At 59.8% G+C, this 54,129-nt stretch carries 63 protein-coding genes (1 of these 63 only partly in view); 23 read left to right on the top strand and 40 right to left on the bottom strand.

Going from position 1 to position 54,129, the window contains the following annotated elements; genetic code table 11:
• Positions 1–1,457, bottom strand: the 5' portion of a protein-coding gene (locus tag ATO10_RS13500) for an ankyrin repeat domain-containing protein (protein WP_035252457.1). Its footprint begins 55 nt before the window's first position; the window shows 1,457 of its 1,512 coding nt (coding positions 1–1,457); its start codon is at positions 1,455–1,457; its stop codon lies beyond the left edge, outside the window.
• A 207-nt stretch (positions 1,458–1,664) separates the two neighbouring features.
• Here ATO10_RS13500 and ATO10_RS13495 point away from each other — a divergent pair, with 207 nt between their 5' ends.
• The 3 genes from ATO10_RS13495 to recR are packed head-to-tail and all read left to right on the top strand — an operon-like array spanning position 1,665 to position 4,381.
• Positions 1,665–3,425 carry a DNA polymerase III subunit gamma/tau gene (locus ATO10_RS13495; RefSeq protein ID WP_035252456.1) on the top strand — a complete coding sequence of 587 codons (1,761 nt, stop codon included), beginning with the start codon at positions 1,665–1,667 and terminating at the stop codon, positions 3,423–3,425.
• Positions 3,426–3,437: 12 nt separating this feature from the next.
• On the top strand, positions 3,438–3,782 hold the full coding sequence (locus ATO10_RS13490; RefSeq protein WP_035252453.1) for a YbaB/EbfC family nucleoid-associated protein: 345 nt from the start codon (positions 3,438–3,440) through the stop codon (positions 3,780–3,782).
• Positions 3,782–4,381 carry a recombination mediator RecR gene (gene recR / locus ATO10_RS13485; RefSeq protein WP_035252451.1) on the top strand — a complete coding sequence of 200 codons (600 nt, stop codon included), beginning with the start codon at positions 3,782–3,784 and terminating at the stop codon, positions 4,379–4,381. The genes ATO10_RS13490 and recR overlap by 1 nt, the downstream gene beginning before the upstream one ends.
• Before the next feature lie 39 nt (positions 4,382–4,420).
• Here the strand turns inward: recR and ATO10_RS13480 are convergent, their stop codons facing one another.
• Complete coding sequence (locus ATO10_RS13480) at positions 4,421–4,876, bottom strand: carboxymuconolactone decarboxylase family protein (RefSeq protein WP_035252449.1); 456 nt, start codon at positions 4,874–4,876, stop codon at positions 4,421–4,423.
• A 26-nt stretch (positions 4,877–4,902) separates the two neighbouring features.
• The gene (locus tag ATO10_RS13475) at positions 4,903–5,406 is read right to left on the bottom strand and encodes an RrF2 family transcriptional regulator (protein WP_035252447.1); all 504 of its coding nucleotides are present in this window, start codon (positions 5,404–5,406) and stop codon (positions 4,903–4,905) included.
• A gap of 154 nt (positions 5,407–5,560) precedes the next feature.
• Here ATO10_RS13475 and ATO10_RS13470 point away from each other — a divergent pair, with 154 nt between their 5' ends.
• Positions 5,561–6,283: a hypothetical protein gene (locus tag ATO10_RS13470; RefSeq protein ID WP_155886771.1), complete on the top strand. Its 723-nt coding sequence runs from the start codon at positions 5,561–5,563 to the stop codon at positions 6,281–6,283.
• 62 nt (positions 6,284–6,345) lie between these two features.
• On the opposite strand, the gene ATO10_RS13465 is transcribed toward ATO10_RS13470, so the two are convergent.
• A complete protein-coding gene (locus ATO10_RS13465) occupies positions 6,346–7,092 on the bottom strand; it encodes a DUF1013 domain-containing protein (RefSeq protein WP_035252443.1) in 747 nt (248 codons plus the stop codon).
• Between the two features lie 124 nt (positions 7,093–7,216).
• Between ATO10_RS13465 and ATO10_RS13460 the strand changes: the two genes are divergently transcribed.
• On the top strand, positions 7,217–7,840 hold the full coding sequence (locus tag ATO10_RS13460; RefSeq protein WP_035252441.1) for a ribonuclease T2 family protein: 624 nt from the start codon (positions 7,217–7,219) through the stop codon (positions 7,838–7,840).
• Between the two features lie 5 nt (positions 7,841–7,845).
• Here ATO10_RS13460 and ATO10_RS13455 read toward each other — a convergent pair whose 3' ends face one another.
• A complete protein-coding gene (locus tag ATO10_RS13455; RefSeq protein WP_035252439.1) occupies positions 7,846–8,832 on the bottom strand; it encodes an NAD(P)H-quinone oxidoreductase in 987 nt (328 codons plus the stop codon).
• Positions 8,833–8,834: 2 nt separating this feature from the next.
• Positions 8,835–9,503, bottom strand: coding sequence for a COQ9 family protein (locus ATO10_RS13450; protein WP_035252437.1), 669 nt, complete (start codon positions 9,501–9,503; stop codon positions 8,835–8,837).
• 110 nt (positions 9,504–9,613) lie between these two features.
• Here ATO10_RS13450 and rpsU point away from each other — a divergent pair, with 110 nt between their 5' ends.
• Entirely contained in the window at positions 9,614–9,820 is a 207-nt protein-coding gene (gene rpsU, locus ATO10_RS13445) for a 30S ribosomal protein S21 (protein ID WP_008207378.1), read from the top strand.
• An 84-nt stretch (positions 9,821–9,904) separates the two neighbouring features.
• Here the strand turns inward: rpsU and ATO10_RS13440 are convergent, their stop codons facing one another.
• From ATO10_RS13440 to ATO10_RS13430, 3 genes are all read right to left on the bottom strand, one after another.
• Positions 9,905–10,603, bottom strand: coding sequence for an SMI1/KNR4 family protein (locus tag ATO10_RS13440; protein ID WP_035252433.1), 699 nt, complete (start codon positions 10,601–10,603; stop codon positions 9,905–9,907).
• A gap of 42 nt (positions 10,604–10,645) precedes the next feature.
• Complete coding sequence (ppk2, locus tag ATO10_RS13435; protein WP_035252431.1) at positions 10,646–11,557, bottom strand: polyphosphate kinase 2; 912 nt, start codon at positions 11,555–11,557, stop codon at positions 10,646–10,648.
• 66 nt (positions 11,558–11,623) lie between these two features.
• Entirely contained in the window at positions 11,624–12,085 is a 462-nt protein-coding gene (locus tag ATO10_RS13430) for an Lrp/AsnC family transcriptional regulator (protein ID WP_035252429.1), read from the bottom strand.
• 135 nt (positions 12,086–12,220) lie between these two features.
• On the opposite strand from ATO10_RS13430, the gene ald reads away from it, so the two are divergent.
• A complete protein-coding gene (ald, locus tag ATO10_RS13425; RefSeq protein WP_035252559.1) occupies positions 12,221–13,336 on the top strand; it encodes an alanine dehydrogenase in 1,116 nt (371 codons plus the stop codon).
• 51 nt (positions 13,337–13,387) lie between these two features.
• Here ald and mscL read toward each other — a convergent pair whose 3' ends face one another.
• The gene (gene mscL, locus ATO10_RS13420; RefSeq protein WP_035252428.1) at positions 13,388–13,813 is read right to left on the bottom strand and encodes a large conductance mechanosensitive channel protein MscL; all 426 of its coding nucleotides are present in this window, start codon (positions 13,811–13,813) and stop codon (positions 13,388–13,390) included.
• 147 nt (positions 13,814–13,960) lie between these two features.
• On the opposite strand from mscL, the gene ATO10_RS13415 reads away from it, so the two are divergent.
• Entirely contained in the window at positions 13,961–14,659 is a 699-nt protein-coding gene (locus ATO10_RS13415) for a glutathione S-transferase N-terminal domain-containing protein (RefSeq protein WP_035252427.1), read from the top strand.
• On the opposite strand, the gene ATO10_RS13410 is transcribed toward ATO10_RS13415, so the two are convergent.
• From ATO10_RS13410 to pyk, 8 genes are all read right to left on the bottom strand, one after another.
• Entirely contained in the window at positions 14,656–15,105 is a 450-nt protein-coding gene (locus ATO10_RS13410) for a YtoQ family protein (RefSeq protein WP_035252425.1), read from the bottom strand. The genes ATO10_RS13415 and ATO10_RS13410 overlap by 4 nt on opposite strands.
• 49 nt (positions 15,106–15,154) lie before the next feature.
• Entirely contained in the window at positions 15,155–17,557 is a 2,403-nt protein-coding gene (pheT, locus tag ATO10_RS13405; RefSeq protein ID WP_035252424.1) for a phenylalanine--tRNA ligase subunit beta, read from the bottom strand.
• Complete coding sequence (locus ATO10_RS13400; RefSeq protein ID WP_155886770.1) at positions 17,554–18,135, bottom strand: hypothetical protein; 582 nt, start codon at positions 18,133–18,135, stop codon at positions 17,554–17,556. Before ATO10_RS13400 ends, pheT begins: the two co-directional genes overlap by 4 nt.
• A gap of 50 nt (positions 18,136–18,185) precedes the next feature.
• Positions 18,186–19,259: a phenylalanine--tRNA ligase subunit alpha gene (pheS, locus tag ATO10_RS13395; protein WP_035252422.1), complete on the bottom strand. Its 1,074-nt coding sequence runs from the start codon at positions 19,257–19,259 to the stop codon at positions 18,186–18,188.
• A 137-nt stretch (positions 19,260–19,396) separates the two neighbouring features.
• On the bottom strand, positions 19,397–19,759 hold the full coding sequence (gene rplT, locus ATO10_RS13390; RefSeq protein ID WP_035252421.1) for a 50S ribosomal protein L20: 363 nt from the start codon (positions 19,757–19,759) through the stop codon (positions 19,397–19,399).
• Positions 19,760–19,771: 12 nt separating this feature from the next.
• The gene (gene rpmI / locus ATO10_RS13385) at positions 19,772–19,972 is read right to left on the bottom strand and encodes a 50S ribosomal protein L35 (protein WP_035252420.1); all 201 of its coding nucleotides are present in this window, start codon (positions 19,970–19,972) and stop codon (positions 19,772–19,774) included.
• 128 nt (positions 19,973–20,100) lie between these two features.
• Positions 20,101–20,322 (bottom strand): hypothetical protein, encoded by a 222-nt coding sequence (locus ATO10_RS13380; protein ID WP_035252419.1) that lies wholly within the window; start codon positions 20,320–20,322, stop codon positions 20,101–20,103.
• A 28-nt stretch (positions 20,323–20,350) separates the two neighbouring features.
• Entirely contained in the window at positions 20,351–21,796 is a 1,446-nt protein-coding gene (gene pyk, locus ATO10_RS13375; RefSeq protein ID WP_035252418.1) for a pyruvate kinase, read from the bottom strand.
• Positions 21,797–21,941: 145 nt separating this feature from the next.
• Here pyk and ATO10_RS13370 point away from each other — a divergent pair, with 145 nt between their 5' ends.
• From ATO10_RS13370 to ATO10_RS13350, 4 genes are all read left to right on the top strand, one after another.
• A complete protein-coding gene (locus ATO10_RS13370; protein WP_035252417.1) occupies positions 21,942–22,682 on the top strand; it encodes an N-formylglutamate amidohydrolase in 741 nt (246 codons plus the stop codon).
• A gap of 3 nt (positions 22,683–22,685) precedes the next feature.
• Positions 22,686–23,030 carry a 5-carboxymethyl-2-hydroxymuconate Delta-isomerase gene (locus ATO10_RS13365; RefSeq protein ID WP_035252415.1) on the top strand — a complete coding sequence of 115 codons (345 nt, stop codon included), beginning with the start codon at positions 22,686–22,688 and terminating at the stop codon, positions 23,028–23,030.
• Between the two features lie 12 nt (positions 23,031–23,042).
• On the top strand, positions 23,043–23,360 hold the full coding sequence (locus tag ATO10_RS13360; protein ID WP_035252414.1) for a DUF1244 domain-containing protein: 318 nt from the start codon (positions 23,043–23,045) through the stop codon (positions 23,358–23,360).
• Positions 23,361–23,503: 143 nt separating this feature from the next.
• A complete protein-coding gene (locus ATO10_RS13350; protein WP_162174100.1) occupies positions 23,504–24,550 on the top strand; it encodes a calcium-binding protein in 1,047 nt (348 codons plus the stop codon).
• Positions 24,551–24,616: 66 nt separating this feature from the next.
• On the opposite strand, the gene ATO10_RS13345 is transcribed toward ATO10_RS13350, so the two are convergent.
• The 5 genes from ATO10_RS13345 to dgcN all read right to left on the bottom strand — a co-directional run bounded on the left by ATO10_RS13345 (position 24,617) and on the right by dgcN (position 29,790).
• Complete coding sequence (locus tag ATO10_RS13345; RefSeq protein WP_035252411.1) at positions 24,617–25,321, bottom strand: hypothetical protein; 705 nt, start codon at positions 25,319–25,321, stop codon at positions 24,617–24,619.
• 26 nt (positions 25,322–25,347) lie between these two features.
• Complete coding sequence (locus ATO10_RS13340) at positions 25,348–26,781, bottom strand: OmpA family protein (RefSeq protein WP_051598150.1); 1,434 nt, start codon at positions 26,779–26,781, stop codon at positions 25,348–25,350.
• Positions 26,782–26,901: 120 nt separating this feature from the next.
• Complete coding sequence (locus ATO10_RS13335; protein ID WP_035252410.1) at positions 26,902–27,765, bottom strand: D-amino-acid transaminase; 864 nt, start codon at positions 27,763–27,765, stop codon at positions 26,902–26,904.
• Between the two features lie 18 nt (positions 27,766–27,783).
• Entirely contained in the window at positions 27,784–28,749 is a 966-nt protein-coding gene (gene dgcA / locus ATO10_RS13330; RefSeq protein WP_035252409.1) for an N-acetyl-D-Glu racemase DgcA, read from the bottom strand.
• Positions 28,750–28,788: 39 nt separating this feature from the next.
• A complete protein-coding gene (dgcN, locus tag ATO10_RS13325) occupies positions 28,789–29,790 on the bottom strand; it encodes an N-acetyltransferase DgcN (protein WP_035252556.1) in 1,002 nt (333 codons plus the stop codon).
• Between the two features lie 272 nt (positions 29,791–30,062).
• Here dgcN and ATO10_RS13320 point away from each other — a divergent pair, with 272 nt between their 5' ends.
• Both ATO10_RS13320 and ATO10_RS13315 read left to right on the top strand, forming a co-directional pair.
• Entirely contained in the window at positions 30,063–31,022 is a 960-nt protein-coding gene (locus tag ATO10_RS13320) for an L-malyl-CoA/beta-methylmalyl-CoA lyase (RefSeq protein WP_035252408.1), read from the top strand.
• Positions 31,023–31,175: 153 nt separating this feature from the next.
• On the top strand, positions 31,176–32,135 hold the full coding sequence (locus ATO10_RS13315) for an acetyl-CoA carboxylase carboxyltransferase subunit alpha (protein WP_202898667.1): 960 nt from the start codon (positions 31,176–31,178) through the stop codon (positions 32,133–32,135).
• A 151-nt stretch (positions 32,136–32,286) separates the two neighbouring features.
• Here the strand turns inward: ATO10_RS13315 and ATO10_RS13310 are convergent, their stop codons facing one another.
• Genes ATO10_RS13310 through ATO10_RS13300 form a run of 3 tightly spaced genes read right to left on the bottom strand, consistent with a single transcriptional unit; the run spans position 32,287 to position 34,597 of the window.
• Entirely contained in the window at positions 32,287–33,024 is a 738-nt protein-coding gene (locus ATO10_RS13310) for a lysophospholipid acyltransferase family protein (RefSeq protein WP_035252404.1), read from the bottom strand.
• Positions 33,024–33,923: a cell division protein FtsX gene (locus tag ATO10_RS13305; RefSeq protein WP_035252402.1), complete on the bottom strand. Its 900-nt coding sequence runs from the start codon at positions 33,921–33,923 to the stop codon at positions 33,024–33,026. The genes ATO10_RS13310 and ATO10_RS13305 overlap by 1 nt, the downstream gene beginning before the upstream one ends.
• A complete protein-coding gene (locus tag ATO10_RS13300; RefSeq protein ID WP_035252401.1) occupies positions 33,920–34,597 on the bottom strand; it encodes a cell division ATP-binding protein FtsE in 678 nt (225 codons plus the stop codon). The genes ATO10_RS13305 and ATO10_RS13300 overlap by 4 nt, the downstream gene beginning before the upstream one ends.
• Before the next feature lie 159 nt (positions 34,598–34,756).
• Between ATO10_RS13300 and ATO10_RS13295 the strand changes: the two genes are divergently transcribed.
• Positions 34,757–35,578 carry a zinc-ribbon domain-containing protein gene (locus ATO10_RS13295; RefSeq protein WP_035252399.1) on the top strand — a complete coding sequence of 274 codons (822 nt, stop codon included), beginning with the start codon at positions 34,757–34,759 and terminating at the stop codon, positions 35,576–35,578.
• Here the strand turns inward: ATO10_RS13295 and ATO10_RS13290 are convergent, their stop codons facing one another.
• The 5 genes from ATO10_RS13290 to argH form a co-directional block, all read right to left on the bottom strand.
• Entirely contained in the window at positions 35,579–38,113 is a 2,535-nt protein-coding gene (locus tag ATO10_RS13290; protein ID WP_035252392.1) for a DUF4175 domain-containing protein, read from the bottom strand.
• 114 nt (positions 38,114–38,227) lie between these two features.
• On the bottom strand, positions 38,228–39,493 hold the full coding sequence (gene lysA / locus ATO10_RS13285; RefSeq protein WP_035252389.1) for a diaminopimelate decarboxylase: 1,266 nt from the start codon (positions 39,491–39,493) through the stop codon (positions 38,228–38,230).
• 57 nt (positions 39,494–39,550) lie between these two features.
• Positions 39,551–39,859, bottom strand: a complete 309-nt coding sequence (locus ATO10_RS13280; protein WP_035252386.1) for a DUF2834 domain-containing protein — start codon at positions 39,857–39,859, stop codon at positions 39,551–39,553.
• Positions 39,859–39,990, bottom strand: a complete 132-nt coding sequence (locus ATO10_RS16425) for an argininosuccinate lyase (RefSeq protein WP_155886769.1) — start codon at positions 39,988–39,990, stop codon at positions 39,859–39,861. The genes ATO10_RS13280 and ATO10_RS16425 overlap by 1 nt, the downstream gene beginning before the upstream one ends.
• The gene (argH, locus tag ATO10_RS13275) at positions 39,987–41,378 is read right to left on the bottom strand and encodes an argininosuccinate lyase (RefSeq protein WP_035252384.1); all 1,392 of its coding nucleotides are present in this window, start codon (positions 41,376–41,378) and stop codon (positions 39,987–39,989) included. The genes ATO10_RS16425 and argH overlap by 4 nt, the downstream gene beginning before the upstream one ends.
• Positions 41,379–41,404: 26 nt before the next feature.
• Between argH and ATO10_RS13270 the strand changes: the two genes are divergently transcribed.
• On the top strand, positions 41,405–41,959 hold the full coding sequence (locus ATO10_RS13270; RefSeq protein WP_035252382.1) for a TlpA disulfide reductase family protein: 555 nt from the start codon (positions 41,405–41,407) through the stop codon (positions 41,957–41,959).
• A 165-nt stretch (positions 41,960–42,124) separates the two neighbouring features.
• Here the strand turns inward: ATO10_RS13270 and argC are convergent, their stop codons facing one another.
• Both argC and ATO10_RS13260 read right to left on the bottom strand, forming a co-directional pair.
• Entirely contained in the window at positions 42,125–43,051 is a 927-nt protein-coding gene (gene argC / locus ATO10_RS13265) for an N-acetyl-gamma-glutamyl-phosphate reductase (protein WP_035252379.1), read from the bottom strand.
• 36 nt (positions 43,052–43,087) lie between these two features.
• Entirely contained in the window at positions 43,088–43,657 is a 570-nt protein-coding gene (locus ATO10_RS13260; protein WP_035252378.1) for a DNA-3-methyladenine glycosylase I, read from the bottom strand.
• Positions 43,658–43,786: 129 nt separating this feature from the next.
• Here ATO10_RS13260 and ATO10_RS13255 point away from each other — a divergent pair, with 129 nt between their 5' ends.
• The 3 genes from ATO10_RS13255 (at position 43,787) to phbB (ending at position 46,852) form a co-directional block, all read left to right on the top strand.
• On the top strand, positions 43,787–44,626 hold the full coding sequence (locus ATO10_RS13255; RefSeq protein WP_051598148.1) for an EAL domain-containing protein: 840 nt from the start codon (positions 43,787–43,789) through the stop codon (positions 44,624–44,626).
• Positions 44,627–44,777: 151 nt separating this feature from the next.
• Positions 44,778–45,953 carry an acetyl-CoA C-acetyltransferase gene (locus tag ATO10_RS13250; RefSeq protein WP_035252376.1) on the top strand — a complete coding sequence of 392 codons (1,176 nt, stop codon included), beginning with the start codon at positions 44,778–44,780 and terminating at the stop codon, positions 45,951–45,953.
• Positions 45,954–46,129: 176 nt separating this feature from the next.
• Positions 46,130–46,852, top strand: a complete 723-nt coding sequence (phbB, locus tag ATO10_RS13245) for an acetoacetyl-CoA reductase (protein ID WP_035252375.1) — start codon at positions 46,130–46,132, stop codon at positions 46,850–46,852.
• A gap of 54 nt (positions 46,853–46,906) precedes the next feature.
• Here phbB and ATO10_RS16420 read toward each other — a convergent pair whose 3' ends face one another.
• Positions 46,907–47,053 carry a hypothetical protein gene (locus ATO10_RS16420; RefSeq protein ID WP_155886768.1) on the bottom strand — a complete coding sequence of 49 codons (147 nt, stop codon included), beginning with the start codon at positions 47,051–47,053 and terminating at the stop codon, positions 46,907–46,909.
• Between the two features lie 110 nt (positions 47,054–47,163).
• Here ATO10_RS16420 and ATO10_RS13240 point away from each other — a divergent pair, with 110 nt between their 5' ends.
• Both ATO10_RS13240 and yddG read left to right on the top strand, forming a co-directional pair.
• Positions 47,164–48,117 carry a transcriptional regulator GcvA gene (locus ATO10_RS13240; RefSeq protein WP_035252372.1) on the top strand — a complete coding sequence of 318 codons (954 nt, stop codon included), beginning with the start codon at positions 47,164–47,166 and terminating at the stop codon, positions 48,115–48,117.
• Positions 48,107–48,979: an aromatic amino acid exporter YddG gene (gene yddG / locus ATO10_RS13235; protein ID WP_035252370.1), complete on the top strand. Its 873-nt coding sequence runs from the start codon at positions 48,107–48,109 to the stop codon at positions 48,977–48,979. Before ATO10_RS13240 ends, yddG begins: the two co-directional genes overlap by 11 nt.
• Here the strand turns inward: yddG and ATO10_RS16260 are convergent.
• The 3 genes from ATO10_RS16260 to ATO10_RS13225 form a co-directional block, all read right to left on the bottom strand.
• Positions 48,970–49,137, bottom strand: a complete 168-nt coding sequence (locus ATO10_RS16260) for a YdcH family protein (protein WP_081806527.1) — start codon at positions 49,135–49,137, stop codon at positions 48,970–48,972. The genes yddG and ATO10_RS16260 overlap by 10 nt on opposite strands.
• Before the next feature lie 120 nt (positions 49,138–49,257).
• Positions 49,258–50,010 carry a tRNA1(Val) (adenine(37)-N6)-methyltransferase gene (locus ATO10_RS13230; protein ID WP_035252368.1) on the bottom strand — a complete coding sequence of 251 codons (753 nt, stop codon included), beginning with the start codon at positions 50,008–50,010 and terminating at the stop codon, positions 49,258–49,260.
• Position 50,011: 1 nt separating this feature from the next.
• The gene (locus ATO10_RS13225) at positions 50,012–50,233 is read right to left on the bottom strand and encodes a putative signal transducing protein (RefSeq protein WP_035252366.1); all 222 of its coding nucleotides are present in this window, start codon (positions 50,231–50,233) and stop codon (positions 50,012–50,014) included.
• A gap of 69 nt (positions 50,234–50,302) precedes the next feature.
• Here ATO10_RS13225 and ATO10_RS13220 point away from each other — a divergent pair, with 69 nt between their 5' ends.
• Positions 50,303–51,301 (top strand): polyprenyl synthetase family protein, encoded by a 999-nt coding sequence (locus ATO10_RS13220; RefSeq protein WP_035252363.1) that lies wholly within the window; start codon positions 50,303–50,305, stop codon positions 51,299–51,301.
• Positions 51,302–51,325: 24 nt separating this feature from the next.
• The gene (thpR, locus tag ATO10_RS13215) at positions 51,326–51,871 is read left to right on the top strand and encodes an RNA 2',3'-cyclic phosphodiesterase (protein WP_035252362.1); all 546 of its coding nucleotides are present in this window, start codon (positions 51,326–51,328) and stop codon (positions 51,869–51,871) included.
• Between the two features lie 21 nt (positions 51,872–51,892).
• On the opposite strand, the gene ATO10_RS13210 is transcribed toward thpR, so the two are convergent.
• From ATO10_RS13210 to ATO10_RS16725, 3 genes are all read right to left on the bottom strand, one after another.
• Entirely contained in the window at positions 51,893–52,216 is a 324-nt protein-coding gene (locus ATO10_RS13210; RefSeq protein ID WP_035252360.1) for a barstar family protein, read from the bottom strand.
• 17 nt (positions 52,217–52,233) lie between these two features.
• Positions 52,234–53,955, bottom strand: coding sequence for a tetratricopeptide repeat protein (locus tag ATO10_RS13205; RefSeq protein ID WP_035252359.1), 1,722 nt, complete (start codon positions 53,953–53,955; stop codon positions 52,234–52,236).
• Between the two features lie 96 nt (positions 53,956–54,051).
• On the bottom strand, positions 54,052–54,129 hold a 78-nt coding region (locus tag ATO10_RS16725; protein WP_155886743.1), incomplete at its 5' end, for a 4Fe-4S dicluster domain-containing protein.

Raw genomic sequence — 54,129 nt, 5'->3', positions numbered from 1 at the left:
CCCGACTCATCGGCCTCGCGCCCCAACACGGGGGCGCCGTGATCCAATGCAAGCTTGGCGCAGGTGATGTAATCTCGGTCCGCGCGGTTGGGGCAATTGTCCGCGCCATGCACGATGGTGCCCAATAACGTTCCGCCATACCCGTTGACATGGGTCAGGTCACAGCCCAGCCCCAGAAGCCACCCCATGACCTCGGGCAAGCCTTCCCAAGCGGCCAGATGCAAAGGCGTCATGCCGAAACTGTCGGCGCGCTCATGCGGCCAGCCAGCTGAGACCAACCGCATGGCATGAGGCAATTTTCCCGGCATCGCGATGATCTCGTGCAGCAGGTTCTCATATCCGACAGGAAGCCGCAGCGGATCAAACCGTCGCTCTCGTATCACCTCCCCCACCGCGACGTCGGCCAAAAGCACTTCATCCGCGTCCAGCGCCAAAGCGCGCGTTCGGGCCTCGATGGCCCGGGCGAGCGCCCCCTGTCCAAAAACCCGTGCATAGCCATAGGCGGTGCGCCCCTTAAACCTCAGCGACGGGTCCGCCCCCGCTTCCAGCAGTAGTTCCACCATCCGCGCATCAACGCCCCGACGCGCGGCCTGATGCAAAGCCGGGATCACATAGGGCGCTTCGCCACCCACCGGGTCGGCGTTAAACTCCTGCACCTGCGCCCCGGCGCCTAACAACACCTGCACCGCCGTGTGATCATTAAAGTCGATCGCCCTGAGCAACGCATTGGTCCCGCGCGGCTCGGCCCCGGCCGCCAGCAGCATGCGCAGCCCTTTGTGATGGCCCAGCTCGGTCGCGTGATAGAGCGACTCGCCATCATTTGGATCAGCGCCATGATCCAGCAACCATTGCCCCAAAACCATGTTATCCGCATGGCCAATCGCTCCATAAAGCGCCGACAGCAAATGATCGTCGCCGGGCTGAAATGGAAAACCGTCATTCACATCCGCGCCGTGGTCCACCAGCATCTCAGCGATGGCCAGCATATCGGCCTCCAGCGCTGGGTCTGCGTGAATCCACTTGGAAAAGGCCAGATGCAGGATGGGACGACGCGGACCAAAATTTTGCGTGGCCAACGTCGGATCATTGGCAAGCATCCGCGCCACCGCCGCGCGGTTCAGCAATGCCACCTGCAAGCCGAACGCCCCTTCGGCAAGATCGGGCGTGTCCTGCAGCAATTGGCGCACCACGTGGTTTTGCCCGTGATAGAGCGCGATCTTCAACCTTTGCTGCCGTGCTGCCCGATCCAGCCCGACGGTTTCAGCGGCAACCTTCAGGCGCGGCCAGCTTTCAAACCCTTGCTCACGGGCAATCACGTGCAAAAAATCAGCATATTTAGGGGCTTCTCGCGCGGGCACGTACTGGCGCAGCCGAATTTGTGCGGCATCCTCGCCCGCCTCATAGCCGCGTTTCAGGGCCTTGGCCTGGCGGCGCAATTTGTCCAGGGGATCAGTCATCGGTTTTCTCCTCATCCGCCCGAAGATCCGCTGACCGGGCCAGAGCTAAACCGACAGGTTTGTCTGTAACTGCAATAGGGGCGCCACAACAGCTTTCCGCGGATCAGGGGGCCGCCCCATACGGCCCATGCCCAAAGGCTAGCGCAGCGCTGGACGTGCGGCAAGCCAGCGCATAGTCTGTCCCCTGCTGAGAATCCCAAGGTGACCATGTCCGACACGCACGATACCGGCTATCAGGTGCTGGCCCGCAAATACCGCCCCGCCAGTTTTGCCGATCTGATCGGACAAGAGGCGATGGTGCGCACTCTGCGCAACGCGTTTGAGGCCGACCGCATCGCGCAAGCCTTCATGATGACCGGCATCCGCGGCACCGGCAAAACCACCACCGCAAGGATCATCGCCAAGGGCATGAACTGCATCGGTGCCGATGGCACGGGCGGCCCTACCACCGACCCTTGCGGGATGTGCGAGCACTGCGTCGGGATTGCCGAAGGGCGACACGTGGACGTGTTGGAAATGGACGCGGCCTCGAACACCGGGATCGATGATATCCGTTCGACCGTGATCGACAATGTGGCCTACGCGCCCAGCTCGGCTCGCTACAAAGTCTACATCATCGACGAGGTTCACATGCTGTCCAAAAGCGCTTTCAACGCGCTTTTGAAGACGCTCGAAGAACCCCCCGCCCACGTTAAATTCATCTTCGCGACCACGGAAATTCGTAAAGTGCCGGTGACGGTGCTGAGCCGGTGCCAACGATTTGATCTGCGCCGCATCGAGCCCGAAGTGATGATCGCCCATCTGCGCAAAGTCGCCGATGCCGAAGGCGCCGAGATCGCCGAGGATGCCCTGGCGCTTATCACCCGCGCCGCAGAAGGCTCGGTTCGGGATGCCATGAGCCTGCTGGATCAGGCCATCAGCCATGGTGCGGGCGAAACCACCGCCGATCAGGTCCGCGCGATGCTGGGGCTGGCGGATCGGGGCCGGGTATTGGACCTGTTTGACCTGATCATGAAAGGTGACGCGGCTGGGGCGCTGTCTGAACTGTCATCGCAATACGCTGATGGCGCTGACCCGATGGCCGTGCTGCGCGATCTGGCCGAAATCACTCATTGGGTCTCGGTCATTCAGATCACCCCCGAAGCCGCCGAAGACCCGACCGTTTCGCCCGACGAACGCGCCCGAGGCCGGGCCATGGCGGATGGGTTGCCGATGCGGGCAATGACCCGCATGTGGCAGATGTTGTTGAAAGCAATTGAGGAGGTGTCCGCTGCGCCGAACGCCATGATGGCCGCCGAAATGGCGATCATCCGGCTGACCCATGTGTCGACCCTGCCTTCGCCCGAGGAATTGGTGCGCAAGTTGCAGGATACGCCGCCACCTCCGCCGCCCACAGGTGGGGGGGGAGGACGCCCCGGCTTAGCCGGAGCATCCGCGCCTGCGGCGAGCGGGGGGGCCTCGGCTGGCGCCTCGGCCCCGTCATCCAGCGGCGGACCGGTCATGGCCTTGGCTCAGGTGCCCGAAGCGGGATTGGTGCGATATGCCAGTTTTGAGCATGTCGTGGAACTGATCCGCACCAACCGTGACGCCAAATTGTTGATCGAAGTAGAGACCTGCCTGCGGCTTGTTAGCTATTCTCCGGGCCGGATCGAATTTGAACCCGCGGGCAATGCCCCGGCCGATCTTGCCGCCCGACTGGGCGACCGGCTCCAGCGTTGGACCGGCGCCCGTTGGGGCGTTTCCGTCACCGGTTCGGGCGGCGGTAAGACGATTGCCGAAGAGCGCGATGCCGACCGTCTGGCATTGGAGGCCCAAGCCGCCGCCCACCCTTTGGTGAAAGCGGTGTTTGAGGCCTTCCCCGGCGCCAAGATCACCGATATCAAGACCCCAGAGGCCATCGCCGAGGCCGCCGCTGCAGAAGCGCTGCCCGAGGTGGAGGATGAATGGGATCCCTTCGAAGAAGAATAAGGAGACAGCGCAATGCTGAAAGGTTTGGGCGGGCTTGGCGACATGGCCAAGATGATGAAAACCGCACAGGAAATGCAGGGCAAAATGGCCCAGCTGCAAGAAGATCTGGCCGCGATGACCGTCACCGGTGAATCGGGTGCCGGGCTGGTCAAGGCCACCGCCACTGCCAAGGGCGAGCTGACCGGACTGGATATTGACCCGTCGATCTTTCACCCCGACGAAAAGGAAGTCGCCGAGGACCTGATCCTTGCCGCGATCAAAGACGCGCAGGCCAAAGCGACCGAACGCAGCCAGCAGGAAATGCAGAACCTGACCGAAAGCCTGGGCCTGCCGGCGGATATGAAACTGCCGTTTTAATGGCCGACAGCACCCGCGACATCGAGGACCTGATCGAGCTGATGGCTCGACTGCCGGGGCTTGGCCCCCGCTCCGCCCGTCGCGCAGTGCTGCATATGATCAAGAAACGCGCGCTGTTGATGACGCCGCTGGCCGATGCTTTGCAGCAGGTTGCGGTGACAGCGCGCGAATGCCTGAGCTGCGGCAATATCGGTACCCACGACATTTGCGAAATCTGCGAAAGCGAAAAGCGTAACACCGGCGAGATTTGCGTGGTCGAGGACGTCGCAGACCTGTGGGCCATGGAACGCGGCCAGATGTTCAAGGGCCGCTATCACGTGCTGGGCGGGACGCTGTCGGCACTGGATGCTATCGGCCCCGACGAGCTGCGCATCCCACAACTGATCACCCGCGTACAAAACGACGGCGTTCAGGAAGTGATTCTGGCGCTGAACGCCACGGTCGACGGCCAGACCACCGCCCATTACATCGCCGACCAGCTAGAGAAACTGGACGTACGGGTGACCTCTCTGGCCCAAGGCGTGCCGATTGGCGGAGAGCTGGACTATCTGGATGACGGCACGATCAGCGCGGCGCTGAAGGCGCGCAAGAGTTTCTGAATGAGCGCCCCATCTGCAAGTGGGGCGCCATAGCTGGGTTCAAGCGGCATTGTCCAAAGGATGCGGGGTGCGAAAGCCGATGGCAAGCCGATTCCAGGTATTGATCGTGCCAATCGCCACCGAGATGTTGACGATCTCAAACTCAGTGAAATGTGCCTGCAGCTCGGCATAAACATCATCCGGCGCGCCGCCTTCTCCGAGCCGGGTCAGCGCATCGGTCCAGCGCAGCAACGCCCGCTCTTTGGCATCATATATGGCGGCCTCGCGCCAGACATTGACCAGGGCAATCCACTGCTCATTGAAGCCATCCTTACGGGCCTCCTTCACGTGCATGTCCACGCAATAGGCGCATCCGTTGATATGCGATGCACATAACTTGATGAGGTGGATAAAACGGGGCTCTAGCCCTGACTTCTGTGAAACGTAATTTTCGAGTTGAAGCACCGCATTCAACGCGTCCGGTGCTACGGCAAAGTGATCAATTCTGGTGTCCATGGTTTTTCCTGTCTATCGGTTAGGGATTAGGGCGCGTAGTGGCGCATAGCAGCGTCGAAAAAGGCGCAGCCACGGGCTTCGATCAGGCCCTCGGTGTCATCGGTGCGCACCTGCGCCGCCAGATCAGCGATCGTGACCTGACGCAGCTCTTCGCGATAGGCTTTTTCGGCACGCAACATCACACGATTGATCTGGCAGGGTGCTTTAAACATGTAGCCGGGCAACGGGTTCGGGCCGCGCTGGCGGATTTCCTTGCATCGGAATGCAGGCTCCGGCCCTTCCACGGCCAACACAATGTCGAGCAGCGTTATATCTTCGGGCGCTCGCGCCAGACGATACCCGCCTGTCGGTCCCGGCACGCTCTGCACCAGCTCTGCCCGCGATAACGTTTGCAGATGCTTGAGTAAGTAACTGGTTGAAACCCCATGAAACTCGGCCAAAGCCGCCGCCGGTAAAAGCCCATCCTTTGGCAAAGCCGCCAGAATCGCAACACAATGTATGGCCTGCTCTACACCGTCACCAAGTTTCATCTTAGTCCCCCAAACGAATCATAGATATTATTTATCCACGATTGACCGAAGTCAATTCGGGAATGGGGCACGCGGAGATGCGCCTCCTTTGGGGAAATCAAGCCCTCATGATACCATCGGCCCTACTTTTATGGATTTTGAGAGCGAATTACCGATGAAAAAGACAGACACCGAAAATGAATTTGATCTGGTCAGCCCAGAAAGGCCAAGCGCCGGGAATGACTACATCAGCGACTTGCGGCTTTGGGCCAGAACCGACAACGTGACTTTTGACAGCCCGCCGGGCGTCATGATGTATGGGGGCCCGGATGTCGCGGGTGCTCCGCCCGGCACCTATGCAGGCGGCAGTTATGACGACGAGCTTTATCTGCCGGACGTCGGGTTGAACGTTGATCATGAAGCACTGTCAGAGACCCAAACAGCTTTCGTCAACGCCTTTGATCGCTGGACCAGACTGACGGCCTATCCATCGCTCAACGGGTACGGGTATCACCCAGGGGATGGTTATAAGACCCTGTTTACCGAGGTGAACCCGCAAACACCGGTTAGAACTTACAGCGTCGCCGCTGCGCACATTCAGTGGCTTTGGGTGTGGTTCTATATCCCCGATGGGGCCGAAGCACCCGATTTTGATATCCGCCTATCTTTGTACATTGATGGCCCCGGCGGGACGGTATCGCAGCAACAGCAAGAGTTCGGCAACCCCGGGTTCGGGCGCTTTTGTCTGAGGGCACGACAAACCACGCCGAAATACGCGTTGCGGCTTGTCGTGGAACGCACCGTTCCTGACACGCATTCCGGGGATGGGTTCATGACGTTTCGGGTCGGGGGGCGGCTGGGGCGTTTCTGGCAACCCGGTCAGGACCCGTTCATCTGAACGAGACAAAAGAAAACCCGGCGCTTGGCCGGGTTTTCTGGTCATTCGATTGACGCGCCCTATCAGGGCTGTTCGTCTTCGTCGTCTTTGCTGTCGGGCAGGTTGAAGAAGCTGTCGGCATCGACCAGCGGATCTTCTTTTTCCTCTTCCTCGTCATCCGACAACGAGAAAGTCTCCAGCCCCGAAATCGCAGTGGGGATGCGCGGTTCGGCGTCCATTTCCAGCGACTGTTCAGTCGACAAAAGCTTGCGGCGCTCGTCATCCGACATGGCCTCGCCCTCAGCGGCTTTCTTGGCTGCGGCCTTTTGCACGGCGGCGTCCAGTTCGGACTGTTTACACAGGCCCAGTGCAACCGGATCAATCGGCTGCATGTTGGCAATGTTCCAGTGTTCGCGGTTGCGGATCGACTGGATCGTCGGCTTGGTGGTGCCCACCAGCTTGGCGATCTGGCCATCGGTCAGTTCGGGGTGGAACTTGACCAGCCACAGGATCGAGTTCGGACGGTCCTGACGTTTGGACAGCGGGGTGTAACGCGGGCCACGGCGCTTTTGTTCGCCCACGGCGGCGGCGTTGAACTTCAGCTTCAGCTTATGCAGCGGGCTGGCCTCGGCCTTGTCGATCTCTTCCTGCGTCAGCTGGTTGTTGGCAATCGGGTCAAAGCCTTTGACGCCAGCGGCCACATCGCCATCGGCGATGCCCTGCACTTCCAGCTCGTGCAGACCACAGAAATCCGCGACCTGTTTGAAGGTCAGCGTGGTGTTATCAACCAGCCACACGGCGGTGGCTTTTGCCATGATCGGTTTATCCATGGACCTACTCCTTTGAATACATCTCTCCCGTGCCGGGAAAACGGCTGGTCCGGCTGGACCCTTTCCTCGTTTTCGGGGAGTTTGAACGCTATATAAGGCGGGCAAAGCCAGGAGAAAAGAGAAAATGCGTTGGTTGGTGGGTTTGTTACTGTCTGCGGGCATGGCGATGGCCGAGGGCGAGAAGGCCGGGGATTTCGATTATTACGTGCTCGCACTGTCGTGGTCGCCCACGTGGTGCGCCCTGGAGGGCGATGCCAAAGGAGCCGAGCAATGTGACACCGATCACGGCTGGATCCTGCACGGCCTATGGCCGCAGTATGAACGCGGCTGGCCCAGCTATTGCTATTCACAGCACGGCAACCCGCCCCGTTGGATGACCGAGGACATGGCCGATATCATGGGGTCATCTGGGCTGGCGTGGTATCAGTGGAAGAAACACGGGCGCTGCTCGGGCCTGTCGGCCGAGGCGTATTTTGACGCCGCGCGCGATGCCTATGACGCGGTCATGCGCCCCGAGGTTTTCCGCAAACTGACCGACCCGGTGAAACTGCCCGCGTCCGTCGTTGAGGACGCGTTCTTGCAAGCCAACCCTGCATGGGAGGCCGACATGGTCACCATCACCTGTAAGTCCTACCGCATCCAAGAGGCACGGGTCTGCCTGTCCCGCGATCTGGAACCGCGCGACTGCGGCCGCGACGTGGTGCAGGACTGCACCCTGGACGACGCGTTGTTTGATCCAATCCGTTAGGCCGTTCAGACCTTTAGAACGATCTTACCGATGTGCTTGTTGGTCTCCATGTGCGCATGGGCGGTGGCGGCGTCTTCCAGCGGGTATTCGCTGTCCATCACCGGTTTGACCTTGCCCGCCTCGATCAGCGGCCAGACCTTTTCGCGCAGCTGTTCGGCGATTTCGGCCTTAGAGGCATCCGATTGCGCGCGCAGGGTCGAGCCGGTGATCGTCAGGCGCTTCATCATCACCAGGGCAAAGTTGATCTCGACCTTGGGGCCTTGCAGGAAGGCGATGTGGACCATGCGGCCTTCGGTCGCCAGCGCGCGGATGTTGCGGGGGATGTAGTCGCCGCCGACCATATCAAGGATCAGATGCGCGCCACGTTCGGCTTTCATCACATCGACGAAGTCTTCGTCGTGGTAGTTGATGGCGCGCTCGGCGCCCAGCTCGGTGCAGACCTTACATTTTTCAGCCGATCCTGCGGTGGTGAAGACCCGCGCGCCAAAGGCGTTGGCCAGTTGGATCGCTGTGGTGCCAATGCCCGACGATCCGCCATGCACCAGGAAACGTTCACCCGCTTTCAGACCGCCGCGCATGAAGACGTTATTCCAAACGGTAAAGAAGGTTTCGGGCAGGCAGGCGGCCTGTTTGAGGTCCATGCCAGCAGGCACGGGCAGACAATGGGCCGCAGGAGTTGCGACGTACTCGGCATATCCGCCACCGGGCAACAGGGCGCAGACCTGATCGCCGACGCTCCAATCGGTGACGCCATCGCCCACGGCCATAACCTCGCCCGCGCCTTCCAGTCCGGGCAGGTCGGAGGCATCTTTGGGCGGTGCATAGGACCCGGCGCGCTGCAACGCATCAGGGCGGTTTACCCCGGCATAGGCCAGTTTCAACACGACCTCGCCATGGGCGGGCTGGGGCACGGGGCGCTCACAAGGGCGCAGAACCTCGGGCCCGCCGGGTTCTGAAATCTCGACGGCGCGCATGGTTTGGGGAAGGGGCATGGTTACTCCGTAGTAATTTGGCCGGGCAGGTCGGTGCGGCGACATTGGTCGGGCGCCTTGACCCCGGCAAACAAACGCCCGGTCAGGGCTTTGACCGGTTTGAACGCGGTCGAGGCTTTGAGCTTTTCGAACTGCATGACGTTGTCGATGCGGCGGTCCAGAAATTCCCAGCTCGCGGCATTGTCTTGGCTGTCATCGCCCAGCCAGTACAGCACCACGGCGCTGTAGACCGCAGACAGGGTCGCGCGTTTTGAGTACCAGTTGGCATCGTCCGAGGTGTCGCCCAGCGTAGTCCAGATCTTGTCGCAAGTGCCCCAAATGGCCCCTGCCCCCTTGCCCGCGTTTTGCGGCAGAGAAAACAGTGTGGTGCCGCGACGGACCAGCTCTTTGTCTTCGACCAGCTCCAGCCGGGTGCGAATCGCAAAGGCAATACGGTCGCGAAAGCGCATTTCCGACAGGTCCGCTGCTGCCAGCCGTTCCACCATCTGCGCATCCCCCGCCTGATGATAGGCCAGCGCCAGATCGACCGCGCCGCCCGGAAACGCCGCTTTGGCCAGTGTTTCGTCCACGCCAGCATCCGAAATCGCCATATTCAACGTAGTTTCGCTCCACCCGTCGAAAGGCACATGGGGCAACGCGGCCTTTAGCACCTGTTGTCTAAGCTGTTCCATCTGTCCTCCGGCCTTGGTTCGGGGCGAGTGTAGACAAGCTGGCCGGGCTTTGCTATACGGCGGCCTCCTGCAATTTTGCAAACTCCAGATAGAAAGGTGGTGAAAACCACATGCAGGTTAGCGTTCGCGACAACAACGTCGATCAGGCCCTTCGTGCCCTGAAGAAGAAACTTCAGCGTGAGGGTGTGTTCCGCGAGATGAAGCTTAAGCAGCATTTCGAGAAACCGTCCGAGAAAAAAGCGCGCGAGAAGGCCGAAGCAATTCGCCGTGCTCGTAAGCTGGCACGTAAGAAAGCCCAACGTGAAGGTATGCTCTAAGCATCCGATCGACAGGCGAACCGGGGTTTCGGCCCCAGTACGACGACCCCCGAGGCCCTGCCCGGGGGTTTGTTGTTTTAAACGCTAGGAGCGTTTGAGCAGCCGTTTCGCCTTCCCAAGCACACTATGATCCGCTTTTCTTCGCTTATCGTGCTCTTCGCCAATCCGCTCCCAGTCCGCGGTGTCACCGGGTAGCAGCTTGGCCTCTTTGTTCACGGTCCAATCAACATTGAAGAGCGAGAACCGGCGCGGGATTTCCTGTGTCAGGAAATCTGCGAAAGAGGGCCAACGAGCACCAATCAGGTCTGCATCCCGGTGATACATCTCTACCTCGCCGGTCGAGGCCAGATAAAGCACCCCTTGAGAATACCAAGGGCCGTTGATTGCGCCGAACCCGAAATGGCCTTCGGGAATATAACTTTCGGCGCGAAACAGGTTGTCATAGCGAAGGCTGACTGGCTGGCCGATCCCGGCACCGGAACGGTCGATTTGGCGCCCGTCAAACCCGTTCAACGAAATCCCCAGTATATGCGCGCCATTCAGGACTGTCAGAAAGTCACGGTAAGGTTGCGGGATGCGCCGGCTACAATCGGCCTCGGCCGGTTCGATGTCTTCGTTATCGAGGCCGGCATAGCATGTGACGAGATACTTAAGAGGCGCAATGTGAGGCACATGCCCGGACTGGAATGCTCCGTTGCCAAAGTCCTCGCACCCGAGCGGATCAAGCCGTTGGCGAACTAGCTCTTTCATTTCAGAAAGCACGTTACCCACTTGTCCACTCATACAATCTTTCCTTCCTGAAGTGCTGTCGAACCACCAAGTGGATCAATACACCTTCGGCACATACAGCTCGGCGGGCAGCACATGCCGTTCATAGTCGGGGTTATACTTGCGTTCGGGAAGGGTGACCTTTTCTGACGGGACTTCCTGATAAGGAATTTTCGTCAGCAGGTGTTCCATACAGTTCAGCCGCTCGCGCTTTTTGTCGTTGCCTTCGACGACGTACCACGGCGCCTCAGGAATATTGGTGCGGGCGAACATGTCTTCTTTGGCTTTGGTGTACTGTTCCCAACGAATGCGGCTTTCCAGATCCATCGGCGACAGTTTCCACTGTTTCATCGGGTCGTGGATGCGCATCATAAAGCGGAGCTGCTGTTCCTCGTCGGTGATCGAGAACCAGTATTTCAGCAGGATAATCCCCGAACGCACCAGCATGCGTTCAAACTCGGGCACGTCGCGAAAGAAGTTTTCAACCTGATCGTCGGTCGCAAAGCCCATCACCCGTTCCACGCCCGCGCGGTTGTACCAGCTGCGGTCAAACAGAACGATCTCACCGGCAGCGGGCAGGTGCGGCACGTAACGTTGGAAATACCACTGGCTTTGTTCGCGGCGACTGGGGGCAGGCAAGGCCACCACGCGGGCCACCCGCGGGTTCAGGCGTTGGGTGATCCGTTTGATCACGCCGCCCTTACCGGCACTGTCGCGCCCTTCCATCAGGATGCAGACCTTGGCGCCGGTGTGTTCAACCCAGTCCTGCACCTTGATCAGCTCGGCCTGTAGACGCAGCAGATTGCGGAAATAGACCTTACGGTCCAGCATATCGGGGTGCTGCTGGTTATAGATCTTGCGGATTTCCATCGACAGCATGGGTTCCGAAAATTCGATCTCGAAATCTTCATCCAGTGTGTCTTGCAGCTCGGCCTCAAGCCAATCTTTGGGGCGATCATTGTGGTTCATGTCTGCTCCTTCTTTTGCGTGGTGCCAAACATAGAGGGGCTAGCAGGCAAGCTTGTATGTTTTATGTCAAACCGGCAGGGCGGTGGTTTTAAACACGGTTTTCAGGGCGAATGACGAATGCATGTTTGCCACGCCGGGCAGTCGGGTCAAATAGGTGCGGTGAATGCGGGCGAAATCTTCGCTGTCGCGGGCGACAATCTTAAGCAGGTAGTCAAAGCTGCCCGCCATCAGATGGCATTCCAGTACGTCAGGGATCAGCGCGACTTCGCGTTCGAACTTGTTCAACAACTCATCGGCCTGCCCCGATAGGGTGATTTCGACAAACACAGTGGTTGGCCGCCCCATTTGGCGCGCATTCAACAGGGCGACATAGTCGCGGATATAGCCCTCTTTTTCCAGCCGCGCGACGCGGCGATGGCAGGCCGAGGCCGAAAGATGCACCCGGTAAGACAGCTCGGCGTTCGAGATGCGACCGGTCTTTTGCAGCACCCTAAGGATGCGCAGGTCTGTGTCGTCCAAGTGATCCATTGTGCAACATCCTTCGAACTTTAACCAATATGCGGCATGATTTTCCCATTTTGGCGCAGACTGCGCGCAGAAAATCAAGCCAATTCGATCCGACCTGGGTCACCATCAAGGAAATGGGATTTGGGAGACGCCACCATGATCATCGGATGTCCGAAAGAAGTTAAACCGCAAGAATATCGCGTGGGCATGACGCCACAAGCCGTGGCCGAGGCCGTGCGCCGGGGCCACAGCGTATTGATTCAGGCTGGCGCCGGGGCTGGCTCGGGCTTTGAAGATGACAGCTATCTCACGGTGGGGGCCGAGATTGTTCTTACCGCGCCTGAGCTTTTTGAGCGCGCCGAGATGATCGTGAAAGTCAAAGAGCCCCAGCCGCAGGAGCGCAAGATGCTGCGCGAAGGGCAGCTGCTGTTCACCTATCTGCATCTTGCCCCTGACCCCGCCCAGACCCATGACTTGCTGGATGCGGGCGTCACCGCCATCGCCTATGAGACCGTGACGGATGCCCAGGGCGCCTTGCCGCTGCTGGCCCCGATGTCCGAGGTCGCTGGCCGCCTGGCCCCCCAAATGGGCGCATGGTCTTTGCAGAAGGCCAATGGCGGGCGTGGCGTTCTAATGGGGGGCGTGCCGGGCGTCGGCCCCGCGAAGGTCGTGGTGATTGGTGGTGGCGTTGTTGGCACGAATGCCGCGCGGATCGCGGCGGGCATGGGGGCGGATGTCACCGTTCTGGATATGTCTTTGCCCCGACTGCGTTATCTGGACGACACCTTCGGCAGCGTGTTCCGCAACCGCTATTCCTCGGCCACCGCGCTTGAGGAATTGCTGCAGACCGCCGACATGGTGATTGGCGCCGTGCTGATCCCCGGTGCTGCTGCCCCCAAGCTGGTGCGGCGCGAGCATCTGGTGATGATGAAACCCGGTGCCGCCATCGTGGACGTGGCGATTGATCAGGGCGGATGTTTCGAAACCTCGCACGCGACCACTCATCAGGATCCGATTTATGATGTGGACGGGATCGTGCACTACTGCGTGGCAAACATGCCGGGCGCTGTGGCGCGGACATCGACCATCGCCCTGGGTAACGCGACCATGCCGTTTATTCTGGCTTTGGCTGACAAAGGCTGGAAGCAAGCCTGCACCGACGATCCGCATCTTTTGGAAGGTCTGCACACCCATGCCGGTCAGTTAACCAATTACGCCGTGGGCAAAGCATTGGAAATCGACGTGATCTCACCTCAGGTGGTGATCAAGTAAAGTGACACGGCCCGCCGGGTATGGCGGGCCGTGTCTGTTTGTGAGTGGTTATTACTTCTTCAGAAGATCGCGGATTTCAGCCAGCAGTTCTTCCTGGGTAGGCCCGGCGGGGGCTTCCTCTGCCGGGGCCTCTTCTTTTGCGGCGGCATCTTTGACCTTGTTGACATAGCGCACCAGCATGAACACCACGGCAGCGATGATCAGGAAATTGATCACGGCCATGATGAAGGCACCATAGGCGAACACGGCTGCGCCTGCCTCGCGCGCTTCGGTCAGCGAGGCATATTCGCCTTCGCCGGCCATCAGCCAGAACATGTTCGAAAAGTCGATCCCGCCGATTACCAAACCGATGATCGGATTGATCAGGTCGCCGACCATCGACTTCACGATGGCGGTAAAGGCCGCACCGATGATGATACCGACGGCCATATCCATGACATTGCCCTTGGCGATAAAGTCCTTAAATTCCTTGAGCATACCTGCCCCTTCCCTTTCCTATTTCCCAACCCACAGACACAAGTTCTGCGCGCTTGCGCACAGGCTATCTATCATAAATAAAGCTCAAAACGGCGGGTACTTTGCATATCTCATTCCCCGCATAGCAGCTTCGCGACAGGACACCCCATGACCAAATTCTCTGACTTCGCCGTGGCCACCCGCTGGCCCGCCCAGAACCCTGACATTTTGCAGCTCTACTCGCTGGCGACGCCCAACGGTGTGAAAGTGTCGATCATGCTCGAAGAGATCGGCCTGCCTTATGAAGATCACAAAATTTCGTTCGACACGAATGATCAGTTTGATCCAGCCTTCCTTGAGATAAGCCCGAACAACAAAATCCCTGCGATCGTAGACCCGAACGGGCCGCAGGGCGAAGCCGTTTCCATTTTCGAAAGCGCCGCGATCTTGATTTATCTGGCGGAAAAATCCGGGCAGCTTCTGCCGACCGATCCGATCAAACGTCTGGACGTGCTGAAATGGCTGATGTTCCAAATGGGCAGCGTTGGCCCGATGTTTGGCCAGTTTGGCTGGTTCCACACTTTCGCCGGCAAAGAGATCGAAGACCCGCGTGGTGCAGACCGCTATGCCGCCGAGGCCAAGCGCATTCTGAGTGTGATCGAAAAGCAGCTGTCAGATGGGCGTGACTGGATCGCCGGGGACTATTCCATCGCTGACATCGCCATTGCACCTTGGCTGAACACGATGAAGAACTTCTATAAGGGCGGCGAGCGCGTGGGTTGGGACGAATTCACCAAGGTCCACGCCTATCTTGAACGTTTCCTTGACCGTCCCGCCGTACAGACCGGGCTGAAAGTGCCCGCTTAACCGGGCAACGCGCCGGTAAGTACATAGCGCAGTATCTCAACCACGTGTCGCGGCTCTGACGCTACTGCCAGGGCCGCGGCATCGACCTCTTTCAGCGCGTGCTGATGGTCAGGCCCGTGCAGGATGATCAGCGATTTGCCTAAGGCGGCGGCATAGCCCGCATCAAATGCGGCGTTCCACTGCTTGTATTTCTCGCCAAAGCGCACAACCACGACATCGGCATCTTCGATCCCCTTGCGGGTGCGGATGGCGTTCAGCTTTGCGCCCTTATGATCATGCCAGAACTTGCTGTCCTCGGCCCCCATGATCGCGACACCGCAATCGTCGCTGGCATCGTGGTCGGTGACAGGGCTGTTGAAGGTCACGTCCAAGCCTTTGGCGCCCTCCATGATTTGCTCACGCCAATCGGTGTGAATTTCGCCGGACAGGAAAACGTTCAAAGCCATCTCTTCCCCCTGAAAATGAAACGGGCGACCAAAGGCCGCCCGAGATCTGTTAACCGCGCAACGTGCCGCCGGTGGCCTTGGTGACCTTTTCGACGATCTTGGAACCAACGGCCTCGATGTCTTTTTCCTTCAGCGTCGCGTCGCGCGGCTGCAAGCGCACGGTGATGGCAAGTGATTTCTTGCCTTCCCCCATCGCGCCGCCGATGAATTCGTCGAACACGCGAACCTCTTCGATCAATGCCTTGTCGGCACCGGCTGCAGCGTTAACCAGCGTCAGCGCCTCAACATCCGCGTCCACCACAAAGGCGAAATCACGCTCGACAGCCTGAAGGTCGGAAGCGGTCATCGCACCTTTAGAGGCCGACTTTTTACGCGGCATCGGCGGTTCCTGCACATAGATGGTAAAGGCCACGGCGGGGCCTTTGACGCCCATCTTGTCCAGCACTTTGGGGTGCAGCTCGCCGAAGACGGCCAGCACCTTTTTCGGGCCAAGGCAGATTTTGCCCGACCGCCCCGGATGCCACCAGCTTGCCGCGCCGCGCAGGATTTGCGCCTTGGCGGGGGCGCCGATGGCGGCCAATACGGCTTCGGCATCGGCCTTGGCGTCATACAAGTCCACCGCACGGCGCGCGCCATGCACGTCTTTGGGGCCGGTATGACCGACCAGCAGACCAGCGGCCTGAATGTGCTGTTCCTCGGGCTCGCCACCCTGGAAGGCCGGGCCAACTTCGAACAGCGCCAGATCAGCAAACCCACGCGCCTGATTGCGGGCCGCGGCCTGCAACAGGCCGGGCAGCAGGTCGGGGCGCATATGGCTCATTTCTGAACTGATCGGGTTTTCCAGCATCGTGGGCGCGGAACCGCCTTCAAACAGCTCGGCCGAGGCCTGATCAATAAAGCTGTAAGTCACGCATTCGTTGTAGCCCAACGACGCCGTGGTGCGGCGCGCGATCTGTTCGCGCTTTTGCAGCGGAGTCAGGATCTGACGCGGCACGCCCACCTGCGCGCGCGGCAAAGGTTTGCCCTCAAGCTTAGTCAGAGAGGCCACACGCGCGACCTCTTCAACCAAGTCAGCCGAGCCCAGCACATCCGGGCGCCATGTCGGCGGGGTGGCCATGTCACCGTCCAGCGTAAAGCCCAAAGCGGTCAAGGTAGAACGCTGTTCATCTGCGGGCAGGTCCATGCCCACCAGCGACTGCACGCGGTCAGTGTCCAGCTTGTAGGACCGGCTGAAATCGGGCTGTTCGCCGGCGACCACAACCTCGGACGCCTCACCGCCGCACAGATCAAGGATCATGCGGGTAGCGTGCTCAATACCTTCGGCGGTCCAAGCGGCATCAATGCCACGTTCAAACCGATAGCGCGCGTCTGAATTGATCTTCAGCGCACGGCCGGTCATCGCGGTGCGGATCGGGTCAAAGAATGCAGCCTCAAGGAACACATTGGTGGTTTCCTCGGTGCAGCCCGAGTGCAAACCGCCCATCACGCCACCAAGGCTTTCAACCCCATTGGCGTCCGAGATCACGGTCATCCCCGCGTCCATGACGTATTCTTTTTCATCCAGCGCCATGAATTTCTCGCCACCTTCGGCCCCGTGCACACGCAGGGCACCACCGGCAACCTTATCCGCGTCGAACACGTGCAGCGGGCGGTTGTTGTCATAGGTGAAGAAGTTGGTGATATCGACCAGCGCCGAGATCGGACGCAGCCCGATGGCCTTCAGGCAATCCTGCAGCCACGCGGGCGACGGGCCGTTCTTCACGCCTTTGATCACACGGCCATAGAACACCGGACAGGCTTTCTCTTGCGTTTCGGCATCAATCGTCACGCTGATGGGGCAAGCAAAGCTGCCTTCAACCGGTGCAGCCTCGCGCGCTTTCAGCGTGCCCAAACCACGTGCCGCCAAGTCGCGGGCAATGCCACGTACGCCCAGCGCATCAGGGCGGTTGGGGGTGATGGCAATCTCGATCACCGGATCAACTTTGGACGGGTCGTTTTCCGCCAGCCAATCGGCAAAGCTTTGACCGACCTCGCCCGAGGGGAGCTCAATAATGCCGTCGTGCTCGTCTGACAGCTCCAGCTCACGCTCGGACGCCATCATGCCGAAGCTTTCAACGCCACGGATTTTGCCGACCTTGATGGTCAGGTCCAGACCGGGGATGTAGGTGCCAGGCTTGGCCAGCACCACGGTGATGCCTTCACGCGCGTTCGGGGCGCCGCAGACGATCTGTGTCTCGCCATCGGCGGTGTCCACCTTACAAACGCGCAGCTTGTCGGCGTCGGGGTGTTTTTCGGCGTGGCTGACCTTGGCGATTTGAAAATCACGCAGCTTTTCAGCCGGGTTTTCGACGCCTTCGACCTCGAGCCCCAAATCGGTCAGGGCATAGAGGATCTCATCGAGGCTCGCCTCGGTTTCCAGATGGTCTTTCAGCCAGGAGAGGGTGAATTTCATTTCGGCGCCTCTAGTCTAATTAGCGGAATCATCTTCCGTTCGATTTCGTCAAGTGCTGGGTTTAACAGCGTAAGTATTGGATCAACCGGCTCACCTTCGGTCGGGACGTCAGCACCCTCCCAGACATAAAGGTCGTACCGCTCTGATCGCGCGGCATCACCCTCAGTGTATTCGAGTCCGTAGCGGGAAGCCCCGCGGATTTCCCGGATTTTTCCGTTTATGCCGACGATTAGCTTGCCGCGGGCATCAAAGAATGCGTCGATGGCTTCTGCCAAGCTGTCGTCCCCTATCCAAGCTTTAGATCTAATCTTTAGCTGGCGTAGCTTGGCAAACTCATCATCCAACTCTGCCAGTTCTCTAAGACGTCGACGATAGTCATAGGTGCCATCATCTTCTTCGCCTTCTGGAGGGCCATAGCCGAATGGTGACCGAATGATCGAGACTTTTCCGATTAGATCGGTCGCGACAGAAACTAGGTCTTCTCCTAACTCGCTGCGCTTAACTGCAATCTTTTCTCTTTTCCACTGGCTCAACTGCACGTAAGCGACACAAACACCGAGTCCAACAACAAAGGCCATCGCCAGCTGTGATACAGCTGCGATACCTTCGAAAATTGAACTCGAGGTTATCACCTACTCAGCCCCCCGTGCAGGGTCGGCTGATCGAGGCTTGCAAAGCCGTAGTGGCGCAGCCAGCGCAAGTCGCTGTCAAAGAACGCGCGCAGGTCGGGGATGCCGTATTTCAGCATGGCGATGCGGTCGATGCCGACGCCAAAGGCGAAGCCTTGGTAAACATCGGGGTCGATGTTGCCAGCGGCCAGCACTTTGGGGTGGACCATGCCCGAGCCCAAAATCTCCATCCAGTCGTCGCCTTCGCCAACTTTCAGCGTCCCGTCCTGCCACGAGCAGCGCAGGTCGACCTCGGCCGAGGGTTCGGTGAACGGGAAGTGCGAGGCGCGGAAGCGCAGTTCGACCTCATCAACCTCAAAGAACGCGCGGCAGAATTCTTCGAGCACCCATTTCAGGTTCGCCATCGAGATGTCTTTGTCGATGGCAAGGCCCTCGACCTGATGGAACATCGGCGTGTGGGTCTGGTCATAGTCGCAACGATACACCCGGCCCGGCGCGATAATGCGAATGGGCGCGCCCTGAGCCTGCATCGCGCGGATTTGCACCGGCGAGGTGTGGGTGCGCAGCACATGCGGCGGGCGGTTGTCGCCCGCGTCGCGGTGCATGAAGAACGTGTCGTGCTCTTGCCGCGCGGGGTGCTCGGGCGGGATGTTCAGCGCGTCGAAATTGTACCAATCGCTTTCGATCTGAGGGCCTTCGGCCACGGCAAAGCCCATGTCGGCGAAGATCGAGGAGACCTCTTCGGTCACCTGGCTGATCGGGTGGATGGTGCCCTGGCGCTGCGGACGGCTGGGCAGGGTGACGTCCAGCCACTCGGTGCGCAGGCGCTCGTCCAGCGCGGCATCGGCCAGCGCGGATTTTTTGGCGGCCAGCGCGCTGTTGATTTCATCCTTCAGGGCGTTCAGCTTGGGGCCCATGACCTGACGTTCCTCAGGGGTCATCTTGCCCAGCTCGCGCATTTTCAGCGCCACTTCGCCCTTTTTGCCAACCGCCTGCACACGCAGGTCTTCCAGCGTGGCTTCATCCCCCGCACCGGCGATGGCGTCGATATATTTTTGCCTCAGATCGTCCATGTCCCGACCTCCAAATTCGTTGCGACCCTGCTATCACGTGTTGCCCTGAATGCAACCTTTCGGGGGGCGCAGATATGACAAAAGCCGCGACCCCCCTGCGGGGCCGCGGCTTTCAATCTCTTACCCGATGGGTCGGGTTATGCCAGCGCGGCCTTCGCCTTATCGACGATGGCGGTAAACGCTTCGGGCTCGTTCACGGCCAGATCGGCCAGAACTTTACGGTCAACTTCGATACCGGCGAGGTTCAGACCGTTGATGAAACGGCTGTAGGTCAGGGCTTCGTCGTGGCTGCGAACGGCAGCGTTGATACGCTGAATCCACAGGGCGCGGAAATTACGCTTGCGCTGCTTACGGTCGCGCGTCGCGTACTGGTTCGCCTTATCGACGGCCTGAGTTGCGGTTTTGAAGTTCGACTTGCGGCGGCCGTAATAGCCTTTCGCAGCCTTGATGACCTTCTTGTGACGGGCGTGGGTGGTGGTTCCGCCTTTTACTCGAGACATATCAAACCCTCCTTAGCGCGAATACGGCATCATCGACTTGACGATCTTTTCGTCAGCCGCTGCCAGCGTAGTGGTGCCGCGCGCGTTGCGCAGGAATTTATTGGTGCGTTTGATCATGCCGTGGCGCTTGCCGGCCTGACCGGCCTTCACGCGGCCCTTGGCCGTCACTTTGAACCGCTTTTTGCAGCTCGATTTCGTCTTCATCTTCGGCATTTCCGTCTCCTTAGTCTGAGCGGTGAAAGCGCGACTCGGCATGCCTTGTGGCCGGTCGCACCTTTAATAGAGCGCGCCGTATACGGGGAAAGCCCGTATGAGGCAAGGGGTATTGCCGGAAAACTGGCTTAAAGCATGCGCCCAATCACGCGTGTGAAGACATCGGGGATGTCTTCCAGCTTATAGCCAACCGGATTGTTGGTCACGGCCAGCACAATCAGCGCCCCGGCCGCAATTGCCAGCATTGCCGCGAAACGCGGTGGCCGCCCCTCAGAGTACGCATTCAGCAACGAAGGGATGGCCAAACCGCCCAGCACGACCCCAATAACAAGAAACAGATCAGTATCCATGCCGGGCTTATAGCACAGTAAAAGTTAATTATTCAGGGTCTGCAGTAAAAATCAGCCGTTCATCGCAGGGCGCAACGCGCAGAATGTTGGTGGTGCCCGGCACATTGAAGGGCACACCGGCGGTGACAACGATCTGATCACCCTCCGAGGCGAACTCACCTTTGCGCGCCGCGCGCGCAGCGCTGACAACCGCCATCTTAAAGCGATCAACGTCGCCCGACAGATAACAGTTCACGCCCCACTGCAAACTCAGACGACGGGCCGTCTCGGCAAAAGGTGTCAGTGCGATGATCGGCACGCGCGGGCGTTCACGCGCGGTCAACGATGCTGTCGTGCCCGAGTGCGTAAAGCAGCAAATCGCTTTGATGTCAGCGGTTTCCGCGATCTCACGCGCGGCGGCAACGATGCCCCCGGCAACCCCACGATGCGAGGCCCCCCGGCTGGCTTCGATCACGCTGCGATAGGTGGGGTCGGATTCGATTTCCACGGCAACATTGTGCATCGTGGTCACAGCTTCGATCGGAAAATCGCCCGCCGCCGATTCCGCCGAGAGCATCACTGCATCCGTGCCCTCATAGATGGCGGCCGCAACGTCGGACACCTCGGCCCGGGTCGGCACAGGGCTTTCGATCATGCTTTCCAGCATCTGGGTGGCCACGATCACCGGTTTGGCGGCGGCGCGGCAGCCCCGGATCAGGCGCTTTTGGATCGGCGGGACCGCATGCACTGGCAGCTCGACCCCAAGGTCACCCCGTGCCACCATGATCCCATCGGAAACACGCAGGATTTCCGCAAAGGCATCCACTGCCGCTGGCTTCTCGATCTTCGACAAAATGGCAGCGCGTTCCTGCGCCAGTTCGCGCGCTTCCAACACGTCCTCGGGGCGTTGCACAAAGGACAGGGCCAACCAATCCACACCCAGATCGCAGACAAACTCCAGATCCCGGCGGTCTTTCTCGGACAGCGCCGCCACCGGCAGCACCACATCAGGTACATTCACGCCCTTACGGTTTGAAATGGTCCCGCCCACCACAACCGTACAATCGGCAAAGTCTTCGCCGCAGGCATCCACCGAGACCCGGATTTTGCCGTCATTGACCAGCAGGGTCGAACCGGGCTTCAGTGCCTGAAAGATTTCCTGATGTGGCAAACAGACACGGCTTGCGTCGCCGGGGGTTTCATCCAGATCAAACCGGAACTTTTGCCCCTCCAGCAATTCCTCGCTATCCCCTGCAAACACACCGCAACGCAACTTCGGACCCTGCAAGTCGGCCAGAATGGCAATCGGACGCTCGGTATCTGCTTCGATCTGACGAATGATCGCGTGACGTTCGCGGATTTCCTCATGCGAGCCGTGGCTCATATTCAGACGGAAGACGTCAGCGCCAGCTTCGAAAAGGGCGCGGATCATTTGGTAATCATTCGATGCGGGGCCAAGCGTGGCGACGATTTTGACGTTGCGGAGGCGTCTCATGCAGTCTGAACCTTTTGGTTGGTGCTGCCCTGGGCCGCACGGATGGTATTTTCGGCTTTGTTATACGCTAACATTCGCTCTGACAACTGGCGCTTTCTGTCTGCATAGCCTAAATCGTTGGGTGCCTCGAAAACATCACACCGACATGACATACGCCCCATTTTTCGTCGAAGGTCAGGACCGACCCGGTCGATGGCTCATCACTTGCGACCATGCCACCAACCACGTGCCTGACTTCATTTCAGGCGGCTGTTTAGGTGTGCATCCCGAAGATATGAACCGTCACATTGCCTATGATCCGGGGGCGGCGGGCGTTTCGCGGCGGCTGGCCGAGCAGCTGAACAGCCCGGCGATCTTTTCCAATTTCTCAAGACTCGTGATCGACCCGAACCGCGGCGAAGATGACCCAACCCTGCTGATGAAGCTTTATGATGGCACGATAATTCCGGGCAATGCCCGCGCGGATGCCGATGAACTGGAACGCCGAAAAGAGATGCTCTATCGGCCCTATCACGCGGCGCTCGAAGATCTGGCAGCGCGGCGCCCGGACACGATCATCGTTTCCGTGCATTCTTACACCCGACAGCTGAACGGGCGCCCACCCCGGCCCTGGCACATCGGCATTCTGCATGCGGCCGATGACCGTCTGTCCCGCCCGCTGATTGATCGTCTGCATCAAGAGTCAGATCTATGCGTTGGTGAAAACGAACCCTATGGCGGGCACCTGCCGGGGGACTCGATTGACATCCACGCCGAGGCGAAAGGCCGCAACAACACGCTGATCGAATTGCGCAATGATCTGATCGAGACCGAACACCAGCAATATCAGTGGGCCGAACGCCTTGCCCCGATTCTGACCGAAGTGGTCGCCAAAGCCGGACTGTAGATCATGCCTCATTTCATCGTTGAATACTCCGCCGACGTGACCACGCATCATGACATGAAAAACCTGTGCCAGGCCCTGTTCGACAGCGCCAAAGAAAGTGGCGCCTTTCCTGATACGAACGCCATCAAAGTCCGCGCCACCCCCGCAACCCATTGGGTGCTGGGCCACGGTGACAGTGGTTTTGTCCACGTCACCATCCGCCTTTTGGCCGGACGCGACAGCGCAACGCAGGCTCTTGTCACGCAGACCGCATTGAAGACGCTCAAGGCGCATTTGCCTCTGGTTGGCAGCCTAAGCGTGGACATCAAGGACATAAATCCGGCAACATACGCCAAACACACGCGCTAAGGAGCCTTGGCCATGGACGACCAAACCCGCCTTGAACTGGAAGCCGCCGCCTTTCGTCGTTTGCAAAAACATCTGATGGAAGACCGGACCGACGTGCAAAATATCGACATGATGAACCTGGCCGGATTTTGCCGAAACTGTCTGGGCCGGTGGTATCAGGAAGCCGCGGCAGAACGCGGCATCGAGATGAGCAAAGACGAAGGCCGGGAAGCCTTCTATGGCATGCCCTACGCCGATTGGAAGGCCAACTATCAAACGGATTCGACGCCTGAACAACAGTCGGCGTTTAAAGAGTCATTTGCCAAGAACGTAGAAAATCAGACCCCCTAAAAACGCCGTTAGATTGCGGCCAAAGGAATAACCCTGGGTTGATTGTGTCGACCCGGGAAACAAATTCCGATGGCATTTGACTTTCTGGCCCAGCCGCCCACAAATGAACGCAATTAATTCAAATTGCATATGGTGGGTTCAGCATGCTTACGCTTTTAATGCTTGGCGGTCTCCTAAGCTCCGTTTTGATCTACGAAGCCGTCGTGGACGACGATGATGATGACGTCGCGAACGATATGCCGATCGAGCCGGGTGACGACACCGGCGATGATACGGGGGATGACACAGGCGACGACTCTGGGGATGACACCGGGGACGACACTGGTGATGACACTGGGGGCGATACCGGAGATGACTCCGGCGATGATCCCGTAAGCAGCACCCCGACCGAAGGGGATGACGAAATCTTCGGGACCCCGGAGGAAGATGATATTTCCTCGCTCGGTGGCAATGACATCGTTTACGGGCTGGCCTCGGATGATGATCTCTTCTTGGGGGACGGCAATGACATCGGGTATGGCGGCCCCGGCAACGACACCATTAACGGAGAAGCCGGCAACGATGTGGTCGCCGGAGACTTGGGTGATGACACGCTCAACCTCGGCGACGGCGACGATACCAATGCCGGACCGGATATCGTCGAGATGTTCTCGGATGACACGGACTATAACGTGCTGCTCAATCTAGACGGCGACGCATTGGCGGAATCCTCGGTCGCTGGGGATGACGCGATTCTGGGCGGCAACGGTAATGACGAACTGGTCGATTTGCATGGCAGCAACCAGCTTGATGGGGGCGAAGGCGACGACTTCATTATGAGCGTTGACGCCCAGGGAACAGACGACTCAATCGACACGCTGGTCGGTGGTGCTGGCATCGACGTTCTGGTGGCAGATGATGGTGATCTGATTAGCGGCGGCGCGGATGTCGACGAGTTCATCGTCTGGTTTGACGAAGAAAACGACCTTGCCGTTCAGATTGTCGATTATGAACCCGGCGAAGAGGTCTACATCATCATCGATTCAAGCTTGCTGGGCGAGGGTGACAGTGCTGAACCCGTCCTGACACCGGTGGATGGGCCCGTTGACGCCTTGTCAATCGAGGTGGCCGGTCATCAAGTCGCATTTGTGCTTGGCACTGCGGACCCCGACGAACTGGATCCATATCTCTTCGTAGAAGTGTTGGTCTAACGCCGCAGTCACAGCGCCAATCCAGGAAACGAATGAAGCCCGGGCCTTTGGTCCGGGCTTCGCAATTTAGTAAACGTCGCCATCCTCGACGCGTTTCGAAAACTCTGTCTCTCCGCCATCAGCCAGAAGCTGGGCCTGTTCCACCCACTTGTCGCGCGACACGCGGCCTTTGAACCCTTCCAGATTCGCATCAACCCAAGCCACTTCCTGATCGCTCCACGCGGCGATTTGATCGAAATGGTAAAAGCCCAACTTGTTGCACAGCAATTCCAGCTTGGGGCCGATGCCTTTAATTTGCTTCAGATCGTCTGCCTGCCCACCGCGGGCTTGGGTCAGAGTCGTTGGTTTGGCCCCTTCGTCGGTACCTTCGACCACTCCGTCACCGTCGAAATCCTGATTGATCGGCTCCGCTTCTGGCAAAGGTGCAGGTTCAGGTTCGGGCATAACGGTGGCCGCTGCAGCCACTGGCGCGACAGCCTCGGCAGCGGCACTTGCAGCGGCATCAGCCCTTGCGTTGGCCTCGGATGTTGCCAGTTGCGCCGCATCCAGATCGGCCTGCAGTGTCGCGATCTGCGCTGTCTGTTGCGCAACGTTATCCCGGCACCCCGCCAGATCCGCGCGCAGCGCATCGGCTTGGGACGTGTCGGCCTCGACCACGGTTTCGACCTCGCGCCGCCCCCAGATAAGCCAGCCCACCAACAGACCCAACAAAGCCGCCAGAATGATCAACACCACCATCTCGGTGATCAGGAAACCCCATTCACGAAACATCTTCTATTCTCCCTCTCTCCGAGCGGTCAGTCAGACCAGATCACTGTGGTGCGCCGGTTTGCGGCGCGCCCTGCTTCGGTTTCATTGCTGGCGATCGGCTGATCAGCACCATAGCCCTGCGCACGCATCGCGCTTTGCGCGACACCGCGCGCGATCAGCGCTTGCCGTACGGCCTCGGCCCGCAGGGCGCTTAGCGCCTGGTTCGCCGCTGCGTCTCCTGTGCTGTCGGTGTGCCCCCCCAGTTCCAGCGTCAGACCGGCCTCGCCAACGCAGGGCCGTACGACGGCAGCAAGGGCGTTCACCCCGTGCAACGCGCGGGCATCCAGGCGGGCAGACCCCGTCACAAAATTGATCTGGGTCTCCGACAGCACTGAACTGGCTTGCACATCGCAAGTGTCTGGCGAGGGATCAAATGCCACAACCGGCAACCAAAAGCCGCTGCTGTAACGTTCGGTCTGAGCGGTTTGACTGTTCAGCCGCTCGTCACCTTCCGACACCTCACGCGTGCTTTCTGTCAGGGTTATCTCGACGCCCGGCAGGCTCTCGGCCATCCCCTGTTGGATCAGTTCAAGATCGGCACCGGGCAAGACCTGCCCGTTGATACTGGTCTGTCCCGCCGACCGGGTCAGGCGCAGAAGATCGAACTGCCCCAACCAGTCAGCCAAACCACCGAACGATGCCAAGGCATCTGCATCCTCGCCAAAGCTGCTGAAGGCGTCGCCGGTGATCCCAGAAATGCCCAGCGCGCCAGCGATGTCACCCAGAACCACGCCTTTGGGCAGCTTGCCTGACACGCGCGTCAGACTGGCGGCATCAAAGTCTACGGTGAAGTCCGGATTGCCATCATCAACGATGTCGATCATTGCCGAACTTTGAAAACCCTCCGGCAGGGCCGCTAAGGCCGCCAAGGCAGCATCATGCTCTGCCGGGGTCGCTGCAGTGCCTTTCAGCACCATGTCCGTGTCTGAAATCATCGCCGCGCCATCTTGCAACGGCGCCAAGGCATCAATGGCACTTTGCGCTGCCGTCGCCCAGCCATTGGGCGCCCCGGAAGCCAGCGCCAACGCCGTTGCCCCGTCCGCACCGCTCAGCGCGTCGCGATCAACCTCAGACGGGACATTCCCCGAAAGGGAGGTCACCCCGTCGGCGCGCTCGGCCCCAAAGGCAAACGGCGCGGCCATGGGCAACACGGCGATCCGGTTAACCACCACACGGCGCCCCTGAATGTCATTCAGTGCGGCCAGAAGATCGTTCCGCTCGGCCTCGGTATCGGCGATCCCTGTTGCGATGATATCGCGGCCCGACACCTGGGTGTCGACACCGTGCTTGGCGCTGCTGACAGCTTGCGCGGCGGCCGAGGTTACCTCGGCCTCCATATCACGGGCATGGTCGTAAGCGCCCCACAGGCTTAGCCCGCCGACGCCAACGACGAAAACAACCCCGCCTAAAAGCGTGTTCATTGTCCCTGTCCTTTCGCAATTTGTTTTGCGTTAGACAGGGTTTAACCAAAAAAACATACATCCCGATAGTGGGAATAGCTGTGCGACCTTCCCAGTAACGGTTTTTCGCTCAGAAAAGCCTTAAACCCCGGCTTTGAGGCTCTCTTCGAGGTAGATCTCGCGCAGGCGCGTCGCGACGGGTCCGGGCGAACCTGTCCCCACAGCAGCGCCATCCACTTCAACAACCGGGAACACAAAGGTCGAAGCCGAGGTCACAAAAGCCTCATCCGCCGCTTTGGCCTCTTCGATGGTAAAGGGGCGTTCTTCGACCTTCATCTGGGCTTCGCGGGCGAAACGCAGAACGGCGGCGCGGGTGATGCCGTGCAAAATGTCGGTGCTGAGGTTGCGGGTGATGATCACGCCATCCTTGACGATATAGGCGTTGTTGCTGGTGCCTTCGGTCACGGCGCCATCTTCGACCATCCAAGCATCGTCACACCCCTGCGCCTTGGCCATCATCTTACCCATCGACGGGTAAAGCAGCTGCACGGTTTTGATATCACGACGGCCCCAGCGGATATCGTCAATCGAGATCACCTTGATCCCGGTTTTGGCAGCCGGGCTGTTGGCCAGACCGGGCTTATTCTGGGTGAACAGAACCACAGTGGGTTCGGTCGTTTCGGCGTCGGGGAACACGAAATCGCGGTCGTCAGGTGCGCCACGGGTCACCTGCAAGTAAACCATGCCCTCGGTAATGCCATTTTCGGCCACCAGCTTGCGGTGAATTTCCAGCAGGTCATCAAAAGCGGCGGGCTTGGGCATGTCCAGCTCGTTCAGCGAGCGCTCTAGACGTTTCAGGTGGCCGTCGAAATCAATCAGCTTGCCGCCCAGAACACTTGTTACCTCATAGACGCCATCCGCCATCAGGAACCCCCGGTCAAAGATCGAAACCTTGGCTTCGTTTTCGGGCAGGTATTCACCATTCACGTATACAGTGCGGGTCATGTGCGTCTCCTCTTGGGCTTAGCCCCAAAGCGTTGCCGCCGGCGGGTGAACCCCTTGGGCGTCGTATTTCAACGGTTGCTCACGGTCTTCGGACAGAAGCAGCGGCGCGTCAAGGTCTGTCACGGCTGCATTTTGGGCTAATAATGTCGCGGGGGCCATGGCAAGGCTGGAGCCAACCATGCAGCCAACCATCACGTCGAACCCCTCGGCAAGGGCTGCCGTGCGCAGCGCCAGCGCCTCGGTCAGGCCACCGGTTTTGTCCAGCTTTATGTTGACCATGTCATACTTGCCTTTCAGCGCGGGCAGGCTTGCGCGGTCATGGCAGCTTTCGTCGGCGCAGACGGGTAGCGGGCGGTCAATCTCGGCCAGCATGTCGTCCGCACCCGCAGGCAGGGGCTGTTCGACCATCTCAACCCCCAGACGGATCAGATGCGGGGCTAGATCGGCGTAAACCTCGGCGCTCCAGCCTTCATTGGCGTCCACGATGATGCGCGCGTCGGGGGCGCCTTGGCGCACCGCTTCCAGCCGCACCATATCATCGGGTGTTCCCAGCTTGATCTTCAGCAGGGGGCGAAAGGCGTTCTTTGCTGCAGCCAACCGCATGTTCTCGGCCGTATCCAAGGACAGGGTATAGGCGGTTATCTCGGGTTTCGGAGCGGGCAGCCCTGCGAGCTCCCAAACGCGCTTACCGGCCCGTTTGGCCTCTAGGTCCCACAACGCGCAATCCAAAGCATTACGCGCCGCCCCGCTTGGAAGGGTGGTAAGCAGGGCGGCACGATCGATGGGCAGGGACGCCCCCTCGATCTGGGCCGAAACGCTATCGAGCGTCTCGTTATAGCGGGCATAGGGCACGCATTCGCCGCGCCCGGTGAAGGTTCCGTCACTCAGATGCACGGTCAAAACCTGTGCATGGGTGCGCGAGCCGCGCGAAATGGTGAAGGCCTGCGCCAAGGCGAACACATCGCGGGTGATGGTCAGTTCCAAACCCTGCCCTTTCGTTTCTTTTGGTCTGCTGACGTTAAATCAGATCGCGTCCAACGCATCCACCAAACGGCCTGCGCCTTGGCGGAACGGGTCAACCGCGGGCAGGCCCATATCGGCCTCGACCTGCGCCAGATAGGCGACAGCATCTTCTTCGGAAAGATGCTGGGTGTTGACCGAGATTCCGACTACCTGACAGGCGGAGTTGGCCACACTGGCCAGTTGCAACGCGGTGTCACGCAATGTTGCCAGCGACGGCAAATCATAGCCCGGCAGACCGCGCATGTGTTCGCGGGTCGGCTCGTGGCACAGGATCAGCGCATCGGGTTGCCCCCCATGCACCAGCGCCATGGTCACGCCGGAATAGGACACGTGAAACAGGCTGCCCTGCCCCTCGATCAGGTCCCAATGGTCTGGGTCGTTGTCCGGTGTCAGCCATTCCACAGCACCGGCCATGAAATCGGCAACCACTGCGTCCAGCGGCACGCCGTCGCCGGTGATCAAAATGCCGGTCTGGCCGGTGGGGCGGAAGGTGGCCTTCATGCCGCGTTCGCGCATTTCAGCATCCATCGCCAGCGCGGTGTACATTTTGCCAACCGAGCAATCGGTGCCGACAGCCAGGCAACGTTTGCCGGTCCTCTTCACACCGGTGGCAATCGGATAGTCGACAGAGGGCACGCGCACGTCGTGCAGGGTACGACCACAGGCTTCGGCAACAGCAACCAAGTCCGGCTCGTCGCGCAGAAGGTTGTGAAGGCCCGAGGCCAGATCAAACCCCTCCTCAAGCGCAGCGACCAGCACCTTTTTCCATGCCGGGCTGATCACACCGCCGCGGTTGGCCACGCCAATAACCAGCGTCTTGGCACCTGCCTCTTTGGCCTCGGCCAATGTCATATCGGTCAGACCCATGTCAGCCTTGCAGCCCTCCATCCGAAACTGGCCAATCGCATTGTCAGGACGCCAGTCTTTGATGCCTTGCGCAACTTTCGCAGCCAACGGATCGGGCGCATCGCCCAAGAACAAAAGATATGGAGTATGGATCATCAGAGCACCCTTCGCTGTGTTGAGGCAAAGAATGTGCATTTTCGGCGGGATGTTTTCTCGATATGCGCCGCAGAAACCGTTTCCAACGTAGGTATCCATTGCTTTCCTGCCAAATTGTCGAAGATTCTTCGAATGCATCGCCAAAGCGTTGAAAGACTGACCAGATATCGCGTCGTTTCGCTGCACCTGCAAAACAACTCTTGAAGCTGTGAGCGCAATATTCTATCGAATGACCAACAGAAATCGTAACATCATTACTAAGGAGTTCCGCTATGAGCTTCCGCCTTCAGCCCGCCGCCCCTGCCCGCCCGAACCGCTGTCAGTTGTTTGGCCCCGGCTCGAACACCAAACTGTTCCCGAAAATGGCCGCATCGGCTGCGGACGTGATCAACCTGGACCTCGAAGATTCGGTTGCGCCCAGTGACAAGGACGTGGCCCGCGCAAACATTATCGAAGCCCTGAACACCATTGATTGGGGCAATAAATACATGTCGGTGCGGATCAACTCTTTGGATACGCCCTACTGGTATCGCGATGTTGTGGACCTGCTGGAACAGGCTGGTGACCGCATTGATCAAATCATGATCCCCAAAGTGGGCTGCGCGGAAGACGTTTACGCCGTGGACGCGCTGGTGACCGCGATTGAAACCGCCAAAGGCCGCATCAAGCCAATCAGCTTTGAAGTGATCATCGAATCGGCAGCAGGTCTGGCCCATGTCGAGGCCATCGCCGCATCAAGCCCGCGCCTGCAGGCGATGTCGCTGGGTGCTGCAGACTTTGCCGCGTCAATGGGGATGCAGACCACTGGCATCGGCGGTACGCAGGAAAACTACTACATGCTGCGCGAAGGCGAAAAGCACTGGTCGGACCCGTGGCACTGGGCGCAGGCCGCCATCGTCGCTGCCTGCCGTACCCATGGCATCCTGCCGGTCGACGGCCCGTTCGGCGACTTCTCGGACGACGAAGGCTATATTGCGCAGGCCAAGCGTTCGGCCACGTTGGGCATGGTCGGCAAATGGGCCATTCACCCCAAGCAGATCGCGCTGGCGAACGAGGTCTTCACCCCGTCCGAGGAAGCTGTTGCCGAAGCGCGCGAGATTCTGGCCGCGATGGAACAGGCCAAGGCAAACGGCGAAGGCGCGACCGTCTACAAGGGTCGTTTGGTCGATATCGCGTCGATCAAACAGGCCGAAGTGATCGTTGCTCAGTCGGAACTGATCGCCGGCAGCTAAGCCAATACACAACCCATGCACATGTGATGCACATTGCATGCATACGGATCATACACGGGGCCTCAGCGGCCCCGTGTTCGTTTGCGCACCCTGTGAGTTGCAATTTGCTTTTCCCAAGGTCATATATCGGCGAACGGGAAATGGGACGGCATGATGCAATATCTCGAATTTGAAAAACCTCTGGCCGAAATTGAAGGCAAAGCGGAAGAGCTGCGCGCGATGGCCGCCTCTAATGAAGAGATGGACGTCACCGAAGAAGCCGCCGCGCTGGACAAGAAATCCAGCGAGCTCCTCAAGGAACTCTATCAGGACCTGACCCCTTGGCGGAAATGTCTTGTGGCCCGTCACCCCAACCGCCCCCATTGCGCGGACTATATCGACGCGCTGTTTACTGAATACACCCCTCTGGCGGGGGATCGAAACTTTGCGGATGACCACGCCGTTATGGGCGGGCTGGCCCGGCTTAACGATCAACCGGTCATGGTAATCGGTCAGGAAAAGGGCAACGACACCAAAACCCGCATCGAACGCAACTTTGGCATGGCCCGGCCCGAAGGCTATCGCAAGGCGATCCGCCTGATGGAAATGGCCGACAAGTTCAACATTCCCGTGGTGACTCTGGTCGACACGCCCGGCGCCTACCCCGGCAAAGGCGCCGAAGAGCGCGGCCAATCCGAAGCCATCGCCCGTTCAACCCAGAAATGTCTGGAAATCGGCGTTCCACTTGTCAGCGTCGTGATCGGCGAAGGCGGCTCTGGCGGGGCTGTGGCCTTTGCAACGGCCAACCGGCTGGCGATGCTGGAGCACTCGATCTACTCGGTGATTTCCCCCGAGGGCTGCGCCTCGATCCTGTGGAAAGACGCCGAAAAGATGCGCGAAGCCGCCGAGGCGCTGCGTCTGACCGCGCAGGACCTGCACAACCTTGGCATCATTGACCGGATCATCACCGAACCCATGGGAGGCGCGCAACGTGATCGCGACGCCGCGATTGCGTCCGTGGGGCGTGCTGTTTCGTCAATGCTGGAAGACCTTTCAGGTATGGATCGTACCGCATTGATTCAGGATCGACGCCAAAAATTCCTTTCGATCGGGTCCAAAGGCCTGGCTGCCTAATTCAAAAGCGGCGCCCAAGGGCGCCAAGACTTTTGCGCACTTCGTGCGGCGGGCACCCTGCTGCAACCTAGGATCAGAACATCAACCACGCGCCCACCGCACCGCCGCATAGGCGGTGCGCATCGGCTTGTGCCGCAGGCACACAATTTGGTTAGGGGCGGTGGCGCTGGAACCCGGCGTCTGCCATCAATTGGTTCGAGACAGTTTCAACTCTCTCTTCAAGTTGGCTCATAAAGACATCGATCGGCTGACCCGCTGGTATTATTGGTAGAAACTCCACCACGGCAAGGCCAGGTTTGCGATAGATGCCCGTGCGGGGCCAGAACACACCCACATTGGTCGCGGCTGGCACGCAATCCTGACCCAGCTGCTCATAGAGCACCCCTGTCCCGATCTTGTAGGCGCGGTCTGCGCCGGGGGCGACACGCGTCCCCTGCGGATAGATGATCAGCTGTCCGGGCTTGGCGCGGCCTTTGTGAACGTCCCGCACCATCTGTTTGATCGCCTCCCCCCGCTTGCCACGATCAATCGGGACGCACCCGATCCGCATCGCATAGTAGCCAAGAATAGGGGCCCAGCGCAGGGACTTTTTCATGATGAACTTGGGACGCGGGGTGACTGAGACAATCATGATGATGTCAAAGAACGACTGGTGTTTCGAAGCAATCAGAACCTCGCCCTTTGGCACTTCGCCACGAATTTCGGACTTCAACCCAATCATCCAGCCCGCCGTCCAGCGCACCCAGCGACAGTAGGTACGGATGCCGTGAAACGCCCATGGGCGCGAGATCACCGCCAAGGGCGTAAAGAACACCGCCAGAAGCGCCATCATCAAGTACATCTGGGTCACGAACACCAAAGAGCGCAACCAGCGCCAAGCATAGACCATCAGGTAAATCCTCCGAGCACCCTGAACGCCGCCGCGCGGGTGGCCGCAAACGCCACACCGCCTGCCAGAGGCGGAATGATCAGTGGCAGAATCCATCCTGCACCCTGAAACCCCAGCCCCGTCAAGAAGCCTCCTGCCGGGTCAGCGCCGGGCAGCAGGGCAATCGCCCCCATGCCAAGCACGGTTCCCAGCAGCGCACCCTGTAAGGCGCGCCCGGTGAAACGTCGTACGAAAGCGCGGGCGATATAGGTGTCGCGCGCGCCGACCAGACGCAGCACCTCGATCACCTTGGCGTTGGCCGCAAGCGCGGCATTGGCCGATAAGGTAATCATGGCTGCTGTGGTCAATGCAATCAACAGGATCGACACCAGCCCCAGCATCCGCAGCCTGTCGGCAGCACGGATCAACGGGCGGCGCCAGCGGGTGTGGTCATCAAGCACCGCGCCCGGCGCTTCGGCGCTGAGACGCAGGCGCAGGCCTTCGGCGTCATAGCCTTCATCGGTCAGTTCGATCAATTGCGGCAGCGGCAGGTTGTCGACGGGCAAATCCGGGCCAAACCAGGGCGCAAGCAGATCTTTCTGCTCATCGCGCGACAAAACGCGGGGATCGGCCACGCCGGGGGTCGTCCACAAGATCGCCATGACAGCATCGGTCTGCGCCTGAATCTGCCCTTGAGGTGCCGAGATGCGGATCGTCGCGGTGCGGGCCAGCGCCTCGCCCCAGCGATCCGCCAAGCGGCCCGATGCCATTGACAGTGCAAGGGCGAAGACCGCCAAGAACGCCATCGCGGCGGCTGTAAAAACGGTCAGCCGAACTGTGAACCCTGTCGGAGGCACCACGCGGTCGGCTTGTTTGTCTCCGGCCAACAGATCTGCAAGGGTTTTTAGAACAGCGTTCACAAATCCGCCCCCGCCAACTGCAACCGACGATCCTTAATGCGCAACACTCGTGCCGAGACCTGCGCCTTGGCCGCGCGGATCAGGTTCAGATCATGGGTGGCGATCAGCACGGTTTTTCCCATGCGGTTCAGCTCGATCAGCAGCTGCAACAACTTCAGAGACATTTCCCAATCGACATTGCCGGTGGGTTCATCTGCCAATATCGCATCGGGCGACATGATCACAGCCCGCGCCAGCGCAGCACGCTGTCGTTCACCGCCTGACAATTCGGGGGGGCGTGACTGCGCCTGAGGCGCCAATCCGACCCAAGACAGTAATTCATCAAGATGCTGAGCTTCTTCGCCATCCGCCCGTCCCGATACCATCAAGGGCAAAGCGACATTGTCGGCAACGGACAGGTGATCCAGAAACTGACAGTCCTGATGGACAACGCCGATACGCCGCCGGTTCAGGGCGATGTCATCGCGGGTCATCTCGCGGCGGTCCTGGCCGAACACCCGAACCTGCCCCGACGTGGGCAGCAACGCCCCGTAACACAGTTTCAAAAGTGTCGTTTTTCCTGCTCCAGACGGCCCGGTCAGAAAGTGGAATGACCCCGGCGCAAGGCGCAGGGAGACCTGCGAGAGCAACTCGCCCCCACCGTAGCTGTGGACCACTTTATCTAGCTCGATCACCGAAAACTCCGCCTGTGAATGGTGCAGTCTTGCCCGAGCACGACCAAAGTTTCAATCATATGAAGATGCAAAGTCTTTGAATTTCCCCGTTAATTGATACATCATAGGTTAATAACAGGCAGGGTAGGGCCACGCAGCAGGGCCTCAGGCGGTGACAACATGAGACTGATATGCCCCAATTGTGACGCTCAATACGAGGTGGATGATTCCGTCATCCCCGTCGATGGGCGTGATGTGCAGTGTTCGAACTGCGGCACGACATGGTTTCAGCCCGGCCCCGGCATGGAGGCCGAGGAAAAAGCGTTGATGCCCCCCGCGCCTGAACCGACGCCCGAGCCAGAGGCCGAAGTCGCCATCGAGCCGGAGCCCGAACCCACCCAGGATACGCCGACCGAAACCGAAGCGCCGCAGCGCCGCCCGATGGACGAGAGCGTGCTGAATGTACTGCGCGAAGAGGCCGAGCGCGAAAGCACTGCGCGACGCGCCGAAGGACGTGCGCCGCTGGAAAGCCAGCCAGACCTTGGCCTTGATGAAGGCACCGCGGCCGCGGCCCAAGGCTTGCGCGAGCGAGTTGCCCGGCTGCGGGCCGCCAGTGACGAAGCCGTTGATCCACCCACCGTGGAACCGACCTCGACCGGATCGCGCCGGGACTTGTTGCCCGACATCGAAGAGATCAATTCAACCCTGCGTGCAACGTCAGACCGGCGGGAATCTGGTGCCTCGTCGCAGGTTCTTGAGAACGATCCACTGCCGCGCAGGCGCGGCCAGTTCGGATTGGGATTTGGCGCGGTCGTCGTGCTGGGCGCGCTGGCCGCAGCGCTGTACCTGCTGGCCCCGAAAATCGCCATGATGGCGCCCGGAACCAAGCCGTTTCTTGTTGGTTACGTTGATTCCGTGAACGCCGTTCGAGTTTCAGTGAACTCTACGGTTACCGGCGCCGCCGAAAAGGCGACAGGCTTTTTGACTGATCTGGCGAAGTGATCAGAAACGATCAAGCAGCCGTTTAAGGTAATCCAGCTCTAGGTCGGGGCGGTTCTGTTCCAGCGAGCGGCGCTGGATTTCATCCAGAAGCTCTTGTGCGCGCTCGCCCAAAATCACGTCGCCATCCCGCAACGAGCTGCCATCTGAATTCGGTCCATCGCCGGACTCACCCCGGCCCAATGGGTCACGTGGCCCACCCTGTTGTGCCTGCTGCGGGTCGCCAGCACCTTCACCTTGCTGTTCTTGTTGTTGCTGGGCCAAAGCCTGACCCAAGCCGCGGATCGCATCCCGCATATCATTCATCGCCTCGGCCTGATTGTCCAACGCGCCGGGCAGATCGCCCTGCAGCAGGTCGCGTTCTGCACGGTTCATCGCGCGATCCGCATTGTTCAGCGAATCCTGAATTTCATCGGCGGTTTCACCCCCCAGACCCGGCATCTGTTGTTGCAGCTCCTGCAGCTGTTCGCGCAGATCGCTTTGGCGTTCGGCAAGGCTGCGCTGATCGCCCGCACCTTCGCCCTGCTGTTCGCTTTGTTCACGGCCACCGGGGGTTTCACCGGGGCGCGGCTGGCCCTCGGCCCGGCCATCTTCGCGGCCTGCGTTCGGGTTGAACTGATCCTGCAAGTCGCGGAACGTGTCATCTGACAGGCCCTGCTGATTGCGCAGCCCTTCGCGCAACCCATCCAGTGCCTGCTGGCCGGGGCTGGGCTGGCCTTCGCCGCCCTGCCCTTCGGTGATGCGCAGGTTCTCCATCAGTTCCATCAGCTGTTCCATCAAGGCCATGGCTTCGGCCATCCGGCCTTCTTCCATCAGCTCCTGAATCTTGTTCATCATTTCCTGCAGCTGGTCTTGGGTGACCTCGTTGGCCTCGCCATTCTGGGCGGTTTGCTGATCGCCGCCTTCCTGCCGCTGTTCCTGTGCCAGTTGGCGCAGGTAATCGTTCATGGCTTCGCGCAGTTCCTGCATCAACTCGTTGATTTCGGCTGGATCGGCACCGTTGCGCATGGCCTCGGCCAGACGTTCCTGCGCCCGTTCAAGCCGTTCGCGCGCGTCGTCCAGATCGCCGAATTCCAGCTCTTGCGCCAGTTCCCAGAGCACCTGAGCCACCTCGTCGCGGCGCTCGGTGGTCAGCCCGCCTTTGACGCCCTCTTCCAATTGCCGGATCGCGTGGCGCAGTTTCAGATAATGCGCCGAGTCACGAAACAGCCCATCCGGCAGGTGGCTAATGGCCCGCAGCAACTGGGCAGTGGTTTTACCGTTCTCGCGGCTCCAGAGCAGATCGCGGCGCAGCTCGGCGATGGCCTTGGCCAGCGGGTCAAAGAACCGTTGCCCGCCCAGATTTGCCGGGATTGCCGCGCTTAGGCCACGCTGATCCAGCGCATCGCGCACCTCGAACCGCATTAGCACGGGCATGCGCGCCCATGGGTGTTCCGAGAAGTTTTCAATCAGGATGCCTTCGAACGCGGTGCGGTCGCCGACCAAAGGCATGGGCAGGTCCAGCTCGATTGGATCGCGTTCTTCGGGCGCAACGGCCAAGCCATAGCTGCGTTCGATCGCCCCCAGATCAAGCGAGATCACAACCTTGCCTGCCACAACGCCATAATCGTCGCTGGGTTCATAGCGCTGGCGGATCTCACCTGCGGGGCCGAACTCCTGCGGGGCGGTGACCTCGACCATGGGGGGGAAGTCACGTTGCATCAGGACTTGCCAGTCGCGGTCCCCCACCTGCATCTCACCCGAGCGCGCCAAGCGGAACAGATGCGAGGCACCGTCCTCGGTCACCTCATGTTCGTCGCCGGCGATGTTCTGGGTCACGCTGGCGCGGCCGTCTTCGCCATACAGGCGCAGGGTGATCTGGGTATCTTGCGGCAGTTCAAGCACCGGCGCGATGATGTCGTTCAAGTACAGTCCCGGGCGGCCCGTATAGGCGGGGGGTTCGGCCCAGCCTTCCCATGCCGGGCCCAGCGCCTGCGCGGCGCCAGATGTTTCGGGCAGGTCGGTGATTGTCGCCACTTGCCAGATCGAGCCAAAGGTCGCGGCGGCGGCGAAAGTGGTCAGCGCGATGTAGCGAAGACCGAAACGATCACGCGATGCCAGTTGCAGGTCGGGGTGGACTGCCCGCGCAGTAGAGGCCCGCGCCGCCATGCGCCGCTGATGCACCTGCCACACCATCTGAGTCGCCGCATCCCCCTTGCCGATGGCCTGATCATCCAACAGCGCCGCAATCGGGCGTCCGGGGAGGGTTTCGTCCAGCCGCGCCTGTGCCTCTTCGCTGGTGGGCCAGACAAACTGTTGCGCCCCACGCCACAGGGTCAGCCCCAAAAGCGTGGCAACACCCAACAAAAAAACCAGCACGACAAAGATCGGCACATGGTTCTGCAGCCCAAGTGCCAAGGGGACGATTGCCAGCAGGGCGAGGCTCCAGCTGGGCCAAAAGGCGCGCACAAGGCGTTCGGCAACCATCCCCACCCGCGTCAGGCGCAGGGGGCGTTTCAGGGTCTTAAGGACCGGGTCAGAGACGTCAGGTTGTGACATTGCGCAATCCAGACACCCCACAAGCGGGGTGCGTTCAGGGAAATGCTATCTCTAAAACCGGCCAGGTCAAAGGCAAAGCCGGGAAAATGACGCGAGTTTGATCCTAAGGTCGGATTACAGCCAAACCGGCAGCACGTCGCGATCAATCATTTCCTGATAGGTCGGACGCGGGCGGATCACCGCGAACTGGTCATCTTTCACCAGAACTTCGGGGATCAAAGGGCGCGAGTTATATTCCGACGCCATCACCGCGCCGTAAGCCCCTGCGGAACGAAAGGCGATCAGGTCGCCCTCGGCCAGTTGGGTCAGGTTGCGCTGTTTGGCGAAGGTGTCGCCGGTTTCGCAGACCGGGCCGACGATATCGTAAGGCTGCTGTTCGGCGGCGGCGGCGGGTTCAACCACCGGCACGATGTCGTGATGGGCCGAATACATCGCCGGGCGCACAAGGTCGTTCATCGCGGCATCTACGATCAGGAAATCGCGGCCCTCGCCGGATTTCACGTAAGTCACTTCGGATACCAGAATACCGGCGTTGCCCGCGATCAGGCGGCCCGGTTCGATCTCAATCTCGCAACCCAGGTCGCCCAGTTCCTCTTGCACCATCTGTCCGTATTCCAGCGGCAGCGGAGGCGCCTCGTTTGAGCGCTCGTAAGGAATGCCTAGACCGCCGCCCAGATCGAGACGGATGATGTCATGGCCCTGAGCGCGCAGTTCAGCTGTCAGCGCGGCGACTTTGCGATAGGCTTGGCGGAAAGGCTCCAGATCGGTCAGCTGGCTGCCGATATGCACGTCGATGCCAACGGCTTTCAGCCCCGGCAGGGTGGCAATCTCAGCATACACCTCAGCCGCGCGGGCAATCGGGATGCCGAATTTGTTTTCGGACTTTCCGGTGGCGATTTTCTCATGCGTCTTGGCATCAACGTCCGGGTTCACCCGCACGGTGACAGGGGCCACGACGCCCAGCTCCAGCGCGACCTTGTTCAGGCGGCGCATTTCGGGCTCGGATTCCAGGTTGAACTGGCGGATGCCGCCCGTGAGGGCCGCGCGCATTTCTTCGTGGGTTTTGCCAACGCCCGAGAACACGATTTTGTCGCCATCAAACCCGGCGGCGCGGGCGCGGGCATATTCGCCGCCCGAGACCACATCGACCCCGGCGCCAAGCCCCGCCATCAGTTTCAACACGGCTTGGTTGGAATTGGCCTTCATCGCATAGCAGACCAGATGGTCCATCCCGCTGAGCGCCTCGTCAAACAGCTTGAAGTGACGGGTCAGCGTGGCGGTCGAATAGCAATAGAACGGCGTGCCGACGGCGCGGGCGATGTCTGCCACGGGCACGTCTTCGGCATGCAAGGTGCCGTCGCGATAAAGGAAGTGGTCCATTTGGGCCTCCGGGTGTCTTTGCTGGCTGCTCTTACCACAGTTGCAGCGCGATGCAATTCAGCCCGTACGCCCCATGCGAAAGAACAGGTAAAGCGGCAGACCGCAGGACACGCCAATGCAAAAGGTCGCCGGGATGGCCAGCAACCCACGCCACAGGCCAAAGCGGCGGGATTCGGCCAGTATCCAGACCGTTAGCGCGACGGCGGCGACCGTCAGATCCCACACAAGGCCCGAGGAGGCATCATTGGCGTGCCACGCATCCACCATGCCTGCCAGATCAAAGCCGTTGGCCCGAAACCACGTGATGAAATAGGCCATCGGGTGCACGGTGCCCCAAACGGCCAGTGCGGCAAACACCCAGCGCATCAGCTGCCTGAAACCCCTACCTCGAGCGTGCCCGAGATGGTGATGCCGGGCTCAACGCCGGGGCGTTCTGGCGCGCCATCCGCGCCGCAAGCGGCCAAGGCCAACAGGGCCAGAACTGCGAGTTTTCTCATCCAAGCTTCTCTTTCCAGCGCGCGACCTGTTCGCGCACCCGCGTGGGGGCCGTGCCGCCATAAGACATGCGCGAGGCCACGGAGTTTTGCACGCCCAGCACGGTAAAGACCTCATCTGAGATGGTAGCGTGAACCGACTGCATGTCATCCAAAGAAAGATCGGGCAGGTCGCATCCGCGCGATTCCGCCATCGCGACCAGCGTGCCGGTGACGTGGTGGGCATCGCGGAAGGGCATGTCCAGCACCCGCACCAGCCAGTCGGCCAGATCGGTGGCGGTGGAGAACCCGCTGGCGGCGGCGGCTTCGAGCGGTTCGCGGTTGGCGGACATGTCTTTGACCATGCCTTCCATCGCCGCCAGAGCCAGCATCAGGTTATCGGCGGCGTCAAAAACCTGCTCTTTGTCTTCCTGCATGTCCTTGGAATAGGCCAGCGGCAGCCCCTTCATCACCGTCATCAGCGCAACATTGGCGCCAAAGATACGGCCGATTTTGGCGCGGATCAGTTCGGCGGCGTCTGGGTTTTTCTTCTGCGGCATGATCGACGAGCCGGTCGAAAAGCGATCCGACAAGGTGACGAACCGGAACTGGGCCGAGGACCAGATCACCAGCTCTTCGGCGAAGCGCGACAGGTGCATGGCGCAGATTGAGGCGTTCGACAGGAACTCGAGCGCGAAGTCGCGGTCCGACACGGCGTCCAAAGAGTTGGCAGCCGGGCGGTCAAAGCCCAGCGCGCTGGCCGTCATGTGACGGTCAATCGGGAAGGACGTGCCTGCCAGCGCGGCGGCACCCAAGGGCGATTCGTTCATCCGGGCGCGGGCGTCTATGAAGCGCGAGATATCACGGCCGAACATTTCCACATAGGCCATCATGTGGTGGCCCCAGGTCACGGGCTGTGCAGTTTGCAGGTGGGTAAAGCCGGGCATGACCCATTCGGCCCCGGCTTCGGCCTGAACCAGAAGGGCCTGTATCAGCGCTTCGAGCCCCGAAACCGCCGCATCAATCTGATCACGCACCCAGAGTTTGAAATCGGTCGCGACCTGATCGTTGCGCGAGCGGCCCGTGTGCAGACGCCCCGCCGGTTCACCGATGATTTCCTTCAGGCGTGCCTCAACATTCATGTGAATGTCTTCCAGCGCGGTGGAAAACTCGAAAGAACCGCTTTCAATCTCTGACAAGACCGTGAGAAGCCCTTCACGGATCGCCTCGGCGTCATTATCAGTCAGGATACCCTGTGCGGCCAGCATGGACGCATGGGCGCGCGAGCCTGCGATGTCTTGTGCTGCCATTCGCTTGTCAAACCCGATCGAGGCATTAATTGCCTCCATGATCGCGTCGGGTCCGGCGGCGAAACGGCCGCCCCACATGGCATTCGAGCTGTCTTTGGTCATTCAGTCGCCCTCGGAGGGTTGGAAATATGCGTCTTCTTCGTTCTGTCGTCCTCTACACGGCCCTCGCGCTGGGTGCAAATGCCGCTGTTGCGGATACGGCGGCTTTGGAGGCCCTGCGCGACGGCTCGATGAAGAAACTCAACTTCCACCGTACGCCGGTCGAGGTGGCCGAGGTGGGGCTGGTCGATATGGACGACGCGCCGCGCAGCCTGTCGGAATTTGAAGGCCAGTATGTCTTGCTGAACTTCTGGGCCACGTGGTGCCCGCCGTGTCGCAAGGAAATGCCCGGGCTGGGCGCTTTGCAGACGGAACTGGGCAGTGACGACTTTCAGGTCGTGACCGTGGCGACCGGGTTCAACAAGGTACAGGCGATTTCCAAGTTCTTTGACGAGATCGAAGTCGACAATCTGCCTCTGCTGCGCGATCCAAAACAAGCGCTGGCGCGCGAGATGGCCGTTCTGGGCCTGCCGGTCACGGTGATCCTGAACCCCGAAGGCCAAGAGATTGCGCGGATGCAGGGCGATGCCCATTGGGACAGCGACAGCGCCAAGGCGATTATTACGGCGTTGGTGTCCGAGTAATACGAAGGGCCGCGCCCGACCCTGGGTGGGCGCAACGCACACTCTCTGCAAGGCAGTTTATCTGTCCGCCATCATCGTCGCTCACATGGCATGGAACATCGCAAAAGCGCCCTCCCATGGGGAGGGTCGGGCGCGGCCCGGGCTGATCGCCCGTGCCAGTAAATTTCAAAGGCCCGTTTTCGGGTCCACCCCCATCATCAGGTTCAGGTTCTGAACCGCAGCGCCCGAGGCGCCTTTGCCAAGGTTGTCCAGTACCGCGACCAAAATGGCCTGCCCCTTGTCGGCATTGCCGCAAACGCGCAGCTCCAGCTGGTTGGTATCGTTCAACGCTTCGGCGTCGATCTTGCCTTGCTCAGCGTCCAACGGCAGAACCGACACGAACTCGGACCCATCATAATGCGCGGCCAGCGCACCGTGCAGATCCGCCAGCGAAGGCGTCCCCGGCAGGGTCGCCAGGTGCAGCGGGATTTGCACGATCATGCCTTGGGCGAAATGCCCGACCGAGGGCACAAAGATCGGTGACGCATCCAGCTGCGCGTATTTCGTCAGCTCGGGCAGGTGTTTATGCGCCTGCGCGGTGGCATAGACAAACCCACCGGGGGCATCGGGGCCTTCGAACTCGGCAATCATCGCTTTGCCGCCGCCGGTGTAGCCGCTGACGGCGTTCACACTGATCGGCGTGTCGGCGGGCAGCAGCCCAGCCTCACGCAAGGGCCGCAGCAGGGCGATTGCGCCGGTGGGATAGCAACCGGGGTTGGCGACATAACGGGCATCCGCAATCGCATCGCCCTGCCCGGCGGTCATCTCGGCGAACCCGTACACCCAACCATCTGCCACCCGATGCGCGGTGGAGGCATCCAGCAGCCGTGTATCGGCACCCTGCACCATCTCATAGGCTTCAACCGAGGCCGCATCGGGCAGGCACAAAATCGCGATGTCGGCGGCGCGCAAAGCATCGCGCCGCGCGGCGGGGTCTTTACGCACGGCTTCGTCCAGACGGATCAGCTCGATGTCGCTACGACCCTCCAGACGCGTTGCAATCTGCAACCCGGTGGTGCCAACTTCGCCATCAATAAAGATCTTCTGTGCCATGACGCATCCTTTCGTTCAGACGCGCCATAGCAGAGATCACCGGGGATTGGCCAGACGGGCGTGACATGGGCAGGACACAAGATGGTCATTCACCATTCCCACGGCTTGCATGAAGGCATAGACAATGGTCGGGCCACAAAACTTGAACCCGGCTTTTTTCAGGTCTTTCGAGAGTTGAGTAGAGAGCGGAGTCGATGCGGGCACATCCGCCATGGTCTGAAACTGGTTCACGATGGGTTTGCCCCCGACATAATCCCAAAGGTAGTTATCGAACCCCTGCGCGGCCTCAATCCGTTGCCAGGCTTGGGCGTTGGTGATCGTGGCTTGAATCTTGCCACGGTGGCGCACGATGCCGGGGTCTTGCAGCAGGCGTTCCACCTCAACCTCGCCCCATTCGGCGATGATATTTGGATCGAAATCAGCAAAAGCCGCGCGGAAGCTTTCGCGTTTGCGCAGGATGGTGATCCAGCTCAGCCCGGCTTGAAACCCGTCCAGAATCAACTTCTCCCACAGGGCGCGGCTGTCATATTCGGGCACCCCCCACTCGGTGTCGTGATAAGAAACATAGAGAGGGTCCTCTCCGCACCAACTGCACCGACCGTCCATTTTCACAGCTTCTCCAACCTGTTACGCGCTTTTTCGGGGATGTATCACATTTAGAACAAAATGAGAATATTAAGCCGATTTTAGGGGCTATGGCGGCAATGTGATCTTGTTCAAACAACGGAGGCCGCCATGGATCAGACGCTGCTGAATGGGGAACTGCCCAGTGCCGGGATCGACGACAGCCCGCTGTCGGCGGCTGTTAGCCAAAGGGACCGGGGCGCGATCCAAATGGTGGAACGCGCGTTACAGCAAGGCGATGTTTTGCTGGCCTATCAACCAGTTGTTAGTGCCCAAACAGGCCAACCAACATTCTACGAGGGGCTGATCCGTATTCTGGACAAATCGGGGCGCGTGATCCCCGCACGTGACTTCATTGATGCGGTCGAAACCCGAGAACTGGGGCGGATCATTGACTGCACTGCGCTGAGACTCGGGCTGCAGGCGCTGGCCAAGCATCCGACGTTGCGCCTGTCGATCAACATGTCGGCGCGCTCTATCGGATATCCGCGCTGGAACCAGATTCTGGACCGTGGGCTGAAAGCGGATACTACGATTGCGGAACGTCTGATCCTTGAGATCACTGAGAGCTCTGCCATGACCATGCCGGAACTGGTGGTGGTTTTCATGCGCAAACTACACCAGCGCGGCGTGTCCTTCGCGCTGGATGACTTTGGCGCCGGATACACATCTTTCCGGTACTTGCGGGATTTCTACTTCGACATTCTGAAAATCGACGGGCAGTTCATCAAAGAGATTGAGCACAACCCGGACAATCAGATCCTGACCCAGGCGTTGATTTCTATCGCGCAGCATTTTGACATGTTCACCGTGGCCGAAAATATCGAAACTCCGGGTGAGGCCGAGTTCCTGAGACAGGCGGGAATCGACTGCCTGCAAGGTTATTTTCTTGGTGCTCCGCGGATCACACCCCCCCTGTCAGACGCTAACAACCCCAAAAAGATCGCCTAACACCAATGGATTACGCAGTTGCGGCATTCGTCTGTTGCGCTTCGGTGGGCAAGTCCTTACCACTTTCTACAACCGGCGGACCCTAGGCCACCCCGTGCGTTTTCAAGGGCGATCCATACTCCGCCAGTGACTAAATGGAGAGGAGTCCCCTATGACCAACGTTGTTATCGTTTCCGCCGCCCGGACCCCGGTTGGCAGCTTCAGCGGTTCGTTCGCGAACACCCCGGCCCATGACTTGGGCAAAGTTGTGCTGGAGGCCATCGTCGAACGTGCGGGTATCGACAAATCGGAAGTTTCGGAAACGATACTTGGTCAGGTTCTGACCCACGGGCAGGGCCAAAACCCCGCGCGCCAGGCTCATGTGAACGCCGGACTGCCGATTGAAAGCGCTGCCTGGAGCATCAACCAGGTTTGTGGCTCGGGTCTGCGTACCGTGGCGCTCGGCGCACAGCACATCCAGCTGGGCGACGCTGCCATCGTGGCCGCTGGTGGTCAGGAAAACATGTCGATGAGCCCCCATGTTGCCAACCTGCGCGCTGGCCACAAGATGGGCGACATGAAGTTCATCGACTCGATGATCAAGGATGGCCTGTGGGACGCGTTCAACGGCTACCACATGGGTCAGACCGCTGAGAACGTCGCCGACCAGTGGCAGATCACCCGCGAACAGCAAGACGAATTCGCGCTGGCTTCGCAAAACAAAGCAGAAGCCGCCCAGAAGGCTGGCAAGTTTGCCGACGAGATCGTGCCGGTCACCGTCATGCAGCGCCGCAAAGAGATCATTGTCGATGCGGATGAATACATCCGTCACGGCGCCACCATCGAAAACATGCAAAAACTGCGTCCTGCCTTCACCAAAGAAGGGTCGGTCACTGCGGGCAACGCCTCGGGCATCAACGATGGTGCCGCTGCGGTTCTGCTGATGACCGCTGATGAGGCCGAAAAGCGCGGCCTTGAGCCGCTGGCGCGCATCGCATCCTATGCGACCGCGGGTCTGGACCCGTCGATCATGGGCGTTGGCCCGATCCACGCGTCGCGCAAAGCCTTGGAAAAAGCCGGCTGGAAGGCCGAAGATCTGGACCGCGTCGAAGCCAACGAAGCCTTCGCCGCACAGGCCTGCGCCGTGAACAAGGACATGGGCTGGGATCCGGCCGTGGTGAACGTGAACGGCGGCGCCATCGCCATCGGTCACCCGATCGGCGCCTCGGGCTGCCGCATCCTGAACACGCTGCTGTTTGAAATGAAACGCAGCGACGCCAAGAAGGGTCTGGCCACCCTGTGCATCGGCGGCGGCATGGGCGTTGCCATGTGCCTAGAGCGCCCGTAAGTGGCCCTGCAGCGATGAAATTAAGGGGCGCCGCAGGGCGCCTCTTTTTTTGCATAGCGGCTATCTAAAAATTACAATTCTGCGAAGCGGCATTTTATTTTAGTAACATTGTTGCGCTCGCAGCATCCATTAGATAACAAGATTACCAATACACTATCGCCAGACTGGAGGATATCATGGCAAGAGTAGCACTCGTTACCGGCGGTTCGCGCGGAATCGGCGAAGCCATTTCGAAAGCCCTGCAAGCAGAAGGTTACGCCGTTGCCGCGACCTATGCTGGCAATGACGAAAAGGCAGCAGCCTTCACCGAAGCCACCGGCATCAAGACCTACAAATGGGACGTCGCCGACTATGACGCCTCTGCAGCCGGTATCGCTCAGGTCGAGGAGGATCTGGGCCCCATCGACACCGTGGTGGCAAACGCTGGCATCACCTGGGACGGCTTCTTTCACAAGATGACCCCTGAGCAGTGGAAAAAAGTCATCGACACCAACCTGACAGGCGTGTTCAACACTGTGCGCCCTGTATGGCCCGGCATGCGTGAGCGTGGCTTTGGCCGTGTGATCGTGATCAGCTCGATCAACGGTCAAAAAGGTCAGGCGGGTCAGGTGAACTATGCCGCGACCAAAGCTGGCGATCTGGGCATCGTGAAGTCGCTGGCCCAGGAAGGCGCACGTGCAGGCATCACCGCCAATGCAATCTGCCCCGGCTACATCGGCACCGAGATGGTTATGGCCATCGACGAATCGGTGCGCGAGAAAATCATCAAGGGCATCCCTGCCGGCCGCCTTGGCAAACCCGAAGAGATCGCTTCTTGCGTGGCCTTCCTGGCCTCCGAGGATTCGGGCTTCATCAACGGTTCGACCATTTCGGCCAACGGTGCTCAATTCTTCGTCTGACCCCATCAGACACTGCAATGCGAAGGGCCGCCCTGTTGGGCGGCCCTTCTGTTTTTACGCCGCAGCCATGCCGCAGCCCGGTTTCTTAGTCTCCGGGTTCGGCTTGGTTCGGCGAAACAGTGAAAGGAAAGCGGCCGAACGCTGACGGCGGGCTTCCTGAATTGCAGCTTGGGTCTTGGCGGTGCTGGAGATTACAATCATCTTTTCAGCCTTTCGCATCATGTTTTCTGAACTGCATCTAATGTGCGCCCAACGAAGCAAGGGGACAAACGAGACTTTCTTCGGCTTCACTAAAGTGATACTTAATTGAAATGAGTGATCGACTGCCCCCGCTAACCGCCCTGCGCGCCTTTGAAGCCGCCGCGCGCCACATGAGCTTTGCCAAAGCCGCCGAGGAGCTGAACGTGACCCCTGCCGCGTTAAGCTTTCAGATCAAATCGTTGGAAGAGCACTTGGGCCAGCAGGTGTTTCACCGCCTGAACCGCGCTGTGGAGCTGACCGAGGCCGGACGTGCCTTGGCGCCGGGCACCCGAGATGGGTTTGACGCGCTAAACGCCGCGTGGCGCGCGACACAGCGCTTGCAGGATGACACCACGCTGACCATCACCGCGGGCCCGGCGCTGACGGCCAAATGGCTGGCACCGCGCCTATACGAATTTGCGCGCGCCCACCCTGAAATTGATCTGCGCTTTTCCACAACCCTGCGGGTCGTCGATCTAGAGCGGGACGGGGTCGATGTGGCGATCCGCTTTGGTCAGGGCGAGGATGATGGGCTGTACTCTATCGCGGCACGCAAAGAATGGATGATCCCGGTGATGACCCCGGAGTTGGCCGAGCAGTTCCCGACCCCCGAAAGCCTGACCAAAGCGCCGCTGCTGTTTGACGAGTCGATCCGATTTCTGGACCCACCCTGCGACTGGCCGATGTGGTTTCGCGCGGCTGGTATCAATTTCGAACCAACGCGTGGGTCGCATTTTTCAAACGCCGATCACGCCATTGATGCTGCGGTGGCCGGGGTCGGTGTGGTGCTGGGGCGGCGCCCCATGATCATTAAGGACGTGTTGGAAGGGCGGCTGTGCATGCCGTTCAAACTGGCCATCGAAACCGATGCCCGGTTTCGGTTCATCTGCCTGCAAGGCGCCGAGACCCGCCCCAAGATCGCGGCCTTTCGCGACTGGTTCCTTGCCGAGATCGAAAAGACGGCGCATATCTCGGACGGACTGACGATTATCAACACCAAGGACATCCCCGCACATGTCTCGTAACAGGGCGACGGCAATAGGTTTTGTTGCTGTACTTTTATGGGCGCTGCTGGCGCTGTTCACCGTCGGCTCGGCCCCGGTTCCTCCCTTGCAGTTAAACGCTATGTGCTTTGCCATAGCGGGCACGCTTGGGCTGATCTGGACGGGTACTTCGGGCGGGCTGCTGCAACTGCGCAACGTCCCGTTCAAAGTGTATCTGTTCGGCACGCTCGGGCTGTTTGGCTATCACGCGCTGTACTTTTCGGCCTTGCGCCTGGCCCCCGCCGCCGAGGCCGGGCTTATCGCGTATCTTTGGCCGTTGCTGATCGTTCTTATGTCGGGCCTCTTGCCATCCGAGCAACTGCGCAAAGGCCACATCATTGGCGGACTGATCGGATTTGCCGGGGCCGCAGTGATTGTGTTGCGCGGCGCCGGAGACTTCAGTGGGGACGCATTGCCAGGCTATGGGCTGGCCTTCCTTTGCGCCTTGACCTGGTCTGGATACTCGGTGCTTTCGCGCAGCTTTGGCGCGGTGCCCACGGCCAGTGTGACAGTGTTCTGCGTTGCCAGCGCAATCCTGTCCGTTCCGATGCATCTGGCCTTCGAAACCACGGTGTGGCCAGCGGGCCTGATGGGCTGGATGTCATGCCTTGCACTGGGCCTTGGGCCGGTCGGCTTGGCGTTCTTTGTCTGGGATATCGGAGTGAAGCAGGGGGATATCCAGCTTCTGGGCGTGGCCAGCTATGCGGCGCCGGTACTGTCAACTGGCGCATTGGTTTTGGCGGGGATCGCGGAACCCGGGTGGGCGCTGGTGCTTGCGACGGCGCTTATCACCTTGGGTGCGGCACTGGCGGCGCGCGCCAGTGCCAAAAGTCGTCAGGCCTGAGATAGGCGATGAATTTCCTCTTTCAGGCGGAGTTTTTGCTTCTTCATACTGGTAATGTCGAGGTCGTCAGAGCCGGGGCTGCGCAGCGCTTGTTCTACTCGTTCCGAGAGGCTTTCGTGTTTGCGGCGCAATTCCTGCAAGTGCGAACTAGTGGACATTAAGGTCTCCTCTCATCTGTCAAAAAGCCGTTACATCCCAGCACAGAATTCGAGTCGTGTCACCTGTCATGCGCAGCGACTTCCTAACAATCTTAAATTTCACGATATTCTGACGAAATATCAGCAAAGGTTAATGCCGTTGCGCAATATTCCGCGCATCTGGGCAGTGTAATCATCGCCATCCTGCGCGTGTGCTGCACCTGCATGCATCACCACGGGCGCACGCAGAATGAACGATGTTCTACCACCTTTGACGGCGCGCAGGATCACCAGTTTGGCATCGCGCCCCTGACGGGCGGACAGGGGGATGACCTCTAATGCGGACCGTCCATGCAAAGCGGCGATCATTTCAGGCAATCGCTCGGCCCGCTGGATCATCGTCAGGCACCCCTTGGGGGCAAGTCGGCGCATTGCAACATCGCACCAGTCTGACAGCGGGGTCTCTCCGCTTAGTGCGGTATCCCGGCCGGTGTCGCTGGCCCGCGTCGACGCCTCGCGCCTATAGTAAGGCGGGTTGGCGATGATATGGTCATAGCTTTGCTGACGCAGGGTGTCGGGCAGCTGGGTCAGATCACCCTGAACGATGTTCAATTCTTGACCGTTTTCCGAGGCATTACGCTGCGCCAGAGCGGCATACTCGGATTGCAACTCGACCCCGGTCAGCTCAAGGCGCGGGACACGCACCGCAAGGCACAGGATGGCAACACCGGCCCCGCACCCCAGCTCCAGCACCGACTGGCCGGGTTTTGCGGGTGTCGCAGCGGCCAGTAAAACAGGGTCCACACCAGCGCGATATCCCGTGCGCGGTTGGCGGATCAACAAGCGCCCGTTCAAGAACTTGTCCTGCGTTAGCTCTGCTTCAACAAAGGCCATTTCAGGCGTCCCATGCAACCTCGATTTCATTGTCGCGCATAACGGCGCGCGCGCGGAATAGATCGCGCTGATGGACCAATAGTCGGCGCGGCAATATGCCAATGGACCCCTCAAGGATGCTCATATGGACATCCATTTCAAAGCAGTCTATCCCCTCTCCTTGAAGGAGTGCGCTGGCAAAGGCCACAACGGTCGGGTCAGTCGTACGCAAAAGCTCTTTCATACTCATGGAGATAAAGACAGGCGGGTACGTTTGTCGAGAGGGCTGACACAGGCGTGATGGGGAGCGCAAATGGGTTTGGACGAAGCGGCAAGCAAACCACATGAAAAGTTAGGCGCAGTTCTGGCAGCAGAAATGGATGCTGTGAATGAGCTGATCCGCACCCGCATGGCCTCAAAGCACGCACCGCGCATCCCGGAAGTCACGGCACATTTGGTCGAAGCCGGCGGCAAGCGACTGCGCCCGATGCTGACTTTGGCGGCTGCAAAAATGTGTGGCTACGATGGCCCCTATCACGTGCATCTGGCCGCCACGGTGGAATTCATCCACACCGCCACGTTGCTGCATGATGATGTGGTCGACGAAAGCGCCCAACGCCGGGGCCGCCCGACCGCAAACTTGCTGTGGGACAACAAATCCAGCGTGCTGGTGGGTGACTATCTGTTTTCGCGCAGCTTTCAATTGATGACCGAAACCGGCTCTTTGGACGTGTTGCGTATTCTGTCGAATGCCTCGGCCACGATTGCCGAGGGCGAAGTGCTGCAGCTGACCGCAGCGCAGGACCTGACCACTTCCGAGGACACCTATCTGCAGGTTGTTCGCGGCAAAACCGCCGCGTTGTTTTCCGCTGCGACCGAGGTGGGCGGCGTGATCGCTGATGCGCCCAAGGATCACGTGCAGGCACTGTACGATTTTGGCGACGCTTTGGGCGTCAGCTTCCAGATTGTCGACGACCTGCTGGATTACTGGGGCTCGGACGCGACGGGCAAGAACATCGGTGACGATTTCCGTGAACGCAAGATGTCGCTGCCGCTGATCAAGGCGCTGGCTAAGGCGGATGACACCGAACATGACTTCTGGAAACGCACCATTGCAAAGGGCGATCAACGCGATGGCGATCTGGAACACGCGCTGGAGCTGCTGAACAAGCATGGCGCGCTGGAAGATACCCGGGCCGAAGCTTTGGCATGGTCAGACAAGGCCAAAGCCGCGCTGGCCACCCTGCCCCAATCCGAAATTCGAGACCTGCTGATCGACATTGCTGATTATGTCGTCGCGCGGGTGAACTGACGCCCGCCAGACGGGCTTTGCCATATGCGAGTATTTACCGCCATCGGCCTGCCCGATGCTGCCGCTGACGATCTTGAACAGCTGCAATACGACCTGCCCGCCGGACGCGCCGTCCCGCGCGAGAACCTGCATCTGACGCTAAGTTTTCTTGGGGATCAGGACGATACCGCGCTAGAGGCCGCCCATGACGCGCTGTCCAACATTCGCCTACCCGCTTTTGACGTTCAGATGGCGGGGCTGGATTTTCTGGGCGGCAACAAACCCAGCCTGATCTGCGCCAATGTGCTGCCCAACCCCGGGCTGACCGATCTGGCCGCCAAGGTGCGCAGCACCCTGCATGGGGCCGGGCTAATGTTTGAGCGAAAGAAATTCCGCCCGCATGTGACGCTGGCCCGGCTGCCCAAACGCGTCGACCCGGGCGATCAGGTGCGGTTGCAGCACTACATCACAAGACACGCGGGGTTCGCGCCGTTGCCCTTCACCGCCGGGCATTTCGGTCTGTATCGGTCTGAACTGCACCACTCTGGCGCGGTCTATACAGAACTGGTTCAGTATCCCCTTGGTGCTTAAGCTGATCTGCCAAAGATGCCTCTAGTTGATCGCTAGCAACAGCATCGGCATTTCCCTGTTCTCCATCCTGCGAGAATTCACGAACGCCACGCCTTCATGGACCGCTGTGAGAAGTTCAGGAGCGCGCGTTTTAAGAAAGTCCGCGTGCTTGAGTGTAATGGTCACCGTGTCAGTTGGTAGCGCTTCGAAGACGCAAAAGCCGTCATCAAGACTAGACATGCAGTCGTGCCACGCATTCATGTTTCGCCCATAGAATGCAGGGAAACCGAATGCCGAGGAAAAAACGTCGTGAAAGCTGTCCCAGTCGCGAACTTTTTGGCAATCAATTTCCACGACATGATTCATTGATGACGACGATTTGCCTATTCGCCCTCAGCCACGGCCAAAGGTTCGGCGCCTTCCTCTTCAAGCACCTTGCTGAGACCCACCTCTATCTTGCGGCGGATACGGTCAGGGTTCAGTTCGTCGGGGATGTCATCGGGATCAACGAAAGACAAGGCGCGCTTCCACTGGAACTCGGCCTCGCGATACCGGCCAACGGCCCACAGAACGTCGCCCAGATGATTGTTTACAATCGGATCAATCGGCTCCAACTCTGCGGCGCGTTCCATATGCGGAACGGCTTCTTGATACCGGCCCAGACGGTAAAGCACCCAGCCAAGGCTATCGACAATATAACCGCTATCCGGGCGCGCCGCGACAGCGCGTTCGATCATGCTCAGAGCCTCATCTAGGTTCAGGCGCATTTCAACGAACGAGTAGCCAAGATAATTCAAAACATTGGGCTGATCAGGTTCCAGAGCCAGCGCCTTGCGGAAATCGGCCTCGGCGCGGGGCCAAATTTTTTCACGTTCATGGGCGATGCCACGGGCATAGTAAACGACCCACTGGCGCCGCTCGTCCGCATCAAACAGGCCGATCGCCTTGTCATAGGCTTTGACGGCTTCGCCAAAGCGTTGCTCACGGCTTAGGCTATCCCCCAGCATCGAATGCACCAAAGCCACATCAGGATGGTTCTTGGACAACTGCGTCAGCACCTCGATCGCGGCATCCGGCTTGCCTGACGCTTCGAGTGTATTCGACCGCCCCAGTTCGGCGGCATAAAAGCCCGGATCATCGGCGGGCACGCGCAGGTAAGTTTCGTTCGCCAGATCATAAAGTTCCTGATTTTCCAGCAACCCCGCGCTGAGCAAAAGCGCATCCACATGAGCCGGTCGCAGGTACTCAGCGGCACGCGCATACATTAGGGTGTAAGTGTCATTGGCTTCGCCATTCAGTGCCGAGGCAAGCGTAAAGAACACCTCGGCAACGCCATCCTGGGCTGAACGCACCGAGGTAAAGGGCAAAGCCTCGCCCGCGGCCAGTCGTTCGCGCAACGCGGAAATACCCGGATCGCTTTCCAGACCAAAGAGTTCTTCCAGCAAGGTGATTGCTTCGTCATTGCGTTCAAGCTGCGACAGGATTTGTACTTCTGCCAACACGCCACGCCGCGTCAGGCGGATCGGCTGACCGGCTTCGGATTTCAACAGCTGTGCCGCGCTTTCGAAATCCCCGACAGCAGCCAGTGCCATGGCTTTGTGGTAGACACCGAACATCTCAAGCCCGCCATCGGCCTCGACGGCCTCAAAGGCTTTGATCGCGTCAGACATGCGGCCAGCGCCAAATTCGCTCCAGGCGGTGGTCAGCCCCTGCACCAGAGCACCGACATTGCGCCCTGCCTCAAGGTCATCCAGCACCTGCTGGAACGCACCGCGTTTGATCTGGTCCGCCATCAGCATCAGATTGGCCGCCTGATTTTCGACACCAAGCTGTTCAAGTCGCCGCGCAATCGGCAGGGCCTTGTCCAACTGCCCAAGGCCGACAAAAGCCAGCAGGGCGTTTTCCATCAGCTCGGCATTCGAAGGGTCACGCGCCAGGGCCTGCGTGTAATACTGCGCCGCGGCTTTGTAGTCGCTTTGATAGCTGGCATGTCGCGCCGCCAGATACGAACCGGACAACCCGTTTTGCGCGGCTGCCGGCACAGCAACAAGGCTGGCTGCGGCAATGGAAACGAGACCAAAAAGGCGGGGCAAGATTTTAGGCAAGGCCGAACTCCGTCATATCCACCGAAGAAAGGTAGTCGCGCCAGCGGCCCAAAGCAATGCGGGGCGGTGATTTCACCGCCCCGATTGTCGAAGATGTTACATATTTGGGTAATTTGGCCCTTCGCCGCCCTGCGGGGTGACCCAGTTGATGTTCTGGCTGGGGTCTTTGATGTC

The organism is Actibacterium atlanticum (assembly GCF_000671395.1).
GTDB lineage: Bacteria > Pseudomonadota > Alphaproteobacteria > Rhodobacterales > Rhodobacteraceae > Actibacterium_D > Actibacterium_D atlanticum.
This window is presented reverse-complemented; position numbering and strand designations above follow the sequence as displayed.

Coding starts and splice junctions, on each gene's coding strand:
- ATO10_RS13210 (WP_035252360.1), bottom strand. CDS start 52,216: ATGAATCATGTCGTGGAAATTGATTGCCAAAAAGTTCGCGACTGGGAC.
- ATO10_RS16425 (WP_155886769.1), bottom strand. CDS start 39,990: ATGAGAAAACTCGCAGTTCTGGCCCTGTTGGCCTTGGCCGCTTGCGGC.
- ATO10_RS13440 (WP_035252433.1), bottom strand. CDS start 10,603: ATGAGTGGACAAGTGGGTAACGTGCTTTCTGAAATGAAAGAGCTAGTT.
- ATO10_RS16260 (WP_081806527.1), bottom strand. CDS start 49,137: ATGTCCACTAGTTCGCACTTGCAGGAATTGCGCCGCAAACACGAAAGC.
- ATO10_RS13460 (WP_035252441.1), top strand. CDS start 7,217: ATGCGTTGGTTGGTGGGTTTGTTACTGTCTGCGGGCATGGCGATGGCC.
- pheS (WP_035252422.1), bottom strand. CDS start 19,259: ATGGACGATCTGAGGCAAAAATATATCGACGCCATCGCCGGTGCGGGG.
- ATO10_RS13350 (WP_162174100.1), top strand. CDS start 23,504: ATGCTTACGCTTTTAATGCTTGGCGGTCTCCTAAGCTCCGTTTTGATC.
- ATO10_RS13255 (WP_051598148.1), top strand. CDS start 43,787: ATGGATCAGACGCTGCTGAATGGGGAACTGCCCAGTGCCGGGATCGAC.
- ATO10_RS13225 (WP_035252366.1), bottom strand. CDS start 50,233: ATGAAAGAGCTTTTGCGTACGACTGACCCGACCGTTGTGGCCTTTGCC.
- yddG (WP_035252370.1), top strand. CDS start 48,107: ATGTCTCGTAACAGGGCGACGGCAATAGGTTTTGTTGCTGTACTTTTA.
- ATO10_RS13260 (WP_035252378.1), bottom strand. CDS start 43,657: ATGGACGGTCGGTGCAGTTGGTGCGGAGAGGACCCTCTCTATGTTTCT.
- ATO10_RS13360 (WP_035252414.1), top strand. CDS start 23,043: ATGGACGACCAAACCCGCCTTGAACTGGAAGCCGCCGCCTTTCGTCGT.
- ATO10_RS13475 (WP_035252447.1), bottom strand. CDS start 5,406: ATGAAACTTGGTGACGGTGTAGAGCAGGCCATACATTGTGTTGCGATT.
- lysA (WP_035252389.1), bottom strand. CDS start 39,493: ATGGACCACTTCCTTTATCGCGACGGCACCTTGCATGCCGAAGACGTG.
- ATO10_RS13370 (WP_035252417.1), top strand. CDS start 21,942: ATGACATACGCCCCATTTTTCGTCGAAGGTCAGGACCGACCCGGTCGA.
- ATO10_RS13290 (WP_035252392.1), bottom strand. CDS start 38,113: ATGTCACAACCTGACGTCTCTGACCCGGTCCTTAAGACCCTGAAACGC.
- ATO10_RS13250 (WP_035252376.1), top strand. CDS start 44,778: ATGACCAACGTTGTTATCGTTTCCGCCGCCCGGACCCCGGTTGGCAGC.
- argC (WP_035252379.1), bottom strand. CDS start 43,051: ATGGCACAGAAGATCTTTATTGATGGCGAAGTTGGCACCACCGGGTTG.
- ATO10_RS16420 (WP_155886768.1), bottom strand. CDS start 47,053: ATGATTGTAATCTCCAGCACCGCCAAGACCCAAGCTGCAATTCAGGAA.
- ATO10_RS13490 (WP_035252453.1), top strand. CDS start 3,438: ATGCTGAAAGGTTTGGGCGGGCTTGGCGACATGGCCAAGATGATGAAA.
- ATO10_RS13270 (WP_035252382.1), top strand. CDS start 41,405: ATGCGTCTTCTTCGTTCTGTCGTCCTCTACACGGCCCTCGCGCTGGGT.
- ATO10_RS13470 (WP_155886771.1), top strand. CDS start 5,561: ATGAAAAAGACAGACACCGAAAATGAATTTGATCTGGTCAGCCCAGAA.
- ATO10_RS13230 (WP_035252368.1), bottom strand. CDS start 50,010: ATGGCCTTTGTTGAAGCAGAGCTAACGCAGGACAAGTTCTTGAACGGG.
- ATO10_RS13240 (WP_035252372.1), top strand. CDS start 47,164: ATGAGTGATCGACTGCCCCCGCTAACCGCCCTGCGCGCCTTTGAAGCC.
- ATO10_RS13335 (WP_035252410.1), bottom strand. CDS start 27,765: ATGACCCGCACTGTATACGTGAATGGTGAATACCTGCCCGAAAACGAA.
- mscL (WP_035252428.1), bottom strand. CDS start 13,813: ATGCTCAAGGAATTTAAGGACTTTATCGCCAAGGGCAATGTCATGGAT.
- ATO10_RS13430 (WP_035252429.1), bottom strand. CDS start 12,085: ATGGATCACTTGGACGACACAGACCTGCGCATCCTTAGGGTGCTGCAA.
- rpsU (WP_008207378.1), top strand. CDS start 9,614: ATGCAGGTTAGCGTTCGCGACAACAACGTCGATCAGGCCCTTCGTGCC.
- ATO10_RS13345 (WP_035252411.1), bottom strand. CDS start 25,321: ATGTTTCGTGAATGGGGTTTCCTGATCACCGAGATGGTGGTGTTGATC.
- ATO10_RS13495 (WP_035252456.1), top strand. CDS start 1,665: ATGTCCGACACGCACGATACCGGCTATCAGGTGCTGGCCCGCAAATAC.
- ATO10_RS13220 (WP_035252363.1), top strand. CDS start 50,303: ATGGGTTTGGACGAAGCGGCAAGCAAACCACATGAAAAGTTAGGCGCA.
- pyk (WP_035252418.1), bottom strand. CDS start 21,796: ATGAGACGCCTCCGCAACGTCAAAATCGTCGCCACGCTTGGCCCCGCA.
- ATO10_RS13280 (WP_035252386.1), bottom strand. CDS start 39,859: ATGCGCTGGGTGTTTGCCGCACTGGCCGTTTGGGGCACCGTGCACCCG.
- pheT (WP_035252424.1), bottom strand. CDS start 17,557: ATGAAATTCACCCTCTCCTGGCTGAAAGACCATCTGGAAACCGAGGCG.
- ppk2 (WP_035252431.1), bottom strand. CDS start 11,557: ATGAACCACAATGATCGCCCCAAAGATTGGCTTGAGGCCGAGCTGCAA.
- dgcN (WP_035252556.1), bottom strand. CDS start 29,790: ATGATCCATACTCCATATCTTTTGTTCTTGGGCGATGCGCCCGATCCG.
- thpR (WP_035252362.1), top strand. CDS start 51,326: ATGCGAGTATTTACCGCCATCGGCCTGCCCGATGCTGCCGCTGACGAT.
- ald (WP_035252559.1), top strand. CDS start 12,221: ATGATCATCGGATGTCCGAAAGAAGTTAAACCGCAAGAATATCGCGTG.
- ATO10_RS13295 (WP_035252399.1), top strand. CDS start 34,757: ATGAGACTGATATGCCCCAATTGTGACGCTCAATACGAGGTGGATGAT.
- phbB (WP_035252375.1), top strand. CDS start 46,130: ATGGCAAGAGTAGCACTCGTTACCGGCGGTTCGCGCGGAATCGGCGAA.
- ATO10_RS13400 (WP_155886770.1), bottom strand. CDS start 18,135: ATGGCCTTTGTTGTTGGACTCGGTGTTTGTGTCGCTTACGTGCAGTTG.
- ATO10_RS13340 (WP_051598150.1), bottom strand. CDS start 26,781: ATGAACACGCTTTTAGGCGGGGTTGTTTTCGTCGTTGGCGTCGGCGGG.
- ATO10_RS13410 (WP_035252425.1), bottom strand. CDS start 15,105: ATGGCTTTGAACGTTTTCCTGTCCGGCGAAATTCACACCGATTGGCGT.
- ATO10_RS13365 (WP_035252415.1), top strand. CDS start 22,686: ATGCCTCATTTCATCGTTGAATACTCCGCCGACGTGACCACGCATCAT.
- ATO10_RS13480 (WP_035252449.1), bottom strand. CDS start 4,876: ATGGACACCAGAATTGATCACTTTGCCGTAGCACCGGACGCGTTGAAT.
- rpmI (WP_035252420.1), bottom strand. CDS start 19,972: ATGCCGAAGATGAAGACGAAATCGAGCTGCAAAAAGCGGTTCAAAGTG.
- ATO10_RS13310 (WP_035252404.1), bottom strand. CDS start 33,024: ATGGTCTATGCTTGGCGCTGGTTGCGCTCTTTGGTGTTCGTGACCCAG.
- ATO10_RS13465 (WP_035252443.1), bottom strand. CDS start 7,092: ATGGATAAACCGATCATGGCAAAAGCCACCGCCGTGTGGCTGGTTGAT.
- ATO10_RS13315 (WP_202898667.1), top strand. CDS start 31,176: ATGCAATATCTCGAATTTGAAAAACCTCTGGCCGAAATTGAAGGCAAA.
- ATO10_RS13450 (WP_035252437.1), bottom strand. CDS start 9,503: ATGGAACAGCTTAGACAACAGGTGCTAAAGGCCGCGTTGCCCCATGTG.
- argH (WP_035252384.1), bottom strand. CDS start 41,378: ATGACCAAAGACAGCTCGAATGCCATGTGGGGCGGCCGTTTCGCCGCC.
- ATO10_RS13380 (WP_035252419.1), bottom strand. CDS start 20,322: ATGGATACTGATCTGTTTCTTGTTATTGGGGTCGTGCTGGGCGGTTTG.
- recR (WP_035252451.1), top strand. CDS start 3,782: ATGGCCGACAGCACCCGCGACATCGAGGACCTGATCGAGCTGATGGCT.
- rplT (WP_035252421.1), bottom strand. CDS start 19,759: ATGTCTCGAGTAAAAGGCGGAACCACCACCCACGCCCGTCACAAGAAG.
- ATO10_RS13415 (WP_035252427.1), top strand. CDS start 13,961: ATGACCAAATTCTCTGACTTCGCCGTGGCCACCCGCTGGCCCGCCCAG.
- ATO10_RS13320 (WP_035252408.1), top strand. CDS start 30,063: ATGAGCTTCCGCCTTCAGCCCGCCGCCCCTGCCCGCCCGAACCGCTGT.
- ATO10_RS13455 (WP_035252439.1), bottom strand. CDS start 8,832: ATGCCCCTTCCCCAAACCATGCGCGCCGTCGAGATTTCAGAACCCGGC.